Below are 56,719 nucleotides of genomic sequence, written 5' to 3'. Positions count from 1 at the left end.
GAACTGCCCGAACTCCACGCCGATGTCCAGCGCCTCGGCCGGCAGGGCGGCCGTCGACCGCTTCGCCCCGTACGGCGTGGCCGACTTGAAGGCGTCGTACATCGTGCCGGTCAGCGTCGAGCCCGGCTCGTACTGCCCCTTGCCCGCGTTCCAGGCGTAGTCGCCCGCGAGCTCCCACACCATCGTGCCGCCGATGCCGCGGTCCACGACGTAGTCCGCCTTGGCCCTGACCGACTGCTCGTCCTCGGTGGACAGGAAGACCTTCTTCTCCGCGTTCCACAGCCAGGGCGCGACCAGCGTGGCGTCGTACTTGCGGGCGTAGGTCCCGGTCAGCTTCGTGCCGGCCGGGAAGCCGTAGTCGGTCACGTAGTCGCCGACGACGCCCTTCTCCAGGTTCTTGGCGTGCCACATCGGGTTGGAACCCGCTGGCGACTCCTTGCCGTTGGAGTCGAGGTCGTGCCACAGGTTGTCGATGCCGACCGCGCCGTCACCGCACTTGGTCAGGCCGGAGCCGGCCGGGCAGTTCGTGGCCGCGGCCCTGCCCCACAGTCCGTCCGTGCCGCCGGTGACGTTCTTGAAGCCCCGCGTGTAGTACGGCAGCCCGATGTTGATGCGCCCGGCGGGCATCGAGCCGCGGAAGTAGTGGTACGCCCAGTCCGTGTTGAGGTAGCCGATGCCGCCGTACTGGGAGGTGGAGTAGACGCCCGCGGCGGCGAGCTCGGCGTCCTTGCCGTCGTCGAAGAGGGAGGCGTTCGGGCCGACGTACTCGTTCCAGGCGCCGTGCAGGTCGTACGACATGATGTTGACGTAGTCCAGGTACTTCTGGACCTGGAAGGTCTCCATGCCGCGCAGCAGGTATCCCGAGGACGGCGCGGCGACGGAGAGGAGGTAGTGCCTGCCGTCCGCGGCCCCCGCGCGGTCGAGCTTCTCGCGCAGCGTCTTCATCAGCGCCGCGTAGCCCTTGACCAGCCCGGCCCGGCGGCCGTTGGCGAAGGACCAGTCGAGCGGGTTGCCCGCGTCCTTCATCGTCGTCGGGTACTCGTAGTCGATGTCGACGCCGTTGAAGCCGTACTTCCGCACGAAGTCGACCGCGGAGTCCGCGAAGGTGTCGATGCCGGCCTGGTTGACCGAGCCGTCGGCGTTGGTGGCCATCGAGTAGAAGCCGCCCGAGTCGACGCGCGAGCCGTCGTCCGCGAAGTAGCCGCCCGTCTCGGCCCAGCCGCCCACCGAGATCATCGTCTTGACGTCCGGGTGCTGCTTCTTGAACTTGTTGAGCAGGTTGAAGTGACCCTTGTAGGGGAGGCCCGGGTCCATCTCGGCGCCGCTCACGCCCGGCCACGTCATCCCGGTCGCGGGGTTCGCCGCGCCGGCCGAACCGACGGAGAGCCTGTTGGCCCCGTCGACGTGCGCGAACGCGTAGTTGATGTGCGTGACCTTGTCCCAGGGGATGTCGGAGGCCAGGTAGGCGGGCTTGCCGTCCTTGCCGGTGCGCCAGCCCGTGAAGTAGCCGATCACCCGCCGCGGGTGGTCGGCGCCCATCTTCTCCCGGCCCTCGGCGTCGTAGACCGAGCAGTAGGGGACGTCGACCCCGGGTGTCCGGTAGAGCCCGTCGGGGCGACAGGTCTCCTGGCCGGCGGCGTGCGAGACGGTCGCCGGGAGGCTGGAGAGCACCAGGCCGGCGACGGCGACGGCGCCGGCGAACAGGGCCGGTCTCGTCCGGTGGCGGGTTCTGGAGCGTGAGGGGGAAGGCACAGTCGGTTCCTCTCCACGGAAGTTGCGCAGACCCTAGAGAGGACTAGACCAGTGAGTCAATAGGTATGGACCAATCGCAAGGGAGGGTGCGGGCGGGGGAGTTGGGCGAGTCGCGGAGCGGGTGCGGTGCGGCGGGACGGCCCGCCGCGGCGTTCTGTGAGCCACCCCACACCCTCCGTCGGCATGAGTGCGTGCCGGCCGTGGCACACTGGCCCTGTACCAGAAGCAGCGCACTCCGGGGTCGGTGAAAGTCCGAACCGGCGGTTACAGTCCGCGACCCGGTCGCCTCCAGCGACCGGTTGACCAGGTGAAATTCCTGGACCGACGGTTAAAGTCCGGATGGGAGGCAGTGCGCGGCGGGCGAGCACACGTGCGCGCCGCCGACCTCTGGGCTCGCCCGTCGCGGGCGGGTCCCGTCCGGCGTCGCTCCCGGACCCCTCGTTCGTCCTTCCTGTCGTTCGTCGACAGCCCCGGAGTCCGTGCCCGAAGAGGCAGGAGGACCCGGGAAGTGTTCACCGGAATCGTCGAAGAGCTGGGCGAGATCACCGCCGTCGAGACCCTCGACGACGCCTGTCGCTTCCGCCTGCGCGGCCCCGTGGTCACCGAAGGCGCACGGCACGGCGACTCCATCGCCGTCAACGGCGTCTGCCTCACCGTCGTCGACCACGACGGCGACGAGTTCACCGCCGACGTGATGGCCGAGACCCTGAACCGCTCCAGCCTCGGCGCCCTCGCCGTCGGCTCCCGCGTCAACCTGGAGCGTCCCACCGCCGTGGGCGCCCGGCTCGGCGGCCACATCGTCCAGGGCCACGTCGACGGCACCGGCGAGATCCTGGAGCGCAAGCCCTCCGAGCACTGGGAGATCGTGAAGATCTCCCTGCCCGCCGGCCTCGCCCGCTACGTCGTCGAGAAGGGTTCCGTCACCGTCGACGGCATCAGCCTCACCGTCGTCGACGCCGGTCCGGACTTCTTCACCGTCAGCCTCATCCCCACCACCCTCGCCCTGACCACGCTCGGCATCAAGCAGCCCGGCGACCCGGTCAACCTCGAGGTGGACGTCATCGCCAAGTACGTCGAGCGGCTGCTCGGCGGCCACGTCGAACAGGGAGACACCAAGTGAACTGGCTCAACTCCGAGGCGTTCACCCTCTTCGACCAGCACATCAAGTGGTCGGACATGATCGGCAACGTGATCGGTCTGCTCGGCCTCGCCCTCGGCTGGCGGCGCTCGATATGGACCTGGCCCGTGCAGTTCGTCTCCGGACTGATCCTCTTCGCGGCCTTCGCCACCGCCCACCTCTCCGGCAGCGCCGGCAAGCAGATCGTCGTCATGGTCGTCGCCGCCTGGGGCTTCTGGCAGTGGAACCGCGGCCGGCGGCAGAGCCAGGACGGCTCGATCGCCGTCCGCTTCGCCACCTGGCGCGAACGCGGCGCCCTGCTCGGCGCCGCCGCCCTCGGCACCCTCGCCGTCGGCGGCCTGTTCACCGCCTTCCCGACCCTGTCCTGGGACCCCTGGCCGGACGCGTACATCTTCGTCGGCACCGTCGTCGCCATGTACGCCCAGGCCCGCGGCATGGTCGAGTTCTGGTTCGCCTGGCTGCTCGTCGACCTGGTCGGCGTCCCGCTGAACTTCGCCAACGGCTTCGCCTTCTCCGGCTTCGTCTACGTCCTCTACGGCGCGCTCGTCCTGTGGGGCCTGCGCGACTGGTGGCTGCGCTCCCGCGACGCCGCGCGGCCCGTCCCGGAAGGAGCGCCCGCATGACCGCGGCACCCATCCTCTACAGCCCCGACGGCCCCGAGGACCTCGCTCTCGACCCCGTCGAACAGGCCATCGCCGACATCGCGGCCGGCCGTCCGGTCGTCGTCGTCGACGACGAGAACCGCGAGAACGAGGGCGACCTCGTCATCGCCGCCGAGAAGGCGACCGAGGAGATCGTCGCCTTCATGATGAGCGAGTGCCGCGGCCTGATCTGCGCCCCCATGGAGGGCGACGAACTGGACCGGCTCCGGCTCCCGCAGATGGTCGACGACAACACCGAGTCGATGAAGACCGCGTTCACGGTCTCCGTGGACGCCACCGCCGCCCACGGCGTGAGCACCGGCATCTCGGCCTCCGACCGCGCCACCACCCTCCGGCTCCTGGCGAGCGGCGCCGCCGAGCCGGACGACCTGGTCCGCCCCGGCCACGTCTTCCCGCTGCGCGCCCGCTCCGGCGGCGTGCTGGTCCGCGACGGCCACACCGAGGCCGCCGTCGACCTCGCCCGCCTCGCGGGCCTGCGTCCGGCCGGCGCCATCGTCGAGATCGCGGGCGAGGACGGGCGCATGCTGCGGCTGCCCGAGCTGATCCCGTTCGCCCGCAAGCACGGCCTGACGATCATCTCCATCGAGGACCTGATCGCCTACCGCCGCAGCGCCGAGCCCACCGTCCGCCGCGAGGCCGAGGTCCACCTGCCCACCCGGCACGGCGAGTTCACGGCGTACGGCTACCGCTCCACCGTCGACGGCGTCGAGCACGTCGCCCTCGTCCACGGCGAGATCGGCGACGGCGAGGACGTCCTGGTCCGCATCCACTCCGAATGCCTCACCGGCGACGTCTTCGGCTCCCAGCGCTGCGACTGCGGCCCCCAGCTCGACGCCTCCCTGGACCGCATCCAGGCCGAGGGCAGGGGAGTGGTGGTCTACCTGCGCGGCCACGAGGGACGCGGCATCGGCCTGATGTCCAAGCTGCGCGCCTACGAACTCCAGGAACGCGGCCGGGACACCCTCGACGCCAACCTGGAGCTCGGCCTGCCCGCCGACGCCCGCGACTACGGAGCCGGCGCCCGGATCCTCGCCGACCTCGGCGTGCGCGCCGTACGGCTGATGACCAACAACCCCGACAAGTCCGATGCCCTCGAACGGCACGGCATCCACGTCACCGGCCGCGAGCCGATGCCCGTCCAGGCCGGTGAGCACAACCTCCGCTACCTGCGCACCAAGCGGGACCGGATGGGACACGACCTGCCCTGGCTGGACACGACGCCCGTGTCCACCTGCGGCAACCAGTAAGCGCAGCGAGCAAGGATTCGAGGAGACACGTGAGCGGCAAGGGTGCACCGGAGCTGTCCGTACGCAACGTGGGCGACCTGCGGGTCGCCGTCATCGCGGCACAGTGGCACGACAAGGTGATGGACGGACTGGTCGACGGCGCCCTGCGCGCCCTGCACGAGCTCGGCATCGACGAGCCGACCCTGCTCAGGGTCCCCGGCAGCTTCGAGCTCCCGGTGGTCGCCAAGGTCCTCGCCGGCCGCGGCTACGACGCGATCGTCGCCCTCGGCGTCGTCATCCGCGGCGGCACCCCCCACTTCGACTACGTGTGCCAGGGCGTGACCCAGGGCCTGGTCCAGGTCTCCGTCGACACCGGCGTGCCCGTCGGCTTCGGCGTCCTCACCTGCGACACCGAGGAGCAGGCCCTGGACCGGGCCGGCATCGAGGGCTCCAGCGAGGACAAGGGACACGAGGCGGTGACCGCGGCCGTCGCCACGGCGGCCACGCTCCGCTCGGTATCCGAACCGTGGCGTTAGCCCCGCCGGGACTACGCGTAAAGTGGGCGCCACCATGTCCAAGAAGACTTTCGAGGAGCTCTTCACCGAGCTCCAGCACAAGGCCGCGAACGGCGACCCCGCCACCTCCCGCACCGCCGAACTGGTGGACAAGGGGGTCCATGCCATCGGCAAGAAGGTCGTCGAGGAGGCCGCCGAGGTCTGGATGGCCGCCGAGTACGAGGGCAAGGACGCGGCGGCCGAGGAGATCTCCCAGCTGCTGTACCACGTCCAGGTGATGATGGTCGCCCGCGGGATCTCCCTGGACGACGTCTACGCCCACCTCTGAAGCCCACCGCTTTCCCCCACACCCCTTCACACAAAGGAAGCCGACCTCATGCTGCGCATCGCCGTCCCCAACAAGGGTTCCCTGTCAGGCCCCGCGGGGGAGATGCTGCATGAGGCCGGCTACCAGCAGCGCCGCGAGTCCAAGGAACTGCGGATCGTCGACCCGGTGAACGAGGTGGAGTTCTTCTACCTCCGCCCCCGCGACATCGCGATCTACGTCTCCTCCGGCCGCCTCGACATCGGCATCACCGGCCGCGACCTGCTGGTCGACTCCGGCGCCGACGCCGAGGAGATCCTCCCGCTCGGCTTCGCCCGCTCCACCTTCCGCTTCGCCGCCAAGCCGGGCACCGCGACCGGCATCCAGGACCTCGGGGGCAGGACGGTCGCCACCTCCTACGAGGGGATCGTCGCGGGCCACCTCGCCGAGAACGGCGTCGACGCCTCCGTCGTCCACCTCGACGGCGCCGTCGAGACCGCCATCGAGCTCGGTGTCGCCGAGGTCATCGCCGACGTCGTCGAGACCGGCACCTCGCTGCGCAACGCCGGCCTGGAGGTCTTCGGCGAGCCCATCATGACGTCCGAGGCGGTCGTGATCCGCCGTACCGGAGCCGACGCGGAGGAGCCCAAGGTCCAGCAGTTCCTGCGCCGCCTCCAGGGCGTCCTGGTGGCCCGGACCTACGTGATGATGGACTACGACTGCCGCGTCGAGCAGCTGGAGAAGGCCGTCGCGCTCACCCCCGGTCTGGAGTCCCCGACCGTCTCCCCGCTGCACAACGAGGGCTGGGTCGCCGTCCGCGCGATGGTCCCCTCCAAGGAGGCCCAGCGGATCATGGACGACCTGTACGACATCGGCGCCCGGGCCATCCTGACCACGGCCATCCACGCCTGCCGTCTCTGACCCGCCGCCCCTGACCGCCGTTCCTCCCGCGTGACCCGGAGCACACACACCATGTCGGACGCACCGTCGGGCGCCGGACCGGACCTGCCCGCCCTGCCCGTCACCTTCCGGCCGGGCCGCACCCGAGCCGTCCTCGTGGGCCTGGCCGTCGCCACCGTCGTGACCGTCTCGGCGGTCGGCCTGCTGCTGAACGGGCTCGGCCCGGGAGAGCGCCTCAGCTTCGTGCTGACGGCCCTCTTCCTGGCCGGCGTCCTGATGCTGCTGTCCCGGCCCAAGGTCGTCGCCGACGAGTCGGGCGTCACCGTCGTCAACCTGACGGCCAAGCGGCACCTGGAGTGGCCGGAGATCCTCCGGGTCAACCTCCGCGCCGGCGACCCGTGGGTGTTCCTCGACCTCAGCGACGGCACCAGCCTGCCCGCGCTCGGCATCCAGCCGGGCATCGCCAAGCAGCGCGCCATCGCCGACGCGCGTGCCCTGCGCGCCCTGGTGGAGGCCCGCTCCACCCCCGGCCCCGAGGCGCCGCGCGGCTGACCGGGCCCGCCGCCGGGACGCCCCGGGCACCGGCTCGGCGGCGTCCACCCTGCCGCACACCCCCTTTTCGTGATTAATCTGGGAACGGAGACGCGGTCGTCGCGTCTTCGCCCCTGTCGCTCCGCCCGGTGCGCGGGGGCTCCCGCTACCCGAGGAGTGACTCCCCCCGGCGATGGACGGATCGTCCTGCAGTACCTGCGCCGCCCCCTGCCGACATAGCGCGGACCGAGCCCACGAGGTGCGCGTCCCCGCTCAGGCGGCGGCATCATGACCACCCCCCTGCTGCTCCTGGCAGCCGCGTTCCTGCTGATCCTGGCCAACGGCTTCTTCGTCGCGGCCGAGTTCGGCCTCGTCACGGTCGAACGGCCGGACGCCGAACAGGCCGCCGCCGACGGCGACCGGCGTGCCCGCCGGGTCGTCGAGTCCCTCAAGGAGCTGTCCTTCCAGCTCTCCGGGACCCAGCTCGGCATCACCATCACCTCCCTGGTCGTCGGCATGCTCGCCGAACCGGCCCTCGCCCGGCTGCTGGGCGGACCGTTCACCGCGATCGGCGTCCCCGACGGCGCCGTGTCCGGCGTGTCGGTGGCCGTCGGCATGCTGCTGGCCTCGGCCGTGCAGATGGTGATCGGCGAGCTCGTGCCCAAGAACTGGGCGGTGTCCAAGCCGCTGCACGTGGCGCGCTTCGTCGCCGGTCCGCAGCACGTCTTCGCCCGGCTCTTCCGGCCCGTGATCTCCGCGCTGAACACCGTCGCCAACCGGCTCGTGCGCATGCTCGGCATCGAGCCGGCCGAGGAGCTGGCCTCCGCCCGCACCCCCGGCGAACTGGTCTCCCTCGCCCGGCACTCCGCCCGGGCCGGCGCCCTGGAGCAGGACACCGCGGAACTCTTCGTCCGCACCCTGTCCCTGGGCGAGCTGACCGCACAGCACGTCATGACCCCGCGCGTGAAGGTCAGCGCCCTGCAGTCCTCGGCGACCGCCGAGGACGTGGTCAACCTGACCCGCGCCACCGGCCTGTCCCGCTTCCCCGTCTACCGGGAGAAGATCGACGAGATCGTCGGCATGGTCCACCTCAAGGACGCCCTCGCGGTCCCCGCGCACGACCGGCTGCGCACCCCCGCCGGCCGCATCGCCCGCCCGGCCCTGCTCGTCCCCGAGACCCTGCCCGTACGGCCGCTGCTCACCCGCCTGCGCAGCGAGCAGCCCATCGCGGTCGTCGTGGACGAGTACGGCGGCACCGCCGGCGTCGTCACCCTGGAGGACATCGTCGAGGAGATCGTCGGCGAGGTCCGCGACGAGCACGACGGACTGGACGCGCCCGAACTCGCCCCCGCCCCGCCCGAGGACGGCCGCCCCGCCTGGGACGTCGACGGCAGCTGCCGCGTCGACGCCCTGCGCCGCATCGGCCTGGAGCCGCCCGAGGGACCGTACGAGACGGTGGCCGGTCTGGTCGCCGACCTGCTCGGCCGCATCCCGGCCGTCGGGGACCGGGCCGAACTGCCCGGCTGGCGGCTGTCGGTACGGCAGGTCGGCCACTACCGCGCCGAACGGATACGGCTGGTGCGCACGGCGCCGGTCCCCGTGCCGGAGGCCGCCCGATGAGTGTCCTGCAACTGCTGTTCGCGGCGCTGCTCGTGCTCGCCAACGGCTTCTTCGTCGGCGCCGAGTTCGCGCTCGTCTCGGTACGCCGAAGCCAGATCGAACCGCTCGGCACCGCCCGGGCCCGGCAGGTGCTGTACGGGCTGGAGCGGCTGCCGCAGATGATGGCCGCCGCCCAGTTCGGCATCACCGTCTGCTCGCTGACGCTCGGCGCGGTCGCCGAGCCCACGGTCGCCCACCTGCTGGAGCCGGTCTTCGAGTGGATCCACCTGCCGCACGGCGTGATCCACCCGCTCGGCTACGTCATCGCGCTGGCCGCCGTCGTCTTCTGCCACCTCGTCATCGGCGAGATGGTCCCGAAGAACCTCGCGATGGCCGCCCCGGAGAAGGCCGCCCTGTGGCTGAGCCCCGGCCTGGTCGCCTTCGCCCGCCTGTGCAGGCCGATCACCCTCGCGCTCGGCGCCTGCGCCCAGGGCATCCTGCGGCTGTTCCGCGTCGAGCCGAAGGACGAGGTCGAGGCCGTCTTCACCAGCGAGCAGCTCAACCGGCTGGTCGAGGACGCCGGCCAGGCCGGCCTGCTCGACCCGGAGGAGCAGGAACGCCTGGAGGACGCCCTGGAACTGGGCTCGCGCCCGGTGACGGACGTGCTCCTCGGGCGCGAGTCCCTGGTGACGGTCGGCCCCGCGGTCACGCCGGGCGAGATCGTCGCGCTCACCGCCCGCACGGGGTACTCCCGCTTCCCGGTCGCGGCGGACACGGGCGCCTTCATGGGGTACCTGCACGTCAAGGACGTCCTCGACGCGGAGGACTCCGACCGTGCGGTGCCCCAGCGGCTGTGGCGCCCGATGACGACCCTGCGCCCGGAGCTCCCGCTCGACGACGCCCTCACCGTCATGCGCCGCGCCGCGACCCACCTGGCCCAGGTGGCCGACGCGTCCGGCAAGGTGCTGGGCCTGGTCGCGCTGGAGGACGTGCTCGAACTCCTGGTCGGCGAGGTCCGGGACCCGGCCCACCGGGAGGTGCCGGCGGTGGCGGAACAGCGGGCCAGCGGAGCCCCGGAGGAGGTGCCGGCCTAGGTGGCTGCGGGCAGCAGCGCCCTCCCCAGCACCTGAACGGTCTGGGAGGTACCCCCAGGGGCGGCACGGGCGGGTGCTGTGATGCCCCTGGGGGAGGCGCCCCCGCAGCGGGGCGAGCGACCCCCACCCGTCGCCGCCCCGCTCGAGGGCACTCCACCACGCCCCGAGCGGTACGCCTACATCCCCGGAGGGTCCTGCGGCCCCCGCCCCGACAGCACCTCCCCGTACGCCTGCATCAGATCCGGCAACCGCAACGTCGCCAGGTCCTCCCTCGTCAGCACCCCGCTGTACCCGGACAACCGCAGGTCCCGGTACGCACAGCTCTTCTCGTACAGCGTCCGCAGGAACCGCCCGTTGCCCAACTCGTCGATCCACCCCTGGTCGACCACGTGCCCGGCGATCGACCGCAGCTCGTCCAGCGCCTCCTCGTCCCACCCGTCCCCGTTCTCCGCGGCGAGCACCTCCCCGATCGCGGTCAGCTCCGGCGGCCGGTACGACGGGAAGTCCACGCGGGTGGTGAACCGGGACGACAGCCCGGGGTTGGCGGCCAGCAGCCGGTCCATGCCCTCCGGGTAACCGGCGAGGATCACCACCAGGTGGTCGCGGTTGTCCTCGGCCCGCTTCAGCAGCACCTGCAACGCCTCGTCCCCGTACGCGTCGCCCTTGCCGTACCCCGAGTTGGACAGCGAGTAGGCCTCGTCGACGAACAGCACACCGCCGAGCGCGGAGTCGATCAGCTCGTTGGCCTTCACGGCCGTCTGGCCCAGGTACTCGCCGACCAGGTCGGCCCGCTGCGCCTCGACGAGGTGGTCGCCGCCGAGCAGGCCGAGGGCGTAGAAGACGCGGCCCAGGATGCGGGCCACGGTGGTCTTGCCGGTGCCCGAGGGACCGGAGAAGACGAAGTGGCGTTTGGGAGGCTGGACCGGCAGGCCCTGCCCGGCCCGCAGCCGGGCCATGTTCAGTTGCGCGGACAGGGCCTTGACCTGCCGTTTCACCGGTTCGAGGCCCACCATGCGCTCCAGCTCGGCGAGCGCTTCCTCCAGTAACGCGGGATCCGTGGGCCCGGCGGGCAGGGACGGGTCCGGCGCGCCGTCCCGCTCGCGTACCGGGGGACCGGTCAGGGAGGGAAGCGCCCCGGACGGCGGCGGCACGGGGTCGGAGAGCTTCAGGTCGCGTTCCTCGGCGCCGAAGAGCGGATCGAGCCCGTCGGTCCCGTCCCCGCCGTCCGGTCCGGCACCGGCCGGGGCGAGTCCCGCGAGATCGGCCGGGTCGTCGTAGCCGTCGCCCTCGGCGATCGCCGCCAGCCGGGCCGAGGTGTCCATGAAGGCCGGATCGACGCGGTGCACGGCCCGGTACAGGGGCAGCGCCGCGGCGCTGCGGCCCGTGCCCTCGTGGGCCCGAGCCAGCCAGTAGCGCAGCTCCTTGCGCTGCGGCTGCTCGCTGCGGCACCGCATGAGCGCGGCCGACAGCAGCGGTTCGGCCTGTCCGTACATCTCCAGCCGTACCCGCGCCATCCCGCTGAACAGGCCGGCCTCGATGCCCAGCAGGGGATCGCCGAGCAGCGGATCGGTGTGCCGGACGAGCTGCTCCCAGTCCTTGACGAGGTAGGCGCGGCAGGCGTGCAGGAAACGGACCTGGGGGTCGGTGTCCACCGGCGGCAGCCCGGCGAGTGCCCGGTCCAGCTCCGGTACGTGGCGGCCGTCCAGCCAGTGCGAGGCGTGCGCGAGCAGCAGGTCGCGCGGGGTCTCCAGCACGGGCTGGACCCACCAGCCCAGCCAGTACCAGGAGTTGAGCGTACGGCGGTGCCGGGCGCGCTGTTCGCCGAAGCGGTCCCGGTGCCGGAACATCCGCAGCAGCGCGTTCGTGGTGTCGACGCGCAGCGCGTGCAGTCCCAGCCAGCCGTCGGCCATCGTGGGATCGATGCGCACCGCGGTCCGGAACTCCTCCTCCGCCTGCGGGTAGGCCCCCACGGTGTAGGCGTCCACGCCGCGCAGCCAGGCGAGGTCGGCCGGGGCCTGCGGGCCCTGCGTGCCGAAGTCCATCACGTCCCCCACGAACCGTGCCCCCGTCGGTATGCCACCGGGCCGTCACCCGTCGGCGCTCCGCTCCAACCGCTGTACGGGCGACCGGAGTTGGAAGGTGCGCGCAGCGGCCGTCCGTAGGTCGCACACCGAGGGCATCGTACCCGCGGCGGTCTTCCCCCCGAAGGGCGCAGGGGCGGGTCGTTTCCCGAGGTGGGAGCAGGCGGGGCGCACGCGGAGCGGTGACCCAGAGTGACCGTTGTGCGTCGTGGAGCAGCCGGGAACCGGGTTCAGGGCAGAACGAAGCCCCCGGTCACGGGGGAACAACCGGGGGCTTCGCGTCTGCGGGCGGTTCCGAATGACCGCACATTGAGAACGTAAGACCTGTACGGCCCCTGGGTCAAGCAGAGTTGGGGCGCTCCGGCGAGTCGCGAGAGAGGGGCCTTCACAAGTTCAACACATTGCGGAGATGTCGTCACTCAGGGTGACGGAGACCGTCAGGCTCCGAAGAGACGGCGGGCCCCGGAAGCACCTCGTACCCCTCGTCTCTCTGCCGCACCAGAAGGCGCGCGAAGGGGCGCGAGGGGTCGGTCGCGAAGTGCCGGCGCTCCGCCGGGATCCACCCGTCCCAGAACGTCCGCTGTTCCGCCCCGTCGCGCGCCCGCCCGCGGCTCCACGCCTCCTCGGACGGCAACTCCATCCACAGCAGCAGGGCCAGGTGCGGGCGCAGGTCCCGGCGGCCCGCGCCGACCCCCTCGACGAGGACGACCGGCGCGGGCGGCAGGGCGCGGGGCGCCGTGAAGCGCCGGGCGTGCCAGTCGTAGGGGGCGTAACGCGCGGTGTCGCCGCGTCGCAGGGGCTCGATCACCTGGTCCAGCAGCCGCCCGGTCCAGCCGAACAGCTCGTCGTGGCTGGCGATGTCGTCGAGGTGCAGCACCGGCGCGCCGCCCAGCGAGCCGGCCAGCCGTCCGGCGAAGGTGGACTTCCCCGACCCGGCGTGCCCGTCGATGCCGACGAGGCGCACGGGCCCGCAGGAGGGGGGCAGCCGACGGATCCGGGCGGCGAGGTCGTGGATGGCGGTGTCCTGGGCGGAGCGGAGGGGCGGACGGGTGTTCGCCCAGCACTCTAGCCGCGTCCGCACGGTCCCCGGCGTCCGCCCGCTCCCGGGGAGCCCCCGCACCCTGAGCGCCCCCGCCCCGTCCGCACCGTGCGCCCTCGCGCCCCTCCGCGCTGCTCCGTGCCACTGGTCGACACCAATGTTCATGGCGTGGCGTGCGCAGAAGTGCTGGCAGGAGTGGCAGCCTGCGGCCATAGTTGGCGCACATCCGTGCAACGGACCCGCCCCGACTCGCACACCTGGGGGTCTTCCACCCATGAGCAGAGCCGAACAGCCGTCCCGCAGAACGGTCCTGGCCGCCGCCGTCGCCGCCGCGGTGGCCGGCGGCGCGGTCCCGGCCACCGCCGCGGCCGCGCCGGCCGCCGGTACCGCGACCGCGGACCCCGACCGCGCCCCCCGTCCGGTCGACTACCGGGCCTGGACCACCTTCCACGACTGGCGGGGCGGAACCGCCGAGGGCGTCCGGCCCGTCGCGGGCGTCCGGCCCGGCGTCGTCATCGGCACCCCGGCCGGCACCGCCGGCTACACCGACCCGCACACCGGCAGGACCGCCGCCTGGGAGTACGCGAGGTGGACGTCACCCGTCCACCGGCTCGCCGTGCCCTCGACGGAGGTCATCGCCTCCTGGAACGCCCACACCCCGGACGGCACCTGGCTCCAGGCCGAGCTCAGGGGCACCTACTCGGACGGCACGGACACGCCCTGGTACGTGATGGGCCGCTGGGCCGCCGGCGACCAGGACATCCGGCGGACCTCGGTCGACGACCAGAGCGACGGCAGGAGCAGCGTCTGGACGGACACCTTCTCGATCGACGACGCCTCCACCGGCCTGCGCCTGGTCTCCTACCGGCTCCGGCTCACCCTCTACCGCCGCCCCGGCACGCGGGCCACCCCCACCGTCTGGCGGTTCGGCGCCATGGGCTCCGACGTCCCCGACCGCTTCACCGTTCCGGCGTCCACGCCCGGCTTCGCCGGTGAACTGCGCGTCCCGCGCTACTCCCAGGAGATCCACAAGGGCCAGTACCCGGAGTACGACAACGGCGGCGAGGCCTGGTGCAGCCCCACCTCCTCGCAGATGATCATCGAGTACTGGGGCGGCCGGCTCACGCCGGAGCAGCTCGCCTGGGTCGACCCCTCGTACGCCGACCCGCAGATCTGCCACGCGGCCCGGTACACGTACGACTTCCAGTACGCCGGCTGCGGCAACTGGCCCTTCAACGCCGCCTACGCGGCCACCTTCGAGGACCTCCAGGGCGTGGTCACCCGCCTCGGCTCCCTCACCGACCTGGAGACGCTGATCGCGGCCGGCATCCCGGCCATAACGTCCCAGTCCTTCCTGGAGAGGGAACTGACGGGGGCCGGCTACGGCACCTCGGGCCACCTGATGACCGTGATCGGCTTCACCGCCGACGGCGACGTGATCGCCAACGACCCCGCCTCGGACGACAACGAGGCCGTGCGCCGTGTCTACAAGCGGCGCGAGTGGGAGAACATCTGGCTCAGGACCAAGCGGTACAACGCCAGTGGCAAGGTCGTCTCCGGCACCGGCGGCGTCTGCTACCTGTACTTCCCGGCCCACCCGAGCTCCCGCCAGCGCAAGGCGCTCGAGGCGGTGGGCGTGCGCTGACGACCGCACCGCGACGACGGCCCCCGGCGCGCGCCGGGGGCCGTCCGCTGTGACCAAGGTCTCCGCCGCGCAGAGCGCCGGCGGTGGCATGGTGGACAGGGTCAGCGGGGGATCCAGCAACCGTTCGAGATCAGCGAGAAGCCATGACCGCATACACCGCCACCGCCGCCCGTGTCCGGACCGGCGGCCCCAAGGACGACGGCCCGAAGGTCTTCGAGCACATCATGGGCTGGACCCTCGTCGTGGTGCTCGCGATGTTCGTGGGCCAGCTGGGTCTGCTGTGACATGACCCGCGGATGACCTGCCCCGAGGCCGGGCCCGCCGCACCGCGGAAGTCCCGCCGCCCGCAGGGCAGTGGGGCCACAACCGAACAGCAGTCGTCAACGTGCCGCCGCCCGTCCACGGGCGGCGGCACGAAGCGCTCACCGGCCCGCCGTGCCGAACTCATCGCCGTCGGACGCGGGTCGCCCGTCGGCACGTCGTACGACGCGCTCTCGGCGGACGACACCGCCCGTCAGGCGGATGCCGCCAGGAGGCCGATGCGCCACTGCTCCCGGCCCGAGCGGGACTCCCGCCCGGCGATCGTCCGGGACGCCGTCGCCGGCCTGGTCACCACCGCGGCCGGCGACACCGGACTGCCCCGGGCGGGCCGCGTCCACCGCACCACCGGCGGCCGCCCGCGCTGCGCCGGCCACGACCGGGCCGCGTACCGCGCGATCACCGGCGGTGGCGTCGGCTTCGACGCCGAGGCGCACGCGATCCGCGACGGGGTGCGCGAGGCGAGCCTCGCCGAGGGCGCGTACGGCCGTTCCGGCATCGGGCCGCCGGCCCGCACGGGTTTGCTCTTCTGGGGGGCGGCGTCGAGGACGCCACCCTCGGCCGGATCGACCGTCCCGGACCGCCCCGCGCCCCCGTCGGAGGGGATGCCCGCCGATCGGCGCGAACGCGGTGAGGCGTCCGGTCCGTCACCGCGGGGGACCGGGCCGGTGCGGTCGACGGCGCGGACCGGGCGGCCGGGGAGCCGCCGGGGTCCGGGGCCTCGCGGGCGGGCCGGAGATTTCTCGAAGTAAGCGGTCGTTAACTGGTGACTCCATACGTCCGATCGGGCATACTCACAGCGCACAGCCGCTGGTCAGCCGCTTCCGCGACCCGGGAGTGCGAGCATCGGCCAGGCCCGAACGACCAGGCGGAGCCGCCTCCACCCAAGGCGCACGTCCGCCGATGTGCCCGACAGGGAGGAGAGCGTCGCCATGCCCGACCGCGCCCCGCAGCCGGTGGACCGGCAACTGCCCACGGACGAGGCACGGGATCTGATCTCGCTCGTCCGCGACATCGCGCAGCGTGAGATCGCCCCGAACGCGGCCGAGGAGGAGGACGCCGGACGCTTCCCGCGCGAGGTCTTCACCCTGCTCTCCGACTCCGGCCTGCTCGGTCTGCCCTACGACGCCGAGTACGGCGGCGGCGAACAGCCCTACGAGGTCTATCTCCAGGTCCTGGAGGAACTCGCCGCGGCCCGGCTCACCGTCGGCCTGGGCGTCAGCGTGCACACCCTCGCCTCCTACGCGCTCGCCGCCTACGGCACTAAGGAGCAGCAGGTCGAGCACCTTCCCGCGATGCTCGGCGGCGGCCTGCTCGGCGCCTACTGCCTCTCCGAACCGGCCTCCGGCTCGGACGCCGCGTCCCTGCGCACCAAGGCCGTGCGGGACGGGGACGACTGGGTGATCACCGGGACCAAGGCGTGGATCACGCACGGCGGGATCGCCGACTTCTACACCGTCATGGCCCGGACGGGCGTCGAGGGCCCGCGCGGCATCACCGCCTTCCTGGTCCCCGGCGACGCCGACGGGCTGAGCGCCGCGGTGCCGGAGAGGAAGATGGGCCTCAAGGGCTCGCCCACCGCACAGGTCCACCTCGACGGAGTGCGGGTCCCCGACGCCCGGCGCCTCGGTGACGAGGGGCAGGGCTTCGCGATCGCCCTCTCCGCGCTCGACTCCGGGCGGCTCGGCATCGCCGCCTGCGCGATCGGCGTGGCCCGGGCGGCACTGGACGAGGCGGTGTCCTACGCGGCCGAGCGACGGCAGTTCGGCAAGCCGATCTCCGACTTCCAGGGGCTGCGGTTCATGCTCGCCGACATGGCCACCCGCATCGAGGCGGGCCGCGCGCTGTACCTGACGGCGGCGCGGCTGCGCGACGCGGGGCTGCCGTTCGCCAAGCAGGCCGCCATGGCCAAGCTGTACTGCACCGACGCGGCGATGGGGGTCACCACCGACGCCGTGCAGGTCCTCGGCGGCTACGGCTACACCGCGGACTTCCCGGCCGAGCGCTACATGCGCGAGGCCAAGGTCCTGCAGATCGTCGAGGGCACCAACCAGATCCAGCGGATGGTCATCGCTCGTCACCTCGCGGGTCCCGAGGGACGGTGAAGGTGCCGGTGACGCTGAAGTCACCGGTGGCGACGGCGGCGCCGAGCCCGCGCGGGGGCTCGGCGAGCCTGGCCCACTCCGGGTCGTGGCGGCCCGGCAGGGTACGGCCGCGGTCGGCCCAGGTCCGCATCAACTCGCGGTAGATCGGCGGATCCGGGGGCTGCGGAGCCGGCGGAACCGGTCCCGTCGGCACCGGCACGAACACGCGGCGCCGGCTCCCGGTCGCCGAGTACGTGGGAGTCATACCAGGGGCAACGCGGCGCGGCGCGCACAGGTCACCGGCCGACGGAATCGGGCGTGCGTTCACGGGACCCGCCGCACCTGTCCGTGCGGCGCCCCTCACGCGGGGCCGTGGCACACCCGGCCGCGCCACGGCGGCCTGCGGCCGTGGCGCGGAAGGACCTGCGCAAGGGAACGGCGTTCCCGGGCGCACCCGGGAACGCGGCCGCTCAGGCGGCCTCGCGCCGCATCGCCGGCACGCGCATCGGACGCGAGCCCGGGCCGCCGACGTGGGAGAAGGGCTGGGTCCGCCAGTCGAGGCCCCGAGGCAGCGTCAACAGCAGGGCGGTGTCCTGCTCGTGGGGCTGGAACGACTCGTCCGCGGGACGGGCGTCGGTGGCCCTGCGGCCGGTGCCCGCGCAGACGGTCAGACCGAACGGGTTCCACGGCGAGGCGCACAGCGCGTGCTCCGGCAGCACCTCCTCGTCCGCCAGCAGGGCGATGGGCTGCGCGCAGTCCGGGCAGATCACCCGGTACATCTCGAAGGTGTCGTAGGCGTCGAGCTCCTCGTCGTCGAAGGCGTCGGGATCGACGCCCTCCGGCACGGATTCGACGACGGGCTGCTGCCGCTTGGGCGCGGTACGACCAGGGCGCTTAAGACTCTGCATGGGATTCTCCCCCTCGGGCTGGGCCGTGAAGGCACTGCGGCCTCGACCACAGCAAGCACTTCCCGTCCCCCCTCCCGGGTAATCACGAGAACATCACGGAGACGGGCCGGAGGGTGTGGCGTTGGTCACACGCCGCTCGCGGGTGTCCGGTGCGGCGGTTTTGTCCCCGCCGCGCCGCCCGCCGGCCCCCGCCCGCACCACGGACCGGGCGCGACCCGGGCCGCTCGGGTATCCGAGGAGATCAAGCGCACTGTAGGTTCTTGCGCCATGGAGGAGCTGGACCGACAGATCGTGCAGCTGCTCGTCAAGGACGGGCGGATGAGCTACACAGACCTGGGCAAGGCCACGGGCCTGTCCACGTCGGCCGTGCACCAGCGGGTGCGACGGCTGGAACAGCGTGGCGTCATCCGCGGATACGCCGCGGTCGTCGACCCGGAGGCCGTGGGGCTGCCGATGACCGCCTTCATCTCCGTGAAACCGTTCGACCCCAGCGCGCCCGACGACATCGCCGACCGGCTGGCCGGGGTCCCCGAGATCGAGGCATGCCACAGCGTGGCGGGCGACGAGAACTACATCCTCAAGGTGCGCGTGGCCACCCCGCACGAGCTGGAGGAACTCCTCGCCCGGCTGCGGTCCCTGGCCGGAGTGTCGACCCGGACCACCGTGGTCCTCTCGACGCCCTACGAGGCACGCCCGCCGCGCATCTGACCCCGTCCGGGCGCCGTGGCCCCGCGCGGCGCCGACCTGCGTGCGGACCGCCCGGCGCGAGGGGCGAGACTGGTGTCCATGAGTGAGTCCACCACCCCGCCCGCCACCGTCCTGCTGCGCCGCGGCGAGGTCCACAGTCCCGCCGACCCCTTCGCGACGGCCATGGTCGTCGAACGCGGACAGGTCGCCTGGGTCGGCTCCGAGGGCGCCGCGGACGCCTTCGCGGACGGTGTGGACGAGGTGATCGACCTGGACGGCGCGCTGGTCACCCCGGCGTTCACCGACGCACACGTGCACACCACGTCCACCGGCCTCGCCCTCACCGGCCTCGACCTGTCCGGTGCCCCCACCCGCGAGGCGGCGCTCGCCCTCGTCCGGGACTTCGCCGCGGCCCGCCCCGGCGACCGCGTCCTCCTCGGCCACGGCTGGGACGCCTCCCGCTGGCCCGACGGCCGGCCCCCGTCCCGCGCGGAACTGGACGAGGCCACCGGCGGCCGGCCCCTCTACCTCAGCCGGATCGACGTCCACTCCGCGGTCGTCACCACCGCCCTGCTCGACCTGGTCCCGGGTGACGCCGGCCGGACGGACGGCCCGCTCACCGCCGACGACCACCACGCCGTGCGCGCCGCCGCGCTGGGCGCCGTCACCCCCGCCCAGCGCGCCGAGGCCCAGCGCGCCGCCCTCGCCCACGCCGCCTCGCTGGGCATCGGAACCCTTCACGAGTGCGCAGGCCCGGAGATCTCCTCCGAGGACGACCTCACCGGACTGCTGCGCCTCGCGGCCGAGGGCGACGGGCCCCGCGTGGTCGGCTACTGGGCCGAACGGGACGTCGACAAGGCGAGGGAACTGGGCGCGGCCGGCGCCGCGGGCGACCTCTTCGCCGACGGCGCCCTCGGCTCGCACACCGCCTGCCTGCACGAGCCGTACGCCGACGCCGGCCACACCGGCACCGCCTACCTGGACGCCGCCGACGTCGCCGCCCACGTCGTCGCCTGCACCGAGGCGGGTCTCCAGGCGGGCTTCCACGCCATCGGCGACGCCGCCGTGACCGCCGTCGTGGAGGGCGTGCGCGCCGCCGCCGACAAGATCGGCCTCGCCCGCGTCCGCGCCGCCCGTCACCGCGTCGAGCACGCCGAGATGATGACCCCCGAGACCGTCGCGGCCTTCGCCGAACTCGGCCTGACCGCCTCCGTCCAGCCCGCCTTCGACGCGCTGTGGGGCGGCGAGGACGGCATGTACGCCCAGCGGCTGGGCGCCGGACGGGCCCGCACCCTCAACCCCTTCGCGGCCCTGCTGCGCGCCGGCGTCCCGCTCGCCTTCGGCTCCGACAGCCCGGTCACGCCCCTCGACCCGTGGGGCACCGTCCGGGCCGCCGCCTTCCACCGCACCCCGGAGCACCGCGTCTCCGTGCGCGCGGCGTTCACGGCCCACACGCGAGGCGGCTGGCGGGCGACCGGCCGGGACGACGCGGGCGTCCTGGTGCCGGGCGCGCCCGCGGACTACGCCGTCTGGCGCACGGGCGAGCTGGTGGTCCAGGCCCCCGACGACCGGGTCGCGCGCTGGTCGACGGACCCGCGCTCCGGCACCCCCGGGCTGCCCGACCTGACCCCGGGCCGGGACCTGCCCGTCTGCCTGCGCACCGTGGTGGGCGGCCGGACGGTCTTCGTACGGCCGGGCGAGTGATCACCCCGGCCGACGGGGCGGTGATCTTCTGACCCGCAAACGCCGGGCGTCCGTCGTGCTGACCTGGGCATTGGTGCGAAAGCCGCAGGTCGGACGAGTGTTGACAGGTCACGGCGCAGGGCCGGTAGGTTCGGCGGAGTCCACCACCGGACGCCCGACCGGGGAACCTCCGCGCACTCGCCGTGGCGCCGCTGCGTCAGGGACGGTGTGCCGCACCGGCGCACCGCCACTGGGAGCCAGGCTCAGCGCTCGCGTCGCGGCGGGGGAACGACACGGCCGGTCGGGAGGTGTGACCCGGGTGGGGCCCGGGCGCTCAGTAGACAACGGCTTTCGGTCGATCCGCAGCCAGCGGGTCCCGGGCCGGCCCGAAGGGCGCCGGGCCCCCATCCGCAGGGGAAACGGTCCGAAACGCGCATCCCTACCCAGGTTCCGCCGTGACGACACCGCCATTCGAACGTCCCGTCACGTCATCGCAGGCCGCGGCCACTATGGTGGTCCTCTGCGTACGGACATGAAGGGGCAGCAGTGAACGACGGCGACGGGACGCTCGCGGCAGCGGACCAAGGGAGGCGGTTCGGCCCCCTGGGCACGGCCCTGGTGATCATCCCGACCTACAACGAGGCGGAGAACATCAAGGCGATCGTCGGGCGCGTGCGCGAGGCGGTCCCCGAGGCACACGTTCTCGTGGCCGACGACAACAGTCCCGACGGCACCGGCAAGCTCGCCGACGAACTGGCCGCCGGGGACGACCACGTCCGGGTCCTGCACCGCAAGGGCAAGGAAGGCCTGGGCGCCGCCTACCTCGCGGGCTTCCGCTGGGGCCTGGAGCACGGGTACGGCGTGCTGGTCGAGATGGACGCCGACGGCTCCCACCAGCCCGAGGAACTCCCCCGCCTGCTGACCGCGCTCAAGGGGGCCGACCTGGTGCTCGGCTCCCGCTGGGTGCCCGGCGGCCGGGTGGTGAACTGGCCCAAGTCCCGCGAGTTCATCTCCCGCGGCGGCAGCATGTACTCGCGGCTGGCGCTCGACCTGCCGCTGCGCGACATCACGGGCGGCTACCGCGCCTTCCGCCGGGAGACCCTGGAGGGGCTCGGCCTCGACGAGGTCGCCTCCCAGGGCTACTGCTTCCAGGTCGACCTGGCCCGCCGGGCGATCAAGGCCGGCTACCACGTCGTCGAGGTGCCCATCACGTTCGTCGAGCGCGAGCTCGGCGACTCGAAGATGAGCCGCGACATCCTGGTGGAGGCCCTCTGGCGGGTCACCACGTGGGGCGTAGGGGAGCGGGTCGGCAAGGTGCTGGGCCGCGACAGGCCGACCGACAGGCCGACTGGCAAGCCGACCGACAAGCCGACCGGCAGGTCCACCGGCGGACCGGCCGGGGGGACCGCGCCGGCGCGGCCGGACGCGCCGGACGAGAAGGCATGATCACCCCCTTGTCCCGTGCCGAGCCGGGCCCAGGCACACTGGAGGCATGACGACAGGCGCTCAGACCCCCAGGCCCTCCGCCCGGCCCCGGCGCTCCCGGCTGCGCACGTACCTGCCGCTGGGCCTCGCCGCGTGGCTCGTGCTGGAGATCTGGCTGCTGACCGTGGTCGCGGGCGCGTCGAGCGGGTGGGTGGTCCTCCTGGTCCTGGTCGCGGGCCTGCTGCTCGGTTCCGTGGTCATCAAGCGGGCCGGCCGCCGGGCCTTCCGTGATCTCACCGAGAGGCTGCAACAGCAGCAGCCCGGCGTGGTGCCCGCGCCCCGCGCGAACAGCGAGGGCAACGGCCTGACGATGCTGGGCGGCCTGCTCCTGATGATCCCCGGCATGATCTCGGACGCGCTGGGCCTGCTCCTCCTGCTGCCCCCGGTCCAGAAGGCCGTGAGCCGGTACACGCAGCGGACCGTCGAGCGCAGGCTCCGCGAGGCCGGCCCGGGCACCCTGGGCGACGCCTTCCGGCAGGCCCGCATGCACCACCCGGACGGCAAGGTCGTCCAGGGCGAGGTGATCCGGGACGAACCGGGCGATGCCCCGCAGGGCCCCCGCCCGCCGCTGACGCGCTGACCCGGACCGGGCTCTCCGATTCGGGGCCGAGAGTCCGAGGGGCGCGCGGCGCACGACAAAACGCGGGCGCCGTACGTGAGTTCACGTACGGCGCCCGCGTTCGCCGAAAGTCCGGCTCAGCCCCCGTGGGGACTACGCACTCTTACGGCTGTCCCGCGGATGAACCGCGATGTTCATCGCGCCGGAGCGCAGAACGGCCAGTCGCTCCTCGAGGACCTCTTCGAGTTCCTCGCGGGTGCGCCGCTCCATCAGCATGTCCCAGTGCGTACGCGCGGGCTTGGCCTTCTTCTCCTCAGGGCCGTCGCCGTCCACCAGGAGTGCCTGGGCCCCGCAGACCTTGCACTCCCACTCCGGCGGGATCTCCGCCTCGACCGAGAAGGGCATCTCGAACCGGTGCCCCTTCTCGCATGCGTACTCCACGGCCTGGCGCGGGGCCAGGTCGATGCCGCGGTCCGTCTCGTAGCTGGTCACCACGAGGCGCGTGCCGCGAAGAGCTCGCTCACTCATGAATCGTGCCTCCCGGGCTTGTCGCCCACAGGACAGGTGTCGCTGTCGTCGTCATCCGGTCAACGTCCGGGCGGCGGTAAAGATTCCCGTCCGGAGTCCCCGTTCCGGGCCATGCGTCGCCGTCGCAGCCGCAGCCTTGTCAACCAGTGCAGTACCCGCCGACGTCCGGTTTGTCACCTCTGTCACCAGATGCGACATAGCGTTTCGGCACCTTTGACGCGCAGTAACGGTACGCCTGGCAGGCCAAACGCGTACACTACAGCCCTTTCGTCTCGAGCGCTAAATCCTTTCGGGTACCGGGTTGCCCGCGTCGGCGATCGCACGCCGTACCGGTACCCGCGCGAGCAGGGTGAAACCGATGACGAAGAACACCAGCAGCGAGATGATCGCGTCCCGGTAGCTCCCGGTGAGCTGGTAGGTGAGCCCGAACAGCAGCGGGCCGAGCCAGCTCATGCCGCGGTCGCTCATCTCGTAGGCGGAGAAGTACTCGGCCTCCTTGCCGGGCGGGACCAGGTGCGAGAAGAGGGAGCGGGACAGCGCCTGGCTGCCGCCGAGGACGAGGCCGATGCCGGCGGCCAGCGCGAAGAACCACGCCGGCGCCCCGGCCGGCAGGAAGTACCCGGCCGCGAGCGTGACCGTCCAGGCGACCAGCGACCCGAGGATCGCGCGCTTGGCGCCGTACGTCCGGGCCAGCCGGCCCAGCGCCAGCGCGCCCACCACCGCCAGCACCTGGACCAGCAGCACCGCCACGATGAGCGTGGACTGCCCGAGGCCCAGTTCCTCGGAGCCGTAGACCGACGCCTGGGAGATCACCGTCTGGATGCCGTCGTTGTAGACGAGGTAGGCCAGCAGGAAGGCCAGGGTCAGCGGGCGGCGGCGCATGTCGCGGACGGTCGCCGCGAGCTGCCGGAAGCCGGGGAGGGCCGCCTCCCGAGCGGGGGCGCGGCGGTCGCGCAGCCGCCGCAGAGGTATGAGCGCGAAGGCGCCCCACCACAGACCGGCCGAGGCGAGGCAGACGCGGACCGCCGCGCTCTCGCTCAGGCCGAAGGAGTCGTGGGCGGTGTAGAGGACCAGGTTCGCCACGAGGACCAGCGATCCCGCCGCGTAGCCGAAGGCCCAGCCGCGCGAGGAGACCGCGTCCCGCTCCTCGGGCGGCGCGATCTGCGGCAGGTAGGAGTTGTAGAGCATCATCGCCACCGACTGCGCGGCGTTGGCGACGACCAGGAGCAGGCCGCCCAGCAGGTAGCGGTCGCCGTCGAGGAAGAACATGCCGGTCGTCGCCGCCGCCCCGGTGTACGCGGCGGCCGCGAGCAGCGGCTTCTTGCGGCCCGTGCGGTCGGCCGCGGCGCCCACCGCGGGCATCACCAGGACCGCCACGATCACCGACAGGGAGACCGAGTACGCGAAGAAGGACCCGGAGCGCACCGGAACGCCCAGGGGGTGCACGTAGCCGTCCGCGTCCGCCGCCGACTCGGCGACCGACGTCAGGTACGGCCCCAGGAACACGGTGAGCACGCTCGTCGAGTAGACCGAGCACGCCCAGTCGTAGAAGTACCAGCCGCGCTGCTCGCGCCGCCGGCCGGCGGCCCCGTCGGCCGCGTCCGTCCGCACGGTGTCGGTGCCCACCCGTGCCCTCGCTTCCCCGTGAACGCGCGCCGCCGGAGCCCCCGGCCGCGGGTCCCGGAGGCTCAGACCCAGACGCCGCGGTCCTCCATGACCTTGCGCAGTGTGTCGATGTGATCGGTCATGATGCCATCCACCCCCAGGTCCAGAAGCCGGTGCATGCGGGCCGGATCGTTCACCGTCCACACGTGCACCTGGAGCCCGCGCGCGTGGGCGGCGCGCACGAACCGGTGGTCCACCACCGGGATGCCCGACCGGGCCTGAGGCACCTGCGCGGCCACCGCCGAGCGGCGCAGCGCGGCCGGTACGCCCCAGGAGCGCAGCCGCAGGCCGAGAACGCCCCGGGTGCCGTACGAGGTGGCCAGGCGCGGTCCGGCCAGCCGCTGTGCGCGCACGACCCGGGCCTCCGAGAACGAGCCGACGCAGATCCGGTCCCAGGCGTTCGCCCGCCGGACCAGCTCCAGGAGGGGCCGCAGCGCCGGCTCCGCCTTCACGTCGATGTTCCAGCGCACCTCGGGGAAGGCCTCCAGCAGCTCCTCGAAGAGGGGCACCGGCTCCTCGCCCGCCACGCGCGCGCGGCGGACCTCCTCCCAGCGCAGGTCGGCGATCCGGCCAGCCCCGTCCGTCACCCGGTCCAGGGCCGCGTCGTGGAAGGCGACGAGCCTGCCGTCCCGCGTGGCGTGGACGTCCGTCTCGATGTACCGGTAGCCCGCGTCGACCGCGCGCCGGAACTGGCGCAGCGTGTTCTCCAGGCCGTCCGCGGCGCCGCCCCGGTGGGCGAAGGCGATCGGGCCGGGATGGTCGAGATAGGGGTGGCGTGTCGGGGTGGTCACCGCCGCAGTATCGCGCGCCGGGGGTGACCGGCGGCGACCACCGTGCTGCCTTCCGGCGCCGACGGCACGGCGAACACGCGCAGGAAGACCTGGGCGAGCGGGCCGATGGACACCGCGTACAGCAGGGTACCGACGCCGACGGTGCCGCCAAGGACGAAGCCCGTCGCCACGACGGTGATCTCGAGCACCGTGCGCACCAGGCGCACCGACAGGCCCGTGCGCCGGTTCAGGCCCGTCATCAGGCCGTCGCGCGGGCCCGGCCCGAACCGGGCGGCGATGTACAGCCCGGTCGCCGCGCCGTTCAGGACGATCCCCGCCGCCATCATGGCGATCCGCGGCGTCCAGCCGTGGGCGTCGGGCACCACGGCCAGCGTGGCGTCCATCGCGGCGCCGATCACCAGCACGTTCGAGACCGTGCCCAGGCCCGGCCGCTGACGCAGCGGGATCCACAGCAGCAGCACCGCCGCGCCCACGATGGTCAGCACCACTCCCATGGACAGGCCCGTGCGCTCGGCGAGGCCCTGGTGCAGCACGTTCCACGGCTCGAGTCCGAGCCCCGACCCCACCAGGAGCGCCGAACTCGCGCCGTAGAGCACGAGACCGCCGTAGAGCTGCGTCAGCCGCCGTGACAGATGACCGGGTCCGGATCGCCTGGACAAGATGTGCCCCCCTGTGTGGTGGTAGTGGACTGCTCCATGACACCCTGTGGCTTGAGAAGCAGAGCCAACCATGGCCAATTCCGGGAAGGTGGACTGATTTCCATGGCGCAGTGGACCTCGGCCGTGGGGGCGGCTCAGCTCGCCCGGCTGCTCGGCTCCCAGCAGGACCGCCCGGCCGGCCCCGGTACCCGCCGTCCGCCCGCCTACCGCGCGCTCGCCGACGGCATCCGGCTGCTGGTGCTCGAAGGGCGGGTGCCGGTCGCCGCCCGGCTGCCCGCCGAACGCGAGCTGGCCCTCGCCCTGACCGTCAGCCGCACCACCGTCGCCGCCGCCTACGAGGCCCTGCGCGCCGAGGGCTTCCTGGAGTCCCGCCGCGGCGCCGGCAGCTGGACCGCCGTACCGGCCGGGAACCCCCTGCCCGCGCGCGGCCTGGAGCCCCTGCCGCCCGAGGCCCTCGGCTCGATGATCGACCTCGGCTGCGCGGCGCTGCCCGCGCCCGAACCCTGGCTCACCCGCGCGGTACAGGGCGCCCTGGAGGAACTGCCGCCCTACGCGCACACCCACGGCGACTACCCCGCCGGGCTGCCCGCGCTGCGGTCGATGATCGCCGAGCGCTACACCGCGCGCGGCATCCCGACCATGCCCGAGCAGATCATGGTGACCACGGGCGCCATGGGCGCGATCGACGCGATCTGTCACCTCTTCGGGGGGCGCGGCGAGCGCATCGCCGTCGAGTCGCCGTCGTACGCCAACATCCTCCAGCTGATGCGCGAGGCGGGGGCGCGCCTGGTCCCCGTCGCGATGGCCGAGGGCCTCACCGGCTGGGACGTGGACCGCTGGCGGCAGGTGCTGCGCGAGGCCGCGCCCCGCATCGCCTACGTCGTCGCCGACTTCCACAACCCCACCGGCGCGCTCGCCGACGACGACCAGCGGCGGCGGCTGGTGGACGCGGCCCGGTCGGCCGGCACCGTCCTGGTCGCCGACGAGACGATGAGCGAACTGTGGCTCGAGGACGACGTCGAGATGCCCCGCCCGGTCTGCGCCTTCGACCCGGCCGGCTCCACGGTCGTCACCGTCGGCTCCGCCAGCAAGGCCTTCTGGGCCGGCATGCGCATCGGCTGGGTCCGCGCCGCGCCCGACGTGATCCGCAGTCTGGTCGCCGCACGCGCCTACGCCGACCTGGGCACGCCGGTGCTGGAGCAGCTGGCGGTGAACTGGCTGTTCAGCACGGGCGGCTGGGAGCAGGCGGTGCGGATGCGCCGCGAGCAGGCCCGGCAGAACCGTGACGAGCTGGTGGCGGCGGTGCGGCGCGAGCTGCCGGACTGGGAGTTCGAGGTGCCGCGCGGCGGCCTCACCCTGTGGGTGCGTTCCGGCGGACTGTCGGGCTCGCGGCTCGCCGAGGCGGGGGAGCGGGTGGGGGTGCGGGTCCCGTCCGGCCCGAGGTTCGGGGTCGATGGGGCCTTCGAGGGGTACGTCCGGCTGCCCTTCACCGTCGGCGGGGCGGTGGCGGAGGAGGCGGCCGCGCGACTGGCCGCGGCGGCCCGGCTGGTGGAGAACGGCGGCGCCGGGGGGAGCGAGGCGCCCCGGACCTTCGTGGCCTAGCGGGACCGGTGGCGGCGTCGGCCCCGGGCCCGGCCGGGGCCGACGCCTCTGGACCGGGTCCGCGGGTCAGGTCGTCTCCGCCGCGCCGGCCTTGGCGGGAACGGTCTCCGCGGTCACGGCCTCGACGGGGGCGGGGCGCGTTGCGGCCGGCTCGGCCGGCGCCGCACCGGTGGGGGCGGTCTCCCCGGCGGCCCGCTCCGGTGCGGGGGTGGCGCCGCCCGGCCCGGACTCGGGCTCGCCGGGGTCGTTCCCGGTCTCCCCGGGGGCCGTACCGGTCCCGGCGGGGGCGGTCTTCGTCCCGAGCCGCGCCGTCCCCTCGGTGGCGACGGTCCGCGTCTCGGCCGGGACGTCCTTCGTCTTGATCAGGATCGTGTGCGGCCTCGCCTTCGCGGGCACGGCCGCCTGCTCCCCGTCGGCGGGCGTCGTGCGCGGCGGCAGCAGGTCGAGGACCGCCTGCCGGTGCGCGTCGCTCGTGGCGTCGTCGTAGGGGTCCGGCGTGGCCGGCACCTGGAGCCGGTGCACCGGGCCCGTGCCGAGGCGGGCGTAGCCGCGGCCGGGCGGCACCTGGTCGACGGGCGTGGTGTGCGGGGCGGCGCCCAGCACGGTCGCCAGTTCGTCGGTCGTGGCCGGACCGAGCACCACCCGCGCGCGCGTGTGCTGCCGCACGGCGTCGCAGAGGCCGTCCAGCGCGTCCAGCTGGTCGGCGACGACCACCGTCACGTTCGCCGCCCGGCCGTGCCGCAGCGGGATCTGGAGCAGGGACTGGGGGTCCCTGCGGCCGTCCGCGGCGGCGAGGTGCGTGAACGCGCTGGGGCGGTCCACGAGGATCCACAGGGGCCGCCGGGTGTCGTCGGGCGCCGGCTCGCCCTCCTGCCGGGCCCGGTTGACGGCGATCAGCCGGCGCTCCGTCTCGTGGGCGGCCCACTCGAGGCTGGTCAGCGCCCCGGCAAGGCCGCACTCGACGGCCAGGACGCAGTCGCGCCCGGTCAGACAGGCGTACTCGCCGGTGGCGCCGCCGTCCACGATGACCAGGTCGCCGTGGTGCAGGGCCTGCAGGGCGATCGAGCGCAGCAGGGTGGAGGTGCCGGCGCCCGGCTGCCCGAGGACCAGCAGGTGCGGCTCGGTGGAGCGGACGCCCGTGCGCCAGACGACCGGCGGCACGTCCCGCCGCTCCTCGCCGTGGGTGAGCGGAAGGGTGCGCTGCACCCCGGTCGGGTCGGTGAAGCCCAGGACCGTCTCGCCGGGTGCCGTGACGAAGCGCTGGGCGGCGATGTCGGTGGGCAGCGGGGCGAGGACGGTGACCGTGAGGTGGTTGGCCTCCTCGTCCCACGTGTAGTGGTACTCGCGGCCCCGGCCGGCCTTGGCGGTGAGCAGGTGCTCGATCCGGGCCCGGGACCGCGCCTCCCCGTCGGTGAAGTACGCCGGGTAGTGGATCACCAGCTCGGTGACACGGCCGGCGTCGTCGAACTCGTAGGCCGGGAACGCCTTCTCCCACGCGCCGCCGTGGACGTAGAGCGGCTCGGGGTCCTCGGCGATCGAGAAGTACGGGACCAGCGCCTCGTAGAGCGACCTGAGCCGCTGGGCCTGGGCGTCGTCGGGGCCGTCCGGCTCCGGCGGTGTGCGGTCCCTGCCCTGCCACGCCGCCGCCGTCATCAGGGCGATGACGGCGAGCAGCGGGCCGTACGGCGCCAGTGCCACGACCAGGACCACGGAGGCCGTCAGGAACAGCAGCGCACCGCGCCGGTCCTTGGGGGTCCCGGTCCATCTGCGCCGGGCGGCCGAGGCCAGCCGGCGCAGACCGCGGGCGATCGTGATGAGCGGCTGGAGGACGTCCGTGGCGCTGTCGGCCGCCGTCCGGGCCAGCTCCCGGCTCCGGGCGAGCTGGGCGCCGCCGTTGCTCAGAATGCGGGGGAGGGGCCGCCGGGCCACTGCTGCCTCCTGGGAGTCCGTACGTGCGGTTCTCGGGCGGGCCCGGCCGTCAGAACTTGATTCCGCCGAGGAGGCCCGCCAGGCTCTCGCCGCCCGCCCTGATGCTCGGGGCGATGGCCGTGCTCGCGAGGTAGAAGCCGAACAGGACCGCGACCAGTGCGTGCAAGGCCTTGAGGCCGTCCTTGCGGCAGAAGATGAAGAGGACGATGCCGAGCAGGACCACGCCTGAGATCGAGAGGATCATGTGAGTTCTCCTGGTTCGCGGGGACAGTCACCATGAGTACTTCCAGGATCACAGGATGAATCCATACGATAAAAGGTGCAAATGGGGTAATTTCGGTGAAATTGCCCCGTGTGGCGGAACGGTCCCCGGTCCGGCCGCGCACGGGTTCCGCGCCCGGCCGGATCCGTGACGATCTTCGCCTCGGGCGCGTCCGCTCCTGTGCGGCGCGAGCCAGTACCCTGGCGATTCACTCGTACGGCCGCACCGCTCGCGGCCGTGCGCACACGCAGTCCCCGACGTCCGTACGTTCGTGAGTGAGAGGTGGTCCGGCCGATGAGTGAAGCCCCCGATCCCGAGGTCGTGGAGCTGGCGACCAAGATCTTCGATCTGGCCCGGCAGGGGCGGACCGAGGAGTTGGTGGCCTATGTGGACGCCGGCGTTCCGGCCAACCTCACCAACGACCGGGGTGACTCCCTCGTCATGCTCGCCGCCTACCACGGCCACGCCGACGCGGTCCGCGCGCTGCTGGCCCGCGGCGCCGACGTGGACCGGGTCAACGACCGGGGCCAGACCCCGCTCGCCGGTGCGGCCTTCAAGGGGGAGACGGACGTGGCCAAGGCGCTCCTCGAGGCCGGCGCGGATCCCGCCGCGGGCACCCCGTCGGCGGTCGACACGGCGCGGATGTTCGCCCGGACCGAGCTGCTGGAGTTGTTCGGGGCGGCGTGAGTCGCAGCTGATCCACCCCTGGTCCGACGCGTTGACCAGGGGAAACACGGTAAACGGGGGAGGCGGTACGGGGCCGCCGAAATTTCGGTCGCGGCAGATGTGACCGCCGGGTCATCATGACGACGTGGTTCACGGACGTGATGGCTGGGCAGGTGTTGCCGCACCGCGCGGGCCGTGACGCGGCCCGCATGGGCCACCGACGAGAGGCAGAGAAACATGGTTCGCAGCAAGCAAGAGACGGCGGGCGCTCCGACGTGTTGTCGCGCGGTCAGGTAACGCATGGTTCCCGGTTGCGTCGACGCTTGATGTGAGGCTGTTTCCCATGTTCGATCCGGTCATAGCGCCCAGCGGCACCCTGCTCGGCCTGCTGCAGCGGGGTCGCGGCGACGGCACGCTGCACGCGCTCACCGCCCCGCGGGCCGAAGCGCTCGCGGCACTGAACCACTGCGTGCTGCGCGATCCCCGCCACGACTGGCAGGTGGAGAACCGCTCCCTGTACTACGCCCGCCTCTACCTCGACCTGCACGGCGAGCTGGACGCGATCGAGACCCACCTCTTCGACCCCGAGGACGTCCTCGACTCCGACGAGTCGCGCACCGGGCTGGCCCTCGCGGTCCTCGGTCACCTCGCCTCCTACGGCAGGCGCGACGCGCTCCGGCTGCTGCGCCGCTACGCCGCCCACGGGGTCAACTGGGCCTGGGCCCTGGACGAGCTGGCGCTGCGTGACGACGACGCGGGGCTGCGCGCCCTGGCCGCGCCCGTCCTGGCCCGCTTCCCGCGGGATCCCGAGGGCGACGCCGAGCTGGCCGCCGCCGTGCGCGACGCCTTCGAGCCCAGGCCCTGGCGGCTGTGGGCCGATGACCCGCGCGAATCGATCGCCACGCGCGTGCGTGCCGCCCACGAGGCGGGCTGTTTCGACCGCTGGCAGCGGCAGATGAGTCCCGCCGGCCCGCGCCCGGGCTGGAGCGTCCGGGCCGTGTTCGAGTGGGCCCAGCAGGGGGTCGAGCGCGGTGCCGCGCTCCACGTCCCCGCCGCCCGCTGCCTCACCGCGGTCGCCGGCCCCGACGACCGGGCCGAGATCGTCGAGGCCGCGCGGTCCGGCACCGAGGGCGCCCGCTGCACGGCCCTGCGCTATCTCGCCGACCGCGACGACCCCGATGCCCTCGGTCTGATCGAGAGCGCCGTGGCCACCGGCCCGGCGCCCGTCGTGGAGGCCGCCGTCGCCGCCTTCGAGCGCATGCGCGGCCCCGCCGCGGTCGACCGCGCGCGCGGCTGGGCCCACCGGCCCGACGCCCTGGGCGCCGCCGCCGGACGCGTGCTCGCCTGCCGGGGCGGCGCCCAGGACAGCGGGCTCGTCCTCGCCGCACTGCGGGAGGCGGTGCGGGGCGAGGGCCCCGACGCGCCCACCCTGTGGACCCTCGTCGACGGTGCCGGCCGGCTCGGCATCGCGTGCGCCGCGCCCGTCCTGCGCCACATCTACCGTGAGACCGCCTCCTCCCATCTGCGTGGCCGCGCCGCCCGCGCGCTGGCCGTCACCGACCCGTCCTTCGCCGCCGGCTTCGCCGTCGAGTGCCTGTGGGACTGCGAGGAGACGACCCGGGAACTGGCCGCCCGGTACGCCGAGACCGGCGACAACCGCGTCGTCGAACGGCTGCGCAGGCTCGCCGCAGACCCGGCCGAGGAGGACGAGGTCCAGACGGCCGTACGCAGCCGCTTCGGCCCGGACGCGCCGGCCGTGTGACCCGCGCCGCTCCGGGCGGGGCGCGTCGCCGCGGCCGTCACCGGACGAGGCGCCGGTCCCGTCCGCCCGGCCGGGGCCTCGCCGGGCTCCTCGTCCCCGGTGCCCGGGAGCGCCGCGGGAGCGCCCGGGAGCGCCCGGGAGCGCCGCGGGGGATCGTTCAACGATCCCCCGATACCCATGTTGTTTCGTTCCGGTGTCTGCGATTCAATTCCGGACATGGCAGAGCAGCTGACAGGACTGGCCGGCGACCGTGCCCTCCTCGGGCGGACCAGCACCGCGGAGCGGGTCGCCGACATCCTCAGGAGCCGGATCGCGGACGGCTACTTCCCGCCCGGCACCCGTTTGTCCGAGGACAGCATCGGCGGCGCCCTCGGCGTCTCCCGCAACACGCTGCGCGAGGCGTTCCGGCTGCTCACCCACGAACGCCTGCTGGTCCACGAGCTGAACCGGGGCGTCTTCGTCCGCGTCCTGACCGTCGAGGACGTCGAGGACATCCACCGCACCCGCGCCCTCGTCGAGTGCGCCGTCGTCCGGAGCCTCGGGGAGCCGCCGTACGGCCTCGACGGGGTCGCCTCGGCCGTCGAGGCCGGGCGGCGGGCGGCCGGCGAGGACGACTGGAAAGGCGTGGGTACGGCCAACATCCACTTCCATCAGGAACTGGTCGCCCTCGCCGGCAGCGAGCGCACGGACGAGCTGATGCGCAGCGTCTTCGCCGAGCTGCGCCTCGCCTTCCACGTCGTGGACGACCCGCGGCGCCTGCACGAGCCGTACATCGCGCGGAACGCGGAGATACTCGCGGCGCTCCGGGCGGGAGACCGGGAAGGGGCCGCGCGGCTGCTCGCCGTCTACCTCGAGGACTCGCTGGAGCGGGTCGTGGACGTGTACCTGCGACGGGTCGGCGTCGACGGCGCCGTGCCCGCCTGAGAGGCAGCGGGAGCGGGACGGGGCCGGTGCGGGCGGCGGTGGCCCCCCGCCGTTTGGAACGTTGTCAGACCGAGGACCTAGTCTGTGCAACGTGACTTCGCCTGCACCGACGGACAGCGTTCCGCCCCAGCTCAGCGCGGGGCCGCGCCCCGCCCCGGGCCCGGCCGCCGACGAGGGGCTGGCGCGGCGGCTGCGCGCGCTCGCCTGCACGGCGCCGCTGCACGACCTCGACGCCCGCAAGGCCAACCTCGCCGGCGAGTACTCGGTGTACGGCATGGCGGAGGTCGCCCTCGCCGCCATCGACCTGGTCACCCTGAACATGGACTTCGACACGGGCGCCGACCACGACCAGATAGTCGCCCGGCTCGTCCCGCGCGTCGCCGCCCAGGCCCCGGCGCGGCCCGCCGCCGAGCACGAGCGGGTGGCCCGCTGGGTCCTGGAGAACCTGATCAACGTCGGCAGCGTCGACCGCGGCTTCCGCGCGGTGTACGGCACCTTCGAGCCGGACGGCACCTATGTGCGGCGCGACTACGACTTCAAGCTGCTCGAGGAGGTCCCCGGCCCCGGCGGCACCGTCTACCTGCGCACCACCGACGAGGCGGTCAACGTCCTGGTCGGAGCCCTGGACACCGATGTCACCAGCGCCCAGATCGCCGCCGAGGTCAAGCTGGAGGTGCTGATCAGCCGCGGCCGGCTCGCCGACGCCCAGCTCGCCGCCGAACAGGCCCGCTACCGGACCGTGCAGTACTCGGAGACCCTGCGCAAGGCCCTCGACGCCACCCGGCGCAACGTCCGCGCGGTCGACTGGCTGAGCGCCGTCCCCGACATGATCGCCGAGGCCCTGGACCACGTGGCCGACCGGTACCGGCACGAGAACGCGATCCTCACCAACATCCGCAAGGCCCGCGACGAGTCCGAGGAACCGGAGCACAGGCGCCGTGCCGCCGAGCTCGTCGACATCGTCAAGGACTGCATCCGCCGCCACACCCAGCTCCAGTCCCGGCTGCTGGAGGCCGGCCCGCTCTTCCGCGCCGAACAGGACCGGCAGGCCTTCGCCACCCCCCTGGCCACCTCGGGCCTCGACCTGTACGGACACCTCGTCGCCCCCGTCCTGCCGCTGCCCCTGGAGCAGGCGCTCCGCGCGACCGACGCCTTCTTCGCGCACGGCACCGGTCTGCGCACCCCCGTCTCCGTGCGGGTCGGCGACCTCGTCGACATCCTGCTGACCCCGCCGGCCGAGCGGGAGCACCTGGGCGCCGAGATGCCGGAGCCCGACCTGATCGCCACCCCGGACGACAGCCGCTTCAGCGAGGAGCAGCTGGCCTCCGCCATGGAGCTGCTCGACCTGCCGCACGACGCCCCGCGCCGGCTCTCCGGACTGCTGGCCGACGCCCGCGCGCAGGACCCCGAGCTGCCGTACCTCGTCGCCCTGCTGGCCGTGCACGCGGCCAGTCCGCCGGTCGGCACCGCCTACCGGCAGGGCGAGCCCAAGCTGCTGTTCGCCGTGGACGACGGCACCGAGCTGGACGATCCCGAGTTCGGCGGCGCCGACCTCATCGTCGGCACCGCGCTGCTGGACGCGGCGGGGATGGCCGCGGACCGGGCGGAGGCCGCGTGAACGGCGCCGTCCGGCCCGGCGGGAGGCGCCGGCACGGCACCGCCCACCAGCGCAGCGAGCCCCACCAGCACAGCACCACCCACCAGCACAGCGAGGAGCACCGACCGTGACCGAGCACGTCGACCGGAGCGAACCGGAGGCGGGAGCCGCACCGGCCGCCGCGGCCGTCACGCCCGCCGACGCCGCCGACGCGGCGCGGCTCGTGGCCTTCGGCCTCCAGCCCAAGCTGCTCCCCGCCCGCGACCAGGAGTACGCCGACCTGTTGCGCCGCTACCGCGAGGACCCGCCCTTCGCGCGGCTCGCCGACGCCGTGGCGGCCGGCCTCGGCCTCGTCGTCCTGGAGGTGTCCCCGCGCGCGGGCATGGCCGTGTCCGCAGCCGAGGACTCGGTGTTCGCCGTCCGCATGGGCGACTACGCGCGCCGCGCCGCCACCGACTCCGGCGACCGCTTCCTGCACGGCCTCGCCCACCTCGCCCTCGCCGCCATGGCCTACCCGCGCCCGGAGGACCTCGCCGACGACGGCTACATCGGCCGCGTCACCGTCAACGGCGTGGACGCCTTCGTCCGCCAGGCCTGCCGGCGGCTGGAGGAGCGGGCCGAGCAGCGGGGCGAGAACACCGACCCGGCCACCGACGCCCCGAGGCTGGAGGCGTCCTGGCGGATCTGGGCCCGGCGCAGCGCCACCGGCGCCACCAAGGACGCGCGCAGACTCCCCGGCTCCACCACCGGCATCGTCGGCAAGGCCGCCGCGTTCCTCACCGAGTCCGGCTTCCTCCAGCGCACCGGCGACGAGAACGGCGGCACCTACCGCACGACCGCCCGCTACCAGCTCCAGGTGCGGGACATGGCGGGCAGCGCCGCGATGGCCGAGCTGCTGGAGCTGGGCGTCGTCCCGGTCACCGACGGCACGCCCACCCTGCTGCCCGCCGAGGACACGGAGGACCTGGAGCTGGTGGCCGACGCCGGACTGCCGTTCCACTCCTCCTGACCCCGCGGCACACGCCCGAACGTCCCCGAACGCCACCGAACGTCCCCGACTTCACGAAGACTTACGAGAGTCCGCCATGTACGAGCTGTCCCGGGTCCGCCTCTACTCCATCGGACCCGCCGGCGCCCGCTATGCCGACACCGTGCTCGACCTGCGCGGTGTCGGCGAGCCCGTGCCCGATCCCGCGCCCGCGCAGGCGGAGTTCTTCGAGGAGGAGCCCGTCGGCCCGCCGCGCCGGCCCGCGCCGGCGGGAGTGCTGTTCCTGGAGAACGGCGGCGGAAAGTCCGTCCTGCTCAAGCTGATCTTCTCCGTGATGCTGCCGGGCCACCGCAACACCCTGGGCGGAGCCAGCTCCGGCGTGCTGCGCAAGTTCCTGCTCGCCGACGACTGCGGACACGTGGCGCTTGAGTGGCAGCACGTGCAGACCGGCGAGTGCGTCGTCGTCGGCAAGGTCAGCGAGTGGCGGGGACGGCAGGTCTCCAACGACCCGCGCAAGTTCGCCGAGGCCTGGTACTCCTTCCGGCCCGGCCCCGGGCTCACCCTGGACAACCTCCCCGTCGCCGAGGCCACCTCCGTCCGCCCGACCGCCGAGGGCGTCTCCGGCGCCCAGGGCCGGCGGCGCACGATGAAGGGCTTCCGGGACGCGCTCACCGAGGCGGGCAAGGCCTACCCGCACCTGGAGGTGCACTGGGAGGAGATCCACGACCGCTGGATCGAGCACCTCGGCGACCTCGGCCTCGACCCCGAACTCTTCCGCTACCAGCGCGAGATGAACGCCGACGAGGGCGAGGCGGCCGGCCTGTTCGCGGTCAAGAAGGACTCCGACTTCACCGACCTGCTGCTGCGCGCCGTCACCGACACCCGCGACACCGACGGACTCGCCGACCTGGTCGGCGGCTTCGGCAACAAGCTGGGCCGGCGCGCCGAGCTGATCGCCGAACGCGACTTCACCGCCGGTTCCGTCGACCTCCTCGGGCGTATCGTCGAGGCCGCCGAGGCCCGCACCCGCGCGCGGGACGTCCACACCGCCGCCGAACGCCGCACCAGGACCCTGGCGCGCAGGCTCTCGGCGCGCGGCGCCCAGGAGCGTGCCCGCACGGCCGACCTCGCCCAGCGGGTCACCGCGGCCGCCTACGCCGTCACGCACGCCGAGTCGGCCCGCGACCGCAGCGCGCTCATCGCCGCCGAACTCGCCTACCGGCACGCCTCGCTGGCCCTGGCCGCCGCCGAGAAGTCGGCCGCCGCGCAGAAGCGCGAGCTCGCCGACGCCCGCACCCTGCACGCCGCCTGGCAGGCCGCCGAGGCCGTCCTGCGCCACCGTGCCGCCGCCGACCGCGTCGCCCGCGTGTCGGCCGCCATCCAGGAGGCCGAGCGGGACGCCGCGCCCGCGCTGGCCGCCCGCGCCAGGGCCGCCGTCGACCTGGTCCGCGCCCTGCACGCGGCGGCCGGGAAGGCCGAGCAGCACGCCAACGAGGAGGAGGAGCGGTCCGCCGCCCTCCAGGAGGTCAGCGACACCGCCCACCGGGACTCCACCACCGCCGCCACCGAGGCCCAGCGGGCCCGCAGCGAGATCGGGCACCTGCGCCAGCGCCTGAGCGAGGTCGAGCAGGAGACCGCCGAGGCGGTCCGCGCCGGCTGGCTCGACGACAGCGCCCCCGACGCCGACCCGGCCCGCGCCGCCCTCGCGGCCAGCGACGCGGAGAAGACCACGGTCGCCGCCTGGGACACCGCCCGCGAGGCGGCCCGCCGGGCCACCGAACACGCCCGCGAGGCCGCCGCCGCCGAGAGCCGGGCCGAGCTGACCGCCGCCCGCGCCGCCGACGCGGCCACCGCCGCCGAGCGCGCCCACGAGGCCGAACGGCGCACCGCCGAGGCGCTCGCGGCCGAGGAACGACTCGCGGAACTGCTCGGCCTGGCCCCCCGGCCCCGCCCCGGCATCCCCCAGCCCAGGCAGGACACCGACCGCGCCACCGCCGACACGCCCGGTGCCTCCGACGCCGCCCTCGCCCCCGAGGAACTCGACCGCTTCGCCGAAGAGCTGCGCGAGCTGCTCGACGACACCGTCTCCTCCGCCGAACGCCAGTTGTTCGACCTGCGCACCGCCGCCGCCGACGACTCCCGCATCCTCGGCGCCCTCGGCGACGGCGGACTGCTGCCGCCCGGCCCGGACGTGCTGGCCACCGTCGAGTTCCTCGGCGAGCACGGCATCCCCGCCCTGCCCGGCTGGCGCTACCTGGCACAGGCCGTCGACCCCGCCGACCACGCGCGCGTGCTGGCCGCCCGGCCCGAGCTGGTCGACGGCGTGATCATCACCGATCCCGGCTCGCACACCCGCGCCCGGGACGTCCTCGGCGACGCGGCCCTGCTGCCGCGCTCCGCGGTCGCCGTCGGCACCGCAGCCGCCCTGCTCGCGCCCACCCCGGCCCCCGGTTCCGGCGCCGAGGACGTCTTCCTCGTACCGCCGAACCCGGCCATGCACGACGAGCACGCCGCCGACGAGGAGCGGCAGGCCCTGCGCGCGCGGGCGGCGGAGCGCGACGAGGAGATCCGCGCGCTCGCCGCCCGGCTCGGCAAGGACCGGGAACTGGCGGCCCGGCTCGCCTCCTGGCGCACCGGCTGCCCCGCCGGACGCCTCGCCGAACTGGCCCGGACCGCCGAGGAGGCACGCGCCTTCGCCGAGGAGGCCGAGGCCGAGCTGACCGAGGCGCGCACCGTGCGGGCCGAGGCCGACGAGAGCGCCGCCGAGGCCATGCGGGTGCGCGACGAGCGGCAGGAGGCCGCGCAGAAGGCCCGCCGCGCCGCCGACGCCCTCGCCGGACTCGCCTTCCGGCTGCGCGAACGCGCCGGCTGGCAGGCCAGGCTGAGGGAACTCGCCGACGAGGCCGCCGAGGCCGAGGCCCGTGCACAGTCCTGCCTGGAGCGGGCCCGCGCCGCCGACGAGGACCGCCGCGCCGCCCAGCGCGCCGCCGACGACGCCCGTCGCACCGCCCGCGCGCTGCGCGCCGAACGCTCCGAGATCGCGGGCGCCCCCGACGACGTACCCGAGGACGCACCCGGGAACGGCGCGGACGCGCCGAAGGCGTCCCTGCCGGACCTCCGCGAGGCCTACCGCGCCGCTTCCCAGGTGTACGAGAAGGTCGGCGTCGGCGCCGACCTGCGCGCCGAGCAGGCCCGCGCGGAGAGCGACGAGAGCGCCGCCCGCGCGGAACTGGACCGGCTCAGCAACAAGGTCCGCACCCGCGCCGCCCAGCTCCTGGAGTCGCCCGACGGCTCCGACGGGCCCTCCCGGCAGGCCGCCGCCGCCCGCGCGGAGGAGCTGGTACAGCTCCTGGAGACCCGCATGTCGGCCGCGAGCGAGCAGCTCGGCCGGCTGCGCGGCGAGGCCGAACGGCACGCGCCCGAGGACGGCGACGCCCACACCGAACTCCCCGAGGACCTGGTCCCGGCCGACGCCGAGCACGCCCAGACCCTGCTGCGCGCGGCCACCACCGAACTCGCCTCCCGCACCGAGGCGCTGGCCCGGGCACGCGACGCCCATGCCGAACTGCTCGACGCGCACCGCGCCGCCGAGGACGCGGCCGGCGGCTTCGACGAGATCGCCGCGATGCTCCGCGACCTGCTGCGCGACCCCGCGTCCGACGACGAGACGGAGGACCCCGAGCCGTACCCGGGGAGCCTGGACGAGGCCCGGCGGACCGCCGCCGAGGCCCGCCGGTCGCTGCGCGGCTGCGCCGCCGACCTGTCCGCCGCCGAGGCGGCCGTCCGCGAGGCGAGCGACGTCCTCGTCCGGCACGCCAACTCCACGCGCTACGAACAGGTCCGCACCCCGGCACGGCAGCAGATCCGCGAGCTGCCCGCCTCCACGCTGCCCGAGCACGCGGGCAAGTGGGCGGAGGCCTTCGCGCCCCGGCTGCGGGTCCTCACCGACGAGCTGGCCCAGCTGGAGCGCAACCGCGACTCGATCGTGGACCGGCTGCGCGGCCTGGTCGAGTCCGCGCTCGCCACGCTCCGCTCCGCCCAGCGGCTCTCCCGGCTGCCGGAGGGCCTCGGCGAGTGGTCCGGGCAGGAGTTCCTGCGCATCCGCTTCGAGGAGCCCGACCAGGCCACCCTCACCGAGCGGCTCGGCGAGGTCGTCGACGAGGCCACCAGGGCGGCCGTGAAGAAGAACTCCGACCTGCGCCGCGACGGCATGTCCCTGCTGCTGCGCGGCGTCGCCGCCGCCCTCCAGCCCAAGGGCGTCGCCGTCGAGATCCTCAAGCCCGACGCCGTCCTGCGCGCCGAGCGCGTCCCCGTCGGACAGATGGGCGACGTCTTCTCCGGCGGCCAGCTGCTCACCGCGGCCATCGCCCTGTACTGCACGATGGCCGCGCTCCGCAGCAACGACCGGGGCCGCGACCGGCACCGGCACGCCGGCACCCTGTTCCTCGACAACCCCATCGGCCGTGCCAACGCCACCTACCTGCTGGAACTCCAGCGGGCCGTGTCCGACGCGCTCGGCGTGCAGCTCCTGTACACCACCGGCCTGTTCGACACGACCGCGCTGGCCGAGTTCCCGCTGGTCATCCGCCTGCGCAACGACGCCGACCTGCGGGCCGGCCTGAAGTACATCAGCGTGGAGGAGCACCTGCGTCCGGGGCTGCCCCAGCAGGCCCCGGCCGGCGAGGGGGAAGCGGTGCACAGCGAGATCACGGCCACCCGCATGTACAGGCGGCCCGCCTCCGACCGGTCACCCGCCTAGCGGCCCGTCCCGATCGGATCCGCGCACTTCCCGCCGGTCACCATCGGCGTGATGCACGGGCTGACGGGCGTCAGGTCCGGCATGACCGAGCCGTCCGCCACCCGCGGGCCCCCCGGCCCGCAGCCGCGCGTCGAGCGGGGCCGGGGGCCCGCGCCGGGCCTCCTGCGGAGGTTGCCGGCGGTCATCCGGTCCAGGAGGCCGTCGCCGACGCGGCCCGCGTCGGCGGTACGCGCGCGGAACACCGGACCTCCGCCACCGAACGGCCCCGGGCCGCCGTGCGGAACCTGCTCGCCGGGCGCACCGTGGCGGGCTCGAGACCGGTGCCGTGCTTCCGGTCCGGCCAGTACGGCGCACGCCTCCGGTTCGCCGGCCGGCGTCAGGAGGGCGACACCGTCCGGATCACCGAGGTTTCGGTCACCGACGGGGCGCCCGCCGAGGAGGGTTTCCCCGCCCCGTACGAACGGGACGGCCGCACGACCGCGGTGCTCCCCGTGGACCGGCCGCGCCCCTTCGTGCGGGCCCGGCGCGAACTCGCCCGGGCGGCGGTCCCGGCACAGCCCGCCGCGCGCTGAACACTCCGGCGGGCCGACCCGCCGGAGGCTCAAGGATGCGACAGCTGCCCCGCGCGGCCCCGCCCGCGTATCCGCTCCTGGGCACGCCCGGCGGTCCGCTCCTGCCGGCGCGTCCGGCGCCGTTCGCGCCGCACGGCCCGCGCGGTGCTGCTCGGCACCGACACCACCCCGTGGCGCTGGTTCCAGACCTGGCGCGTCACCCACACGTCGAGCACGCCCCACGTGGCCACCACCGTGCCCGCCACGCTGCCGATCACCATCGGGAACGCCAGCCAGGATCCGGCCATCGTGCACAGGAAGGCCACCATCGCCAGGATCAGCGTCACGGCGACGACGAGCACCGCGCGCACGGCGGCCGTACGCACCGGATCCGGCAGCCGGCGTCGCCGCGCGGGCTCGTCCGTCCACAACTCCCGCTGGACCGGCCGCGGTTCCCGCCGCGTTTCCCGCTCCGAGACCTCGGCGGCGCGCCCAGGCGCCGGAATGCCGTGACCCGGTGCCCCGGGACCCCTCCCCGCCGCCGGCCGGGCCGCCCCGGCCTCCCCAGGCGCCCCGCGCCGCTCCGCCGTGCCCATCACCATGTCACTCCCCACCGCCTGCGGACCGCTCACCCGTGTCCGAAGACCCGGTTCCCCTCTGGCTGCCCGGCTTGCGCCGCTTTACGCCGCCGGGAGGCGGGATGCGGCTCCTGTGGCCGGTTCCGCCTCCGCCACGTCTGTGAAGAAGGACGAGCCACGGACCGTCAGGATTCCCGAAAATCCCTCGCGATCGAAAAATTTCGGCCGATCCGCCCGCCGCGACGCAAGACAGGTCCCACGACGTCCGCCGGACCCGGGGGCAATCTCCCGCAATGACCGGACAACTGACCATCTCCGGCCGTCGGCAAGGGAGTTCGCCTTCCGGGCGGGTCTTCGAGATCCCTGCGCGTCAGTAGTAGGCTCGCGCCGTTTGTTGACGCACATGTGTACCCCCTGCCGGTGGGGGTCCAGCTGGGGGAGGCCATGCGCTTTCGCGGGAAGTCGATCCGCCGGAAGATCGTGGCGCTGCTTCTCGTGCCTCTGGTGTCCCTGACCGCGATCTGGGCCTTCGCCACGGTCCTCACCGGTCGTGAGGCGGGCCGGCTGTTCAACGTGTCGACCCTCGTCGAACAGGTCGGCTACCCCGTCGAGGACACCGTCCGCGTCCTCCAGCAGGAACGCCGCCAGACCCTGGTCCACCTCGCCGACCCACGCGCCTCCGACGGCCTGACCGCCCTGCACCGCAGCCGCGCCGCCACCGACGAGGCCGTCGCCGAGATCCGCCGCAACGCCGGGAAGAGCGACGTACGCGACGCGCTCGGCGCGGCCGAGGAGGACCGCCTGACCGCCGTCCTGGACGCCTTCGACGGCCTCGACTCCCTGCGCCGCAGCGTCGAGGACGGCACCGTCGACCGCGCCCAGGCGCTCGACCTCTACAACCGCCTGGTCGATCCCTGCCACGCCCTGCTCGCCAACCTCCACGTCGTCGACGACGTGGGCCTGGACAAGCAGTACCGCGCCCTCGTCAACGTCTCCCGCGCCCGTGAACTGCTCTCCCGCGAGGACGCCCTGCTCGGCTCCGCCCTGGTCACCGGCAGGCTCACCCGGAGCGAGACGCGGGACGTCTCCGACCTCGTGGCGCAGCGCACCGTGCTGTACGAGAGCAACCTCCCGCTGCTGCCCGCCGCGGAACGCGGCCGCTACGAGCGCTTCTGGAAGAACGCCTCCTCCGCCCCCCTGCGCGTCGCCGAGGAGGCGGCCGTCTCCGCCGGGGACGGCACGCCCCGCGGCGTCACCGCCAAGAGCTGGGACACCGCGGCCGGGAGCGTCCTCGACGAGCTCGGCGACCTCGACGACGACGCCGCCGACCGCTACCAGGACCGCGTCCGGCCGGTCGCGATGAACGTCATCACCAAGGCGGTCGTCGCCGGCGCGCTCGGCCTGATCGCCGTGCTGTTCTCCCTCTTCCTGTCCGTCCGCGTCGGCCGCGCCCTCATCCGCGATCTCAGGCAGCTGCGCCTGGAGGCCCACGAGGCGTCCGGCGTCCGCCTGCCCAGCGTGATGCGCCGCCTCTCGGCGGGCGAGCAGGTCGACGTCGAGACCGAGGTGCCGCGCCTGGAGTACGACAAGAACGAGATCGGCGAGGTCGGCCAGGCCCTCAACACCCTCCAGCGCGCCGCCGTGGAGGCCGCCGTCAAGCAGGCCGAGCTGCGCGCCGGAGTCTCCGAGGTGTTCGTCAACCTCGCCCGCCGCAGCCAGGTGCTGCTGCACAAGCAGCTCACCCTGCTCGACACCATGGAACGCCGGACCGAGGACACCGAGGAACTCGCCGACCTGTTCCGCCTCGACCACCTGACCACCCGCATGCGCCGGCACGCGGAGGGCCTGGTCATCCTCTCCGGCGCCGCCCCCTCCCGGCAGTGGCGCAAGCCCGTCCAGCTCATGGACGTGGTGCGGGCCGCCGTCGCCGAGGTCGAGGACTACGAGCGCATCGAGGTCCGCCGGCTGCCCCGCATCGCCGTCACCGGGCCGGCCGTCGCCGACCTCACCCACCTCGTGGCCGAACTCCTGGAGAACGCCACGGTGTTCTCGCCGCCGCACACCGCCGTGCAGGTCCTGGGCGAACGGGTCGCCAACGGCTTCACCCTGGAGATCCACGACCGCGGCCTCGGCATGACGGCCGAAGCCCTCCTCGACGCCAACCTCCGGCTCGCCGAGACACCCGAGTTCGAACTGTCCGACACCGACCGGCTCGGCCTGTTCGTCGTCAGCCGGCTCGCCCAGCGGCAGAACGTCCGGGTCTCCCTCCAGCCCTCCCCGTACGGCGGCACCACCGCCGTCGTCTTCGTCCCCGACGCGCTGCTCACCGACGACGCGCCCGACACCAACGGCGTCGGATTCCGCCTCGACCGGCCGCAGCGGGCCGAGGAGAAGGGGCGGGAGGAGAGCCGCCGTTCCGCCCTCGCTCACGTTCCCGTCCGGCTCCCGGGCCGGCCGGCCCCACCGCTGGACGGGCCGGTCGAACTCGAGGCGCCCGTCGACCTGGACGTCCTCGACGACCTTCCCGGCGGACTCGACGACCGGGACAGCGAGCGTGGCGGGCTCTTCCGTCCCCGTCGCTCCCTCGCCGCGGCGCAGGACGGCACGGAACGCCCGGCGGGCCCGAACCGGTTCCCCGCGGGCGCGGAACGGCCGGGCGGGCCGGAGCGGTCCGGCGGCTCACGACACCCTGATGCCGAGGACGACCCGGACACCCTGGTCCCGCTGCCCCGCCGCCGTCCCCCCAAGCTGGTCAGCTCGCACGGACGTCCCGTCCCCGAGCGGGGCTCCCGCGACCGGGCGGACGACACCCCCGGGGACGCCGCGGGGAGCCGGGCGGACCGGCAGGCGGAACCCGGTGGGCCCCCCGAGCTGTCCACCCGCCGCCGTCGGGAGGCCCCCGCCCCGCGTCCGGCCACCGACCGCGGACCCGGCCTCGAGGCCGGCGGCGGACCCGACCGTGAGGCCGGCGGCGGACCCGACCGCCCGGAGCCCGACGCGCTGCCGTCCCTCCCGTCCCGCCGCCGCGGCGCGCCCCGCCCGCACGGCGGCCCCCCGGCCGACGGCGGACCGGCTCAGGACCGCCACCCCGGCGAGGCGTCAGAGCCCCCCGCCCTCCCGGGCCGAGCCCGCCCCGCCGAGCCCGCGCCGGGCGCCCCGGACGACTCCGGTCCGGGCACCGACGGCAGCCCGCTGCCCCGGCGCGTGCGGCAGGCCAGCCTGGCCCCCCAGCTCAGACACAGCGCCGAACGACCCGCCGAGGACCGGTCCGGCCCGGCCGGCCGGGCCGCCGAGGAGGTGCGCAGCCGCATGGCCTCGCTCCAGCGCGGATGGCAGCGCGGCCGCGAGGAGAACGCCGCGGACGCCGGCCCTTCCGACGGCGGACGATCACAGACACCACGACCACGGACGCCACGAGCGTCACAGGCACCACAAGCACCGCAACGAAAGACTAAGGGGGACGGTCGATGACCGCACCGAAGGCGACCGGCCACACCGCGACCACGTCCGGGGAGCTCAACTGGCTCCTCGACGACCTGGTGGAGCGCGTCGCGAGCATCCGCAAGGCCGTCGTCCTGTCCGGCGACGGCCTGGCGACCGGCGCTTCCAAGGATCTGTCCAGGGAGGACAGCGAACACCTGGCGGCCGTGGCCTCCGGCTTCCACAGCCTCGCCAAGGGCGTGGGCCGCCACTTCGAGGCGGGCAGCGTCCGGCAGACGGTCGTCGAACTCGACGACGCCTTCCTGTTCGTCACGGCCGCCGGCGACGGCAGCTGCCTCGCCGTCCTGTCGGACGCGGACTCCGACGTCGGCCAGGTCGCCTACGAGATGACCCTCCTCGTCAAGCGGGTCGGCGTGCACCTGGGCACCGCCCCGCGCACCGATCTGCCCTCGGGCGGGTAAGTGGGATGACATGAGCGCAGACGGTCAGGGAACACACCACTGGTTCGACGACGAGGCCGGCCCCGTCGTCCGTCCGTACGCCATGACGCGCGGCCGCACCAGCAGCGCGGCCCAGCACCGCCTCGACCTCATCGCGGTGGTGGTCTCGGAGCCCCACGCGGACGACCCGGAGGCGGACGTCACCCTCGCCCCGGAGCACGTGGACATCGTCGGACTGTGCCGGGACACCCCGCAGTCGGTCGCCGAGCTCGCCGCCGAGCTCGACCTGCCCGTCGGCGTCGTACGCGTTCTGGTCGGAGACCTCGTCGACGCCGAACTCGTGCACGTGAACCGGCCGGTGCCCCCGGCCGAACTACCGGACGAGAACATTCTGCGCGACGTGATCAGCGGCCTGCGAGCACTGTGAAACGGTCCCGTGGGCACGCCGCGGCGCGCCCACGGGCACGGTAAGGAGAAGAGATCGATGATCTTCGGGCGTTCTCAGCGCGGCAAGCCGCCGGTCGAGCCCGTCACGCTCAAGATCCTCGTGGCCGGTGGTTTCGGCGTGGGCAAGACCACCCTCGTCGGCGCGGTCAGCGAGATCAGACCGCTGCGCACCGAGGAACTGCTCACCGAGGCCGGGCGCCCCGTCGACGACGTCAGCGGCGTGGAGGGCAAGCACACCACCACCGTGGCGATGGACTTCGGCCGGATCACCCTGCGCGAGGACCTGGTGCTGTACCTGTTCGGCACCCCCGGGCAGGAGCGGTTCTGGTTCATGTGGGACGAGCTCTCCGAGGGCGCCCTCGGGGCCGTGGTCCTCGCCGACACCCGCCGCCTGGAGGACTGTTTCGCCGCCGTCGACTACTTCGAGCGGCGCTCCATCCCCTTCCTCGTCGGCGTCAACTGCTTCGAGGGCTCGGCCCGCTACCCGGCCGGGACCGTCCGCCGGGCCCTCGACCTCGACACCGACGTGCCGCTGGTGATGTGCGACGCCCGTGACAAGGAGTCGGTCAAAGAGGTCCTCATCGGCGTCGTCCGGCACGCGATGGCCCAGGCGGCGGACCGCCGCCGGCCCGTCGCCACCTGAACCCGCGCCCGAACCGGCCTCCACGCGCGCGCCGCCCACGCGCCCTCGGCCGTCGTCGTCCTCCTCCGTCCAGCCGAAGCTCTTCTCCACCGCCCTGCGCCAGTTGCGGTACTCGCGCCCCCGCACGGACATCTCCACGGCGGGCGTCCACGCGGCGCCCCGCCGCCAGTGCGCCTTCAGTCCGGCCAGGCCGTTTCCGCACGCCGGTGGCCGCTCCGGCCGCGTACGCCGCACCCGGGCACGTCGTCCCGGCAGACCCGCGGCCGGACCACGGGCACGCCCGGCACGTCCGCCCGGTGCTGCGTCAGCAGGTGGCCGCGTGTCATGCCGCCGTCGGCCTTCGACGTCGTGCCGGGCATCCCGGAGTCCTGGTACACGGCGTCCACGACCGCGCGCGTCCGTCGGCTCGTCGCCTCCGGCACCGCCCGTGGGGGGGAGTGGGCCTCGGGACGCGGAGCCCGCCCGGCGCGCACCGGAATGCGCCGAGAAGTGCGACGATGCCGACCGACACCGGACGTGCCGACCGGCCCCCGGGGAGCGTCAAGGCGGCCGACGGCAACGGTTCGGCACCCGGCCGCCTGTTCCCCGGCCGTGTACTTCCCCCGCGGAGCCCGCACCTGATAGACGCAGGGGACATGACACGAATCTCCACCGCCGTACGCGGACTGGTCACCACCGTCGCCGCCCTGCTCGCCGTGACCACCGTCCCCGCCACCGCCCAGGCCGGCCCCGGCCCCCGGGCACCCGAGGACTTCGTGGCCCTGAGGAGCGTCGACCCCACGATCATCCAGGAGATGCGCTACGCCACCGCGCACAACTTCGTCGGCGAGCGCGTCGACGGCTACCACCAGCCCTTGTGCATCCTGACCCGCCCCGCGGCCCAGGCCCTCCACCGGGCCCAGACCCGGCTGCTGAGCCAGGGCTACTCCCTCAAGGTGTACGACTGCTACCGGCCGCAACGCGCCGTCGACCACTTCGTCCGCTGGGCCGAGGACCTCGACGACCAGGAGATGAAGGCCGAGTTCTACCCGAACGTCGACAAGACCCGCCTGTTCGACGACGGTTACATCGCGGAGAAGTCCGGCCACAGCCGCGGCTCGACCATGGATCTCACGATCGTGAAGCTCCCGGCGAAGCCCACCCGCCCGTACCGCCCCGGGCAGCCGCTCGTGCCCTGCTTCGCGCCCCAGGAGGAGCGCTTCCCCGACAACTCCGTCGACATGGGCACCGGCTTCGACTGCTTCGACACCCTCTCGCACACCCTCGACCCCCGCGTCCAGGGCGCCCAGCGGGCCAACCGGCTGCTGCTGAAGAACACCCTGGAGGACGCCGGCCTCGTCAACCTCCCCGAGGAGTGGTGGCACTTCACCTACAAGCCCGAGCCCCACCCGGACACCTACTTCGACTTCCCGGTCTCCGCGAAGTCGCTGACCGGCCGCCGCTGAGCCGCCCGCCGGAGCCGTCCCTTCCGTGATCGGATACAGTCCGCCGCGTGTCCGAAACCGAAACCTCCGTTCCCAACTCCGCACCGCACTCCCACTGTTCGCGTTGCGGAACGCCCTACGGAGAGGGCGTCTCCGGCTGGCCCCGCACCTGCCCGGCGTGCGGCACCACGGCCTACCGCAACCCGCTGCCGGTAGCGGTCGCCCTCCAGCCCGTGTACGACACCAAGGGCACCGCCCTGGTCGTCATCACCCGAACCGTGGCCCCCGCGCGCGGGGGCGTCGCCCTGCCCGGCGGCTTCATCGACGACCGGGAGGACTGGCGGCAGGCCGTCGTCCGCGAACTCGAGGAGGAGACGGGCATCGAGGCGGCGAGCCGCGACGTACGCCTCGCCGACGCCATGAGCTCGCCCGACGGCCACCTGCTGCTCTTCGGACTCCTCCCGGAGCGGCCCGCCGGGGACCTCCCGCCGTCCGCCGCCACCGACGAGACCGAGGGATGGCACCTCCTGCGCCGGGCCGAGGAGCTGGCCTTCCCCCTCCACACCCGAGCCGTGCGGGCCTTCTTCGAAGGCCGCTACATCTGAGCCGGGCCCTCCGCCCGCCCACGGACGCGCACCGGCCGGGACGGCGCGCTCGCGCCGTCCCCGCCCTCCCGCTCCACGACCACCCGCCGGCCCTCCCAGCGGACGGCGTACCGCTCGGTCCCCGGTTCCTCCCGGCCGTCGCCCGCGTCCGGCACCACCAGCCCGCCCCCGGCCCGGCCCCGGGCGGGCGCCCACACCTCCAGCTCCACCCCGCCGTCCTCCCCGCGCACGGGCACCACCGCCCCCGCGCGCGCGAACACCGGAATCCGGCCCGGCGGAGCATCGACGAGCACCCGCGCCGGCCCCTCGTACGCCCGCTCCGTCACCGTGTCGTACCAGCGCCCCGGCGGCAGCCGCACCGCCCGCCCGTCCGCACCGGGGTCCAGCACCGGCGCCACCAGCAGGCAGTCGCCCAGCAGGAAGGCGTCCTCGCAGTCCCGCAGCGCCCGGTCCTCCGGAGCCGACCACCACAGCGGCCGCACACAGGGCGCGCCCGTACGCCGGGCCAGATGCGCCAGCGTCACGAAGTACGGCAGCAGCCGCCGCCGTTCCACCAGCGCGGCGCGCGCGTGCCCCAGCACCTCCGCACCGAATTCCCACGGCTCCCGGGCCCCTTCCCGCGCACCCCCGTACGCACGGAACAGCGGCAGATACGCGGCCAGCCGGAACCACCGCAGATACAGCTCCGGCGACGGATCCCCGCCGGACCCGCCCATGCCCGCCCCCGAGTACGGCACCCCGCACAGCCCGAGCCCCAACACCAGAGCCAGCGACGCCCGCAGCCCCGGCCAGCCCGAAGCCACCTCCCCGGTCCACGCACCGCCGTACCGCTGCATCCCGGCCCACCCCGAGCGCGACAGCACGAACGGCCGCTCCTCGGGCACCAGCTTCCGCAGGCCCTCGTACCCGGCCCCGGCCATGCACAGCGCGTACACGTTGTGCGCCTCCCGGTGGTCACCACCGCGTCCCTCCAGCCGGTGCCGCGCCGAACGGGGCAGCGTCGGCTCCCCGAACGCGGCGAACGACACCGGTTCGTCCCCCTCGTGCCGGAACCCGGCTAACCCCCGTTCCAGCCGCTCCGCGCAGAGCCCGCCCCACCACGCCCGCACGCGCCCGTCCGTGAAGTCCGGGAAGACCACCTCCCCGGACCGCCCCACACCCCGCACGACCGGCCCGGCGGCGCCCCGCACGAACACGTCCGCATCCGTCCCGCTGTCGTACGCGGCGTGCCCGGACACGGCCGGGACCCCGGGCTCGACGACCGTCACCAGCCGGGTCCCGTCCCGCCGCAGCTCCTCGGCGAGGTCCGGCAGCTTCGGGAACCGCTCCTCGTCGACGGTGAACCCCCGGCGGGCACCGAGGCGGCCGACGTCCAGGTGCACGGCGTCGACCGGCAGGCCGCGCTCCCGGTAGCCGGCGACGACCCGCCGCAGCTCCTGCTCGTCGCCGACGTCGCCCCGCGCGTGATGGTGACCGAGCACCCACGCGGGCGGCAGCGCCGGAGCGCCGGTCAGCGAAGCCCAGGTGAGCAGCACGCGCGCGGGGGTGCCCACCACGACCCAGCAGCGCAGCGGACCCCCGTCCATCCGCAGCACACTCCTGCCGGGCCGGTCGTGTCCCGACCCGGCACCCTCCTCGCCCTCCCGCAAGGTCACCGAGCCGTCCCACGCGTTGTCGTGGAACACCAGGTGCGTCCCCGCGTCGGCCACCACCAGCTGCACCGGCATCGTGACGGACGGCGGCGCGTCACCCGGAACGGAGCCGACCGGTCCGGGACCCGTGTTCCACAGCCGGTACGCGCCGTCCCGCAGCCGGGGCCCCGAGGCCCACCCGCCCAGCCCGAAGAACCGGGCGTCCGCCGCCACCTCCGACCGCTGCGTCCAGCGCGCCGCCCCACCGTCCGCCGGCTCCCACCACCGGGGAGGCAGCTCACGCCGCAGGACCACACCCCCCGGGGTACGCACCTCCACCGCGCCGTGCCGCGACACGGCCACCGTCACCCGCTCGGCCACCACCCGCCGGCCGCCGTCCTTGTCCGGCTCCAGCACCGCCCGCGGATCCGGCTCCGGACAGCGGCCCGCCAACGCGTACGACGGCTCCGGCGCCGCCCCGTCCCAGCCCCAGAACACCGCCCCGTTCACGGCGACGAGGATCCGCAGCTCCGAACGGCCGAACCGGATCACACCGCCCCCGGGCCCGGGCTCCACCTCCCGCACGGCCCCCGGCACCCGCGCCCGCTCCGCCCCGCGCGGCGGCAGCCCCGCGGCGTCCGCACGCCGCCTGCGCCACGCCGCCCGTACGGTACGCAACCCCTGCGCCGACCCCGAGGAACCGAACGCCTTCATCGAACGCACCAGGTCACGACCGTCCATGCCGCTCACCCTGCCACCGGCCTGCCTGCGCGCGGGTCGCGTTCAACTGCCGTTCACCCGTGACAGGACCACATCTTCACGACCCCAGCTATGTGGGGCGCACCCTGGTGCGGAAGTCGATCACATGGCATCGTCCGTGTCAGCCGCGTCACGCGCACACCCCAGCACGTGCGCGGAGGACGCACACGACGCGCACAGTCCGGGAGCCGCCCCATGTCGACCATGAACCCCCAGCCGCTCTGGCAGCCAGAGCCGCAGCGCATCGCCCAGGCCCGGATCACCAGGTTCCAGACCTGGGCGTCAGAACACCACGGCGCCCCCGCCGAGGGCGGTTACGCCGCCCTGCACCGCTGGTCCGTCGACGAGCTGGACACCTTCTGGAAAGCCGTCACGGAATGGTTCGACGTACGCTTCTCGACCCCCTACGCGCGCGTGCTGGGCGACCGCTCGATGCCCGGCGCCCAGTGGTTCCCCGGCGCCACCCTCAACTACGCCGAGCACGCCCTGCGCGCCGCCTCCACCCGCGCGGACGAACCGGCCCTGCTGTACGTCGACGAGACCCACGGGACACACCCCGTCACCTGGTCGGAACTGCGCCGCCAGGTCGGCTCCCTCGCCGCCGGGCTGCGCGCCCTCGGTGTCCGCCCCGGCGACCGCGTCAGCGGCTACCTGCCGAACATCCCCCAGGCCGTCACCGCCCTCCTCGCCACCGCAGCCGTCGGCGCCGTCTGGACCTCCTGCGCCCCCGACTTCGGCGCCCGCAGCGTCCTGGACCGCTTCCAGCAGGTGGAACCCGTCGTCCTGTTCACCGTCGACGGCTACCGCTACGGCGGCAAGGAGCACGACCGCCGCGACACCGTCGCCGAACTCCGCCGCGACCTGCCCACCCTGCGCGCCGTCGTCCACATCCCGCTCCTCGGCACCGAGGCCCCCGAGGGCGCACTCGAATGGGACGCCCTCACGGCCGCGCACACGGACCCCGTCTTCGAACAGGTCCCCTTCGACCACCCCCTCTGGGTGCTCTACTCCTCCGGCACCACCGGCCTGCCCAAGGCCATCGTCCAGTCCCAGGGCGGCATCCTGGTCGAGCACCTCAAGCAGCTCGGCCTGCACTGCGACCTCGGCCCCGAGGACCGCTTCTTCTGGTACACGTCGACCGGCTGGATGATGTGGAACTTCCTCGTCTCCGGCCTGCTCACCGGCACCACGATCGTCCTCTACGACGGCAGCCCCGGCTTCCCCGCCACGGACGCCCAGTGGCGCATCGCCGAACGCACCGGCGCCACCCTCTTCGGCACCTCCGCCGCCTACGTCATGGCCTGCCGCAAGGCCGACGTCCACCCGGGCCGCGACCTGGACCTCTCCAGGATCCAGTGCGTCGCCACCACGGGCTCCCCGCTGCCGCCCGACGGCTTCCGCTGGCTGCACGACGAGGTGCGCGAGGACCTGTGGATCGCCTCCGTCAGCGGCGGCACCGACGTGTGCTCCTGCTTCGCGGGCGCCGTCCCCACCCTCCCCGTGCACATCGGCGAGCTCCAGGCCCCCTGCCTGGGCACCGACCTCCGGTCCTGGGACCCGGCCGGCGAACCCCTCACCGACGAGGTCGGCGAGCTCGTCGTCACCAACCCCATGCCCTCGATGCCGGTCCGCTTCTGGAACGACCCCGACGGCAGCCGCTACTACGACAGCTACTTCGACACCTACCCCGGCGTCTGGCGGCACGGAGACTGGATCACCCTCACCTCCCGAGGCTCCGTCGTCATCCACGGCCGCTCCGACTCCACCCTCAACCGGCAGGGCGTCCGCATGGGCTCGGCCGACATCTACGAGGCCGTCGAACGGCTCCCCGAGATCAGGGAGTCCCTCGTCATCGGCGTCGAACAGCCCGACGGCGGCTACTGGATGCCCCTCTTCGTGCACCTGGTCCCCGGCACCGCCCTCGACGACACCCTGCGGACGCGGATCAAGCAGACCATCCGCGAACAGCTCTCCCCGCGCCACGTCCCCGACGAGATCATCGAGGTGCCGGGCGTCCCGCACACCCTCACCGGCAAACGCATCGAGGTCCCCGTCAAGCGCCTCCTCCAGGGCACCCCGCTGGAAAAGGCCGTCAACCCCGGCTCCATCGACAACCTCGACCTCCTCCACTTCTACGAGGACCTGGCCCGCAAACGCGCCTGACCAGGCACTCACGGGCCGGCCGCCTGCGCGCCGGCGGCCGGCCCGTACCCACGCCCGCCCCGTTGTCAGTGCCCCCGGTTACGGTGAGTGAGCATTGATCGACTGCGCACAGGGGGAAAACATGGCGCACACCGACCAGACGATGCGACGCGTCCTGCGCCGCGAGATCGCCGGCACCATCGGACTGCTCACCGACGAGCACGACTTCCGCGCCATGCGGCGCTACCGCAGCTTCACCTTCGACGACCACGCCGCCTACCTGAGGCAGGTGGAAGCCCTGCTCAGGACACGAGCCTCCCAGGGCACCCACACCACGATCGCCCTCTTCGACCCCGAGGACTACGCCGAGTTCTGCTCGACGGCCGGCCTCGACCCCGACCTCCCCGCCACCCGCGCCCGGTTCACCGCCGAACTCGCCGCCAACGGACCCACCGTCCCCTACGACGGACGACCCCTCGCCGACCTGGTCCCCGCCCTCGTCGACGAAGCCGTCCGCCAGGCCACCTGGGAGTACGCGTCCACCCTGCTGGCACGCCTGGGCACCTGCGCCACCTGCGGCGAGGACCTCGGCCGCGCCGCGTTCACCCGCGCCTCGCGCCTCCTGTCGCGCATCGTGGAAACAGCCCCCGCGGGCCACCGCCACCTGGTCTGCAGCGTCTCCACCACACCGGAAGCCCTCACCTCCGTCCTCCACGCCGACGACGACACCGACGGCACCCCACAACTGGACCAGGCCGACGCTCTGGAATTCACCGCGGTCCTGGCCCTCGGCCTCGCCACCCACACCCCCGGCGGCCTCGTCATGCGGACCAGCGCCCCCGGCAGCCCCGACCGCATCTACGGCTGGCGCCTGCGCGGATACGGCCTCACCCCCCTCACCGCCGGCGAGGTCTTCGACGCCTACTGCACCGACGTCGAGTCCGGCGACCTCATCTCCCCGGAATCCAACGTCGACTACTGCGCACCGCCCGACCTCGGAGACGACACCACCGCGCCGGGACACCGCCACTGAAACGCGAGGGGCGCCCCACCCGAAGGTGGAGCGCCCCTCACCACGGTGACGCCGACGGTCCCGCCGGACCCCTACTCGCCGGACAGCACCGCCTGAGCCGCGCTGCGCGCCTCCTCGGCACTGTCCGCCGCGCGCGCGGCCGCCGCGGCCCGCTCGCACTGCGCCAGCGTGAACTTCGCCAGGGTGGCCCGCACATAGGGGAGCGACGCCGCACCCATGGACAGAGAGGTGACGCCCAGACCCGTCAGCACACACGCGAGCAGCGGGTCCGACGCGGCCTCGCCGCAGACACCGCAGCTCTTGCCCTCGGTCTTCGCCGCCTCGGCCGCCAGCGCGACCAGGTCCAGCAGAGCGGGCTGCCACGGATCCTGCAGACGCGACACCGCGCCCACCTGACGGTCGGCGGCGAAGGTGTACTGCGCGAGGTCGTTGGTCCCCAGCGACAGGAACTCGACCTCCTGGAGGATCGAGCGCGCCCGCAGCGCGGCCGACGGGATCTCCACCATCGCACCGAACTTCGCCCGCAGCCCGGCCTCACGGCACGCGTCCGCGAACGCCTTGGCGTCCGCACGGTCCGCGACCATCGGCGCCATGACCTCGAGGTGGACCGGCAGACCCTCCGCGGCCTTCGCCAGTGCCGTCAGCTGCGTCCGCAGCACCTCCGGGTGGTCGAGCAGCGTCCGCAGCCCCCGCACGCCCAGCGCCGGGTTCGGCTCGTCGGCCGGGGTGAGGAAGTCCAGCGGCTTGTCCGCGCCGGCGTCCAGCACCCGCACGACGACCCGGCCCTCCGGGAACGCCTCCAGCACCTGCCGGTAGGCGGTGACCTGCTTCTCCTCGGACGGCGCGTTCTCGCTGTCGTCGAGGAAGAGGAACTCGGTGCGGAACAGACCGACGCCCTCCGCACCCGCCTCCACCGCGGCGGGCACGTCGGCGGGACCACCGACATTGGCCAGCAGAGGCACCTTGTGGCCGTCGGACGTCGCGCCGGGGCCGGTCGAGGCGGCCAGCGCGGCCTTGCGCTCGGCGGCCTCCGCCTCCATCTGCTCCTTCTTCTCCGCGCTGGGGTTCACGAAGATCTCGCCGGTGCTGCCGTCCACCGCGATCACCGTGCCCTCGGGAAGCTCACCGGCGCCCGGCAGCGCCACCACGGCCGGCACGCCCAGCGCCCGCGCCAGGATCGCGCTGTGGCTGGTCGGCCCGCCCTCCTCGGTGACGAACCCGAGCACCAGCGTCGGGTCGAGCAGCGCCGTGTCGGCGGGCGCCAGGTCACGCGCGATGAGCACGTACGGCTCGTCGCTGTCGGGCACGCCCGGCATCGGCACCCCGAGCAGACGGGCGACGATACGGTTCCGCACGTCGTCGAGGTCCGCGACCCGGCCGGCCAGGTACTCACCGGCGCCGGCCAGCAGGGCGCGATAAGCGGCGAAGGCGTCGTACACCGCGCGCTCGGCCGTGCTGCCGACGGCGATCCGCCGTTCCACGTCCGCCATCAGCTCGGGGTCCTGGGCCATCATGGCCTGCGCCTCGAGCACCGCCTGGGCTTCGCCCCCCGCCAGATTGCCGCGCGCCATCAGGTCGGCCGCCACAGCCTCCACAGCCTTACGGGCGCGTCCCTGCTCACGCTCCGCGTCCTCCGCCGGGATCTGCTTGGCAGGCGGCTCGAGCACCGCCGTCCCCATGTGCCGAACCTCGCCGATCGCCACACCGTGGCTGACACCGACGCCTCGCAGCGTTGTCTCCATCTCACCCGTCCCGATAATGCGGCGGGTCCCGCCGCCGCTGTGGTTGTCCTGCCGGCCGTCGTACGACGGCGTTGTCGTCACTTCCAGAGGAAGAGGCTCTCGCCGGCCTTCACTTCGCCGTCCTCACGGAGATCGACGAGCGCCTCGGCCGTCGCCTCGAGGGCCACGACCGGGCAGACCGGAGACTTGCCCGCGGCCTCGACGGCCGCCGGGTCCCAGCGCACCACGGCCTGCCCGCGCACGACGATGTCCCCCTTGTTCACCAGCAGCTCGAACCCCTCGCCGTTCAGCTGCACGGTGTCGATGCCGAGGTGGGTCAACACACCGTGACCGCTGTCGTCGACCACGACGAACGCGTGCGGGTGCAGAGACACGATGACCCCGTCCACGGGAGCGACCGCCTCGGAAGGCTCCCGGACGGGGTCAATGGCGGTGCCCGGGCCGACCATGGCCCCGGAGAAGACCGGATCCGGCACGGCGGCCAGTCCGATGGCGCGTCCTGCCAGCGGGGACGAGACGGTGGTCATGGGAAGCCTCCCGGTGATGGAGATCTGTACGGGCCGTCACTGCTTGTCCCGGACGGCACACTGTGCAGCAGCGTATGTCATAGGAAGTACCGGTTCCGCACGAGTGTTCCGAATAGAGGTCTAGACCACAGTCCTCAGTGATTTGCACCCGTTCAGCGGACCCGTGTACAGTCGTAACTCCTGCCGAGGTGGAGCGGCGTCAAGCTGGCGCGCTCATCGGGCAGGCACCCAACTCATCAGATCCTATCTTCGGATCATCTTCTGCGTGTCCGCAGGACGGTGGTCAGGGGGACTGGAAAAGCCTGATAGTGTTGGAAACACCGAAGGGAAGCGCCCGGAGGAAAGCCCGCGAGGGTGAGTACGAAGGAAGCGTCCGTTCCTTGAGAACTCAACAGCGTGCCAAAAGTCAACGCC

Annotated in this window: 48 protein-coding genes, 1 pseudogene and 1 riboswitch (1 of these 50 cut by a window edge); of the genes and pseudogenes, 33 read left to right on the top strand and 16 right to left on the bottom strand. The window is 73.8% G+C overall.

The features are described from left to right. On the bottom strand, positions 1–1,752 hold the 5' portion of the coding sequence (locus ACZ4V6_RS14465) for a chitinase C-terminal domain-containing protein (RefSeq protein WP_467826615.1). The gene continues 612 nt to the left of window position 1, outside the view; the window shows 1,752 of its 2,364 coding nt (coding positions 1–1,752); its start codon is at positions 1,750–1,752; the stop codon falls past the left edge of the window. Positions 1,753–1,978: 226 nt separating this feature from the next. Next, positions 1,979–2,109: riboswitch (FMN riboswitch) on the top strand. A gap of 151 nt (positions 2,110–2,260) precedes the next feature. Here ACZ4V6_RS14465 and ACZ4V6_RS14460 point away from each other — a divergent pair. The 9 genes from ACZ4V6_RS14460 (at position 2,261) to ACZ4V6_RS14420 (ending at position 9,721) form a co-directional block, all read left to right on the top strand. Then, positions 2,261–2,872, top strand: a complete 612-nt coding sequence (locus ACZ4V6_RS14460; protein WP_467826612.1) for a riboflavin synthase — start codon at positions 2,261–2,263, stop codon at positions 2,870–2,872. Next, positions 2,869–3,513: a nicotinamide mononucleotide transporter family protein gene (locus tag ACZ4V6_RS14455; protein WP_467826609.1), complete on the top strand. Its 645-nt coding sequence runs from the start codon at positions 2,869–2,871 to the stop codon at positions 3,511–3,513. Before ACZ4V6_RS14460 ends, ACZ4V6_RS14455 begins: the two co-directional genes overlap by 4 nt. Further along, entirely contained in the window at positions 3,510–4,799 is a 1,290-nt protein-coding gene (locus tag ACZ4V6_RS14450; RefSeq protein ID WP_467826606.1) for a bifunctional 3,4-dihydroxy-2-butanone-4-phosphate synthase/GTP cyclohydrolase II, read from the top strand. The genes ACZ4V6_RS14455 and ACZ4V6_RS14450 overlap by 4 nt, the downstream gene beginning before the upstream one ends. Before the next feature lie 29 nt (positions 4,800–4,828). Continuing rightward, positions 4,829–5,314, top strand: a complete 486-nt coding sequence (gene ribH, locus ACZ4V6_RS14445) for a 6,7-dimethyl-8-ribityllumazine synthase (protein WP_189230675.1) — start codon at positions 4,829–4,831, stop codon at positions 5,312–5,314. 34 nt (positions 5,315–5,348) lie between these two features. Continuing rightward, positions 5,349–5,621: a phosphoribosyl-ATP diphosphatase gene (locus ACZ4V6_RS14440; RefSeq protein WP_011027788.1), complete on the top strand. Its 273-nt coding sequence runs from the start codon at positions 5,349–5,351 to the stop codon at positions 5,619–5,621. Between the two features lie 48 nt (positions 5,622–5,669). After that, positions 5,670–6,518, top strand: coding sequence for an ATP phosphoribosyltransferase (gene hisG, locus ACZ4V6_RS14435; RefSeq protein ID WP_467826602.1), 849 nt, complete (start codon positions 5,670–5,672; stop codon positions 6,516–6,518). A gap of 51 nt (positions 6,519–6,569) precedes the next feature. Further along, positions 6,570–7,049, top strand: coding sequence for a PH domain-containing protein (locus tag ACZ4V6_RS14430; RefSeq protein ID WP_467826599.1), 480 nt, complete (start codon positions 6,570–6,572; stop codon positions 7,047–7,049). 267 nt (positions 7,050–7,316) lie between these two features. Further along, positions 7,317–8,648, top strand: coding sequence for a hemolysin family protein (locus ACZ4V6_RS14425; protein WP_467826597.1), 1,332 nt, complete (start codon positions 7,317–7,319; stop codon positions 8,646–8,648). Continuing rightward, entirely contained in the window at positions 8,645–9,721 is a 1,077-nt protein-coding gene (locus ACZ4V6_RS14420; protein ID WP_467826594.1) for a hemolysin family protein, read from the top strand. The genes ACZ4V6_RS14425 and ACZ4V6_RS14420 overlap by 4 nt, the downstream gene beginning before the upstream one ends. A gap of 176 nt (positions 9,722–9,897) precedes the next feature. Here ACZ4V6_RS14420 and ACZ4V6_RS14415 read toward each other — a convergent pair whose 3' ends face one another. Both ACZ4V6_RS14415 and ACZ4V6_RS14410 read right to left on the bottom strand, forming a co-directional pair. Next, complete coding sequence (locus ACZ4V6_RS14415) at positions 9,898–11,763, bottom strand: AAA family ATPase (RefSeq protein ID WP_467826591.1); 1,866 nt, start codon at positions 11,761–11,763, stop codon at positions 9,898–9,900. 454 nt (positions 11,764–12,217) lie between these two features. Continuing rightward, positions 12,218–12,883, bottom strand: coding sequence for a uridine kinase family protein (locus ACZ4V6_RS14410; protein WP_467826589.1), 666 nt, complete (start codon positions 12,881–12,883; stop codon positions 12,218–12,220). 232 nt (positions 12,884–13,115) lie between these two features. Between ACZ4V6_RS14410 and ACZ4V6_RS14405 the strand changes: the two genes are divergently transcribed. The 4 genes from ACZ4V6_RS14405 (at position 13,116) to ACZ4V6_RS14390 (ending at position 16,909) form a co-directional block, all read left to right on the top strand. Continuing rightward, positions 13,116–14,486, top strand: a complete 1,371-nt coding sequence (locus tag ACZ4V6_RS14405) for a peptidase C39 family protein (RefSeq protein ID WP_467826587.1) — start codon at positions 13,116–13,118, stop codon at positions 14,484–14,486. 143 nt (positions 14,487–14,629) lie between these two features. Next, entirely contained in the window at positions 14,630–14,770 is a 141-nt protein-coding gene (locus tag ACZ4V6_RS14400; protein WP_467826584.1) for an SCO1431 family membrane protein, read from the top strand. A 255-nt stretch (positions 14,771–15,025) separates the two neighbouring features. Continuing rightward, positions 15,026–15,556 (top strand): hypothetical protein, encoded by a 531-nt coding sequence (locus ACZ4V6_RS14395; RefSeq protein ID WP_467826582.1) that lies wholly within the window; start codon positions 15,026–15,028, stop codon positions 15,554–15,556. A gap of 180 nt (positions 15,557–15,736) precedes the next feature. Continuing rightward, positions 15,737–16,909, top strand: a complete 1,173-nt coding sequence (locus ACZ4V6_RS14390; RefSeq protein ID WP_467826580.1) for an acyl-CoA dehydrogenase family protein — start codon at positions 15,737–15,739, stop codon at positions 16,907–16,909. Here ACZ4V6_RS14390 and ACZ4V6_RS14385 read toward each other — a convergent pair. Beyond that, positions 16,872–17,153 carry a hypothetical protein gene (locus ACZ4V6_RS14385; protein ID WP_467826578.1) on the bottom strand — a complete coding sequence of 94 codons (282 nt, stop codon included), beginning with the start codon at positions 17,151–17,153 and terminating at the stop codon, positions 16,872–16,874. The two genes, ACZ4V6_RS14390 and ACZ4V6_RS14385, sit on opposite strands and share 38 nt — an antisense overlap. A gap of 205 nt (positions 17,154–17,358) precedes the next feature. Next, a complete protein-coding gene (locus tag ACZ4V6_RS14380) occupies positions 17,359–17,796 on the bottom strand; it encodes a hypothetical protein (protein ID WP_467826576.1) in 438 nt (145 codons plus the stop codon). A gap of 267 nt (positions 17,797–18,063) precedes the next feature. Here ACZ4V6_RS14380 and ACZ4V6_RS14375 point away from each other — a divergent pair, with 267 nt between their 5' ends. The 4 genes from ACZ4V6_RS14375 to fxsA all read left to right on the top strand — a co-directional run bounded on the left by ACZ4V6_RS14375 (position 18,064) and on the right by fxsA (position 22,231). Further along, positions 18,064–18,504, top strand: coding sequence for an Lrp/AsnC family transcriptional regulator (locus tag ACZ4V6_RS14375; protein ID WP_004002750.1), 441 nt, complete (start codon positions 18,064–18,066; stop codon positions 18,502–18,504). A 78-nt stretch (positions 18,505–18,582) separates the two neighbouring features. After that, positions 18,583–20,187: an amidohydrolase gene (locus ACZ4V6_RS14370; protein WP_467826572.1), complete on the top strand. Its 1,605-nt coding sequence runs from the start codon at positions 18,583–18,585 to the stop codon at positions 20,185–20,187. A gap of 525 nt (positions 20,188–20,712) precedes the next feature. Continuing rightward, entirely contained in the window at positions 20,713–21,612 is a 900-nt protein-coding gene (locus tag ACZ4V6_RS14365) for a glycosyltransferase (protein WP_467826569.1), read from the top strand. Between the two features lie 46 nt (positions 21,613–21,658). Continuing rightward, positions 21,659–22,231 (top strand): FxsA family membrane protein, encoded by a 573-nt coding sequence (gene fxsA / locus ACZ4V6_RS14360; protein ID WP_467826567.1) that lies wholly within the window; start codon positions 21,659–21,661, stop codon positions 22,229–22,231. Between the two features lie 132 nt (positions 22,232–22,363). Here the strand turns inward: fxsA and ACZ4V6_RS14355 are convergent, their stop codons facing one another. The 4 genes from ACZ4V6_RS14355 to yczE all read right to left on the bottom strand — a co-directional run bounded on the left by ACZ4V6_RS14355 (position 22,364) and on the right by yczE (position 25,925). Continuing rightward, positions 22,364–22,738, bottom strand: coding sequence for an RNA polymerase-binding protein RbpA (locus ACZ4V6_RS14355; protein ID WP_003977404.1), 375 nt, complete (start codon positions 22,736–22,738; stop codon positions 22,364–22,366). Between the two features lie 279 nt (positions 22,739–23,017). Continuing rightward, entirely contained in the window at positions 23,018–24,364 is a 1,347-nt protein-coding gene (locus ACZ4V6_RS14350) for an MFS transporter (RefSeq protein WP_467826565.1), read from the bottom strand. A 62-nt stretch (positions 24,365–24,426) separates the two neighbouring features. Next, the gene (locus ACZ4V6_RS14345; protein ID WP_467826563.1) at positions 24,427–25,194 is read right to left on the bottom strand and encodes a glycerophosphodiester phosphodiesterase; all 768 of its coding nucleotides are present in this window, start codon (positions 25,192–25,194) and stop codon (positions 24,427–24,429) included. Further along, positions 25,191–25,925, bottom strand: coding sequence for a membrane protein YczE (gene yczE / locus ACZ4V6_RS14340; RefSeq protein WP_467827363.1), 735 nt, complete (start codon positions 25,923–25,925; stop codon positions 25,191–25,193). The genes ACZ4V6_RS14345 and yczE overlap by 4 nt, the downstream gene beginning before the upstream one ends. Before the next feature lie 30 nt (positions 25,926–25,955). Between yczE and ACZ4V6_RS14335 the strand changes: the two genes are divergently transcribed. Continuing rightward, positions 25,956–27,455 (top strand): SCO1417 family PLP biosynthesis transcription factor, encoded by a 1,500-nt coding sequence (locus ACZ4V6_RS14335; RefSeq protein ID WP_467826561.1) that lies wholly within the window; start codon positions 25,956–25,958, stop codon positions 27,453–27,455. A 66-nt stretch (positions 27,456–27,521) separates the two neighbouring features. Here the strand turns inward: ACZ4V6_RS14335 and ACZ4V6_RS14330 are convergent, their stop codons facing one another. Both ACZ4V6_RS14330 and ACZ4V6_RS14325 read right to left on the bottom strand, forming a co-directional pair. Next, on the bottom strand, positions 27,522–29,384 hold the full coding sequence (locus ACZ4V6_RS14330; RefSeq protein ID WP_467826559.1) for a hypothetical protein: 1,863 nt from the start codon (positions 29,382–29,384) through the stop codon (positions 27,522–27,524). Positions 29,385–29,433: 49 nt separating this feature from the next. Further along, entirely contained in the window at positions 29,434–29,628 is a 195-nt protein-coding gene (locus ACZ4V6_RS14325; RefSeq protein ID WP_077797822.1) for a hypothetical protein, read from the bottom strand. Between the two features lie 312 nt (positions 29,629–29,940). Between ACZ4V6_RS14325 and ACZ4V6_RS14320 the strand changes: the two genes are divergently transcribed. The 7 genes from ACZ4V6_RS14320 (at position 29,941) to ACZ4V6_RS14290 (ending at position 40,914) form a co-directional block, all read left to right on the top strand. Next, a complete protein-coding gene (locus tag ACZ4V6_RS14320; RefSeq protein ID WP_467826556.1) occupies positions 29,941–30,333 on the top strand; it encodes an ankyrin repeat domain-containing protein in 393 nt (130 codons plus the stop codon). A gap of 322 nt (positions 30,334–30,655) precedes the next feature. Continuing rightward, the gene (locus ACZ4V6_RS14315) at positions 30,656–32,074 is read left to right on the top strand and encodes a HEAT repeat domain-containing protein (RefSeq protein WP_467826554.1); all 1,419 of its coding nucleotides are present in this window, start codon (positions 30,656–30,658) and stop codon (positions 32,072–32,074) included. Positions 32,075–32,290: 216 nt separating this feature from the next. After that, complete coding sequence (locus ACZ4V6_RS14310; RefSeq protein ID WP_467826551.1) at positions 32,291–32,998, top strand: GntR family transcriptional regulator; 708 nt, start codon at positions 32,291–32,293, stop codon at positions 32,996–32,998. A 91-nt stretch (positions 32,999–33,089) separates the two neighbouring features. Continuing rightward, positions 33,090–34,616, top strand: a complete 1,527-nt coding sequence (locus tag ACZ4V6_RS14305) for a hypothetical protein (protein WP_467826549.1) — start codon at positions 33,090–33,092, stop codon at positions 34,614–34,616. 106 nt (positions 34,617–34,722) lie between these two features. Beyond that, entirely contained in the window at positions 34,723–35,604 is an 882-nt protein-coding gene (locus ACZ4V6_RS14300) for a hypothetical protein (RefSeq protein WP_467826546.1), read from the top strand. A gap of 76 nt (positions 35,605–35,680) precedes the next feature. Continuing rightward, complete coding sequence (locus tag ACZ4V6_RS14295) at positions 35,681–40,342, top strand: hypothetical protein (RefSeq protein WP_467826543.1); 4,662 nt, start codon at positions 35,681–35,683, stop codon at positions 40,340–40,342. A gap of 302 nt (positions 40,343–40,644) precedes the next feature. Then, complete coding sequence (locus ACZ4V6_RS14290; RefSeq protein ID WP_467826540.1) at positions 40,645–40,914, top strand: oxidoreductase C-terminal domain-containing protein; 270 nt, start codon at positions 40,645–40,647, stop codon at positions 40,912–40,914. Between the two features lie 29 nt (positions 40,915–40,943). Here ACZ4V6_RS14290 and ACZ4V6_RS14285 read toward each other — a convergent pair whose 3' ends face one another. Beyond that, on the bottom strand, positions 40,944–41,489 hold the full coding sequence (locus ACZ4V6_RS14285; protein WP_467827361.1) for a hypothetical protein: 546 nt from the start codon (positions 41,487–41,489) through the stop codon (positions 40,944–40,946). A 426-nt stretch (positions 41,490–41,915) separates the two neighbouring features. Between ACZ4V6_RS14285 and ACZ4V6_RS14280 the strand changes: the two genes are divergently transcribed. Genes ACZ4V6_RS14280 through ACZ4V6_RS14265 form a run of 4 tightly spaced genes read left to right on the top strand, consistent with a single transcriptional unit; the run spans position 41,916 to position 46,442 of the window. Next, positions 41,916–44,942 carry a sensor histidine kinase gene (locus ACZ4V6_RS14280; protein ID WP_467826538.1) on the top strand — a complete coding sequence of 1,009 codons (3,027 nt, stop codon included), beginning with the start codon at positions 41,916–41,918 and terminating at the stop codon, positions 44,940–44,942. Further along, entirely contained in the window at positions 44,939–45,373 is a 435-nt protein-coding gene (locus ACZ4V6_RS14275; protein WP_467826535.1) for a roadblock/LC7 domain-containing protein, read from the top strand. Before ACZ4V6_RS14280 ends, ACZ4V6_RS14275 begins: the two co-directional genes overlap by 4 nt. A gap of 10 nt (positions 45,374–45,383) precedes the next feature. Beyond that, on the top strand, positions 45,384–45,779 hold the full coding sequence (locus ACZ4V6_RS14270) for a DUF742 domain-containing protein (RefSeq protein WP_467826532.1): 396 nt from the start codon (positions 45,384–45,386) through the stop codon (positions 45,777–45,779). 57 nt (positions 45,780–45,836) lie between these two features. After that, positions 45,837–46,442 (top strand): GTP-binding protein, encoded by a 606-nt coding sequence (locus tag ACZ4V6_RS14265; protein ID WP_467826529.1) that lies wholly within the window; start codon positions 45,837–45,839, stop codon positions 46,440–46,442. A gap of 54 nt (positions 46,443–46,496) precedes the next feature. Here the strand turns inward: ACZ4V6_RS14265 and ACZ4V6_RS14260 are convergent. Then, positions 46,497–46,870, bottom strand: a pseudogene (locus ACZ4V6_RS14260) (FGGY-family carbohydrate kinase); the annotation flags it as partial. Positions 46,871–47,077: 207 nt separating this feature from the next. Between ACZ4V6_RS14260 and ACZ4V6_RS14255 the strand changes: the two are divergent. Continuing rightward, complete coding sequence (locus tag ACZ4V6_RS14255) at positions 47,078–47,887, top strand: M15 family metallopeptidase (protein WP_467826526.1); 810 nt, start codon at positions 47,078–47,080, stop codon at positions 47,885–47,887. Between the two features lie 47 nt (positions 47,888–47,934). After that, a complete protein-coding gene (locus tag ACZ4V6_RS14250; protein ID WP_467826523.1) occupies positions 47,935–48,471 on the top strand; it encodes an NUDIX domain-containing protein in 537 nt (178 codons plus the stop codon). Here ACZ4V6_RS14250 and ACZ4V6_RS14245 read toward each other — a convergent pair. Then, positions 48,462–50,843, bottom strand: a complete 2,382-nt coding sequence (locus ACZ4V6_RS14245; RefSeq protein WP_467826520.1) for a glycoside hydrolase family 31 protein — start codon at positions 50,841–50,843, stop codon at positions 48,462–48,464. The genes ACZ4V6_RS14250 and ACZ4V6_RS14245 overlap by 10 nt on opposite strands. Before the next feature lie 213 nt (positions 50,844–51,056). Here ACZ4V6_RS14245 and ACZ4V6_RS14240 point away from each other — a divergent pair, with 213 nt between their 5' ends. Further along, positions 51,057–53,024: an acetoacetate--CoA ligase gene (locus tag ACZ4V6_RS14240; RefSeq protein WP_467826518.1), complete on the top strand. Its 1,968-nt coding sequence runs from the start codon at positions 51,057–51,059 to the stop codon at positions 53,022–53,024. A gap of 121 nt (positions 53,025–53,145) precedes the next feature. Next, positions 53,146–54,036: a hypothetical protein gene (locus tag ACZ4V6_RS14235; RefSeq protein WP_467826515.1), complete on the top strand. Its 891-nt coding sequence runs from the start codon at positions 53,146–53,148 to the stop codon at positions 54,034–54,036. Positions 54,037–54,107: 71 nt separating this feature from the next. On the opposite strand, the gene ptsP is transcribed toward ACZ4V6_RS14235, so the two are convergent. Both ptsP and ACZ4V6_RS14225 read right to left on the bottom strand, forming a co-directional pair. Then, positions 54,108–55,778, bottom strand: a complete 1,671-nt coding sequence (gene ptsP, locus ACZ4V6_RS14230; RefSeq protein WP_467826512.1) for a phosphoenolpyruvate--protein phosphotransferase — start codon at positions 55,776–55,778, stop codon at positions 54,108–54,110. Positions 55,779–55,855: 77 nt separating this feature from the next. After that, positions 55,856–56,305, bottom strand: coding sequence for a PTS sugar transporter subunit IIA (locus ACZ4V6_RS14225; RefSeq protein ID WP_467826509.1), 450 nt, complete (start codon positions 56,303–56,305; stop codon positions 55,856–55,858). Positions 56,306–56,719: the final 414 nt, after the last annotated feature.

Source organism: Streptomyces sp. NPDC029152, assembly GCF_055564355.1.
This window is presented reverse-complemented; position numbering and strand designations above follow the sequence as displayed.

What these genes read in the sequence shown, in the direction of transcription:
- ACZ4V6_RS14315 (WP_467826554.1), top strand. Translation starts at nt 30,656, where the DNA reads ATGTTCGATCCGGTCATAGCGCCCAGCGGCACCCTGCTCGGCCTGCTG.
- ACZ4V6_RS14355 (WP_003977404.1), bottom strand. Translation starts at nt 22,738, where the DNA reads ATGAGTGAGCGAGCTCTTCGCGGCACGCGCCTCGTGGTGACCAGCTAC.
- ACZ4V6_RS14285 (WP_467827361.1), bottom strand. Translation starts at nt 41,489, where the DNA reads ATGGGCACGGCGGAGCGGCGCGGGGCGCCTGGGGAGGCCGGGGCGGCC.
- ACZ4V6_RS14380 (WP_467826576.1), bottom strand. Translation starts at nt 17,796, where the DNA reads ATGCAGAGTCTTAAGCGCCCTGGTCGTACCGCGCCCAAGCGGCAGCAG.
- ACZ4V6_RS14390 (WP_467826580.1), top strand. Translation starts at nt 15,737, where the DNA reads ATGCCCGACCGCGCCCCGCAGCCGGTGGACCGGCAACTGCCCACGGAC.
- ACZ4V6_RS14255 (WP_467826526.1), top strand. Translation starts at nt 47,078, where the DNA reads ATGACACGAATCTCCACCGCCGTACGCGGACTGGTCACCACCGTCGCC.
- ACZ4V6_RS14295 (WP_467826543.1), top strand. Translation starts at nt 35,681, where the DNA reads ATGTACGAGCTGTCCCGGGTCCGCCTCTACTCCATCGGACCCGCCGGC.
- ACZ4V6_RS14265 (WP_467826529.1), top strand. Translation starts at nt 45,837, where the DNA reads ATGATCTTCGGGCGTTCTCAGCGCGGCAAGCCGCCGGTCGAGCCCGTC.
- ACZ4V6_RS14415 (WP_467826591.1), bottom strand. Translation starts at nt 11,763, where the DNA reads ATGGACTTCGGCACGCAGGGCCCGCAGGCCCCGGCCGACCTCGCCTGG.
- ACZ4V6_RS14430 (WP_467826599.1), top strand. Translation starts at nt 6,570, where the DNA reads ATGTCGGACGCACCGTCGGGCGCCGGACCGGACCTGCCCGCCCTGCCC.
- hisG (WP_467826602.1), top strand. Translation starts at nt 5,670, where the DNA reads ATGCTGCGCATCGCCGTCCCCAACAAGGGTTCCCTGTCAGGCCCCGCG.
- ACZ4V6_RS14325 (WP_077797822.1), bottom strand. Translation starts at nt 29,628, where the DNA reads ATGATCCTCTCGATCTCAGGCGTGGTCCTGCTCGGCATCGTCCTCTTC.
- ACZ4V6_RS14405 (WP_467826587.1), top strand. Translation starts at nt 13,116, where the DNA reads ATGAGCAGAGCCGAACAGCCGTCCCGCAGAACGGTCCTGGCCGCCGCC.
- ACZ4V6_RS14235 (WP_467826515.1), top strand. Translation starts at nt 53,146, where the DNA reads ATGGCGCACACCGACCAGACGATGCGACGCGTCCTGCGCCGCGAGATC.
- ACZ4V6_RS14385 (WP_467826578.1), bottom strand. Translation starts at nt 17,153, where the DNA reads ATGACTCCCACGTACTCGGCGACCGGGAGCCGGCGCCGCGTGTTCGTG.
- ACZ4V6_RS14370 (WP_467826572.1), top strand. Translation starts at nt 18,583, where the DNA reads ATGAGTGAGTCCACCACCCCGCCCGCCACCGTCCTGCTGCGCCGCGGC.
- ACZ4V6_RS14400 (WP_467826584.1), top strand. Translation starts at nt 14,630, where the DNA reads ATGACCGCATACACCGCCACCGCCGCCCGTGTCCGGACCGGCGGCCCC.
- ACZ4V6_RS14450 (WP_467826606.1), top strand. Translation starts at nt 3,510, where the DNA reads ATGACCGCGGCACCCATCCTCTACAGCCCCGACGGCCCCGAGGACCTC.
- ACZ4V6_RS14240 (WP_467826518.1), top strand. Translation starts at nt 51,057, where the DNA reads ATGTCGACCATGAACCCCCAGCCGCTCTGGCAGCCAGAGCCGCAGCGC.
- yczE (WP_467827363.1), bottom strand. Translation starts at nt 25,925, where the DNA reads ATGGTTGGCTCTGCTTCTCAAGCCACAGGGTGTCATGGAGCAGTCCAC.
- ACZ4V6_RS14270 (WP_467826532.1), top strand. Translation starts at nt 45,384, where the DNA reads ATGAGCGCAGACGGTCAGGGAACACACCACTGGTTCGACGACGAGGCC.
- ACZ4V6_RS14440 (WP_011027788.1), top strand. Translation starts at nt 5,349, where the DNA reads ATGTCCAAGAAGACTTTCGAGGAGCTCTTCACCGAGCTCCAGCACAAG.
- ACZ4V6_RS14335 (WP_467826561.1), top strand. Translation starts at nt 25,956, where the DNA reads ATGGCGCAGTGGACCTCGGCCGTGGGGGCGGCTCAGCTCGCCCGGCTG.
- ACZ4V6_RS14245 (WP_467826520.1), bottom strand. Translation starts at nt 50,843, where the DNA reads ATGGACGGTCGTGACCTGGTGCGTTCGATGAAGGCGTTCGGTTCCTCG.
- ACZ4V6_RS14280 (WP_467826538.1), top strand. Translation starts at nt 41,916, where the DNA reads ATGCGCTTTCGCGGGAAGTCGATCCGCCGGAAGATCGTGGCGCTGCTT.
- ACZ4V6_RS14425 (WP_467826597.1), top strand. Translation starts at nt 7,317, where the DNA reads ATGACCACCCCCCTGCTGCTCCTGGCAGCCGCGTTCCTGCTGATCCTG.
- ACZ4V6_RS14420 (WP_467826594.1), top strand. Translation starts at nt 8,645, where the DNA reads ATGAGTGTCCTGCAACTGCTGTTCGCGGCGCTGCTCGTGCTCGCCAAC.
- ACZ4V6_RS14395 (WP_467826582.1), top strand. Translation starts at nt 15,026, where the DNA reads ATGCGCCACTGCTCCCGGCCCGAGCGGGACTCCCGCCCGGCGATCGTC.
- ptsP (WP_467826512.1), bottom strand. Translation starts at nt 55,778, where the DNA reads ATGGAGACAACGCTGCGAGGCGTCGGTGTCAGCCACGGTGTGGCGATC.
- fxsA (WP_467826567.1), top strand. Translation starts at nt 21,659, where the DNA reads ATGACGACAGGCGCTCAGACCCCCAGGCCCTCCGCCCGGCCCCGGCGC.
- ACZ4V6_RS14320 (WP_467826556.1), top strand. Translation starts at nt 29,941, where the DNA reads ATGAGTGAAGCCCCCGATCCCGAGGTCGTGGAGCTGGCGACCAAGATC.
- ACZ4V6_RS14275 (WP_467826535.1), top strand. Translation starts at nt 44,939, where the DNA reads ATGACCGCACCGAAGGCGACCGGCCACACCGCGACCACGTCCGGGGAG.
- ACZ4V6_RS14225 (WP_467826509.1), bottom strand. Translation starts at nt 56,305, where the DNA reads ATGACCACCGTCTCGTCCCCGCTGGCAGGACGCGCCATCGGACTGGCC.
- ACZ4V6_RS14375 (WP_004002750.1), top strand. Translation starts at nt 18,064, where the DNA reads ATGGAGGAGCTGGACCGACAGATCGTGCAGCTGCTCGTCAAGGACGGG.
- ACZ4V6_RS14310 (WP_467826551.1), top strand. Translation starts at nt 32,291, where the DNA reads ATGGCAGAGCAGCTGACAGGACTGGCCGGCGACCGTGCCCTCCTCGGG.